Genomic DNA, 57,671 nt, shown 5'->3' with positions numbered 1-57,671 from the left:
TGGGGCTGAGCATTAGCCTAGCTGGGGGATTATGACGGTGCTTTTCCGGCATAGTCCCATAGTGTAGCTAAGCGGAAGCCCCAGGTTGGCCGAACACGTTTCGGCCCGTTAAGTTAAATGGTGTCCGTTCCTATTTAGCGAGTCGAAACGTGTTCGCTCGGGCTGCCAGCTCCGCTTGCTACGCTAAGTCAACCAGCCGGAAGAACGCCGGCTAATTGACTTAGCGTAGCAATGCTCACTGGCAACCCACCCTCGCTCACACTCTAACAAAAAAGAGACCCAAGCTTTCCCGCATCACTTGGGCCCCACTAGTAAGAATCATCACCGGACAATTGAACACTACTTCTAGAATTCGATTACACGTTGTTTTATGCACGATCACTACCTGGTACATGCCAGGCATCTCTCAGCGCTGTTTCGCGCTCTGTTGTAAATCCTTTTGCAAAGTTAAACTTCAAAACACGACCAACATGACAACAGCCAATCCAGCCATTAGATCGATTGGCAAGCGGAAAACTTGATTGTCCGAGTGACTTACCGACTCTTACCGCCTTAAATTTACCATTAATTAATCGTTTTCACAAGCTAGAAGGCAGCGTCATTAGTCTTATTTTCTGGAAAAACCCGGTAATGAACCGTTTCATCCGCAATATAACAATATAAAACTTTTGTATGGGCTTCGTCAAAGTACCCTAAGTTAATCATATGATGGCCTTCCCGCTCTTCCATGCCTTGAAAGGCATTCATGACAAAAATGCGCATCATTTCCATTTGGTTTGAACGTTGACTGGCCATTTGGGCCGCCGCCGCTAACGTAAATCCTTCATCTAACATCGCTTTAATGAAGTGAACCCGCATTAAAGTTCCATATGAAAACCGATGGGTCGTATTCTTCTCAGTAGCCTTAGCACTATGAATGTAACCCTTTTGTTCCCAATAACGTAGTTGGGTCTGTGACACCCCAGTCGTCTTTGCTAAGTCGCTAATACCGACGGTGAATTGGTGTTTATTGATTTGCGCTTTGAAGTTTTTAAAAAACAACTCGTTTTGATTGTTCACGAAATAGCCTCTTTTCTATGATTTCCAGTATTAAGTATATATTTTTTAATATTCGTGTCAAGTTTGTTGACAAAAATAGCAAATCCGATTATATTAGACAACGTAGTTTTTTAGAGAGAAGGGATTTACTTGTCAACTGCTGTTGATACGAATGGGAAACCATACAAACGAGGTTTGCTCATTGCAATTTTATTAGTTGGTACTTTTTGTACCGTGCTTAACCAAACGATTTTAACGACCGCCTTTCCAACTTTAATGAAGGCCTTCGATATTACCACTTCCACGGTGCAATGGTTAACAACCGGCTTCTTATTAGTCAACGGGATCATGATTCCCGTTAGTGCTTGGCTAAGCACCCGCTTTAGCACGAAATGGTTGTACTTATCAGCCATGACGATTTTTGAAATTGGGACGATTATTTGTTTTACCGCACCTAATTTCCAACTATTATTAACTGGTCGTTTGATCCAAGCCGTTGGGGTCGGGGTTACGATGCCACTCTTACAAACGATTATGTTAACGATTTTCCCCGCTGATAAACGTGGGGCTGCCATGGGGATGGCCGGGATCGTCATCGGTTTAGCACCTGCCATTGGCCCGACCCTTTCTGGTTGGGTCATTGATAACATGAGCTGGCGTGACTTATTTGGGATGATCATCCCAATCGTAGCGATCGTCTTGATCGCCGGCTTCTTCTTTATGGCCAACGTCTTGGAAACCTCAAAACCAAAACTCGACTTCTTATCATTAGCCATGTCAACCCTTGGTTTTGGGAGCCTCCTATATGGCTTCTCATCAGTTGGGGACGACGGCTGGACTTCAGCCAAAGTTTTAACGACTTTAATCGTTGGGGTTATCTTCATTGCCCTCTTTGTTTGGCGTCAATTGACGATGGAAAAACCTTTCTTGGAATTCCGCGTCTTCAAGCATGCTGAGTTTACGGTTGCCGCGATTTTAAGCTCTGTAACCAACATGGCGATGGTTGGGGCCGAAATGGTCATTCCATTGTACTTACAAATCATTCATGGCTTCTCAGCGTTCCACTCTGGGTTAACCTTGCTTGCTGGGGCCTTGATGATGGGGGTTATGAGTCCAATTACCGGTCGCGCCTTTGACCGTTTTGGGGCTAAACGCCTATCAATCTTAGGGATGTTCTTATTAACCGCTGGGACAATTCCATTTATCTTCATCACCCGCAATACGGCAACAGTCTATATCGTCATCTTGTATGCTTTACGGATGTTTGGGATTTCAATGGTTATGATGCCCGCAACTACTGCTGGGATGAACGCTTTACCAGTTGATATGATGGGCCATGGGACCGCCGTCAACAACACGACGCGTCAAATTGCCAGTTCAATTGGGACTGCGATTTTAACTTCCGTCTTATCAAACGTCACTGCTGATCAAAAGCCAGCGCACAGCTTGATTAAGAGCAACCCATTATCATACAAAGACAAATACTTTGATGCCACTTTAAATGGCTATCACGCCGCGTTCTACGTTGCGGTCGCCTTCTGTCTCGTTGGCTTAGTGGTCGCTTTCTTTATGAAGGGCAAAGCACATTCAGTTAAACCAGTAACGAAGGAGGTCCAAGACTAATGATTCTCGTTTTATTAGTAATTAGTACGATTGCGTTATTCTTAACCTTCGTTTATATGAAATCGTCCGCAACTCGGCTCATCTTGACCGGCATCTTCGGGATTGCCTTAGTCGGGTCACTAGTTGGCGTTGTCGCTAACGATAGCCATCACTTTGGGATGAAGCAAGTCACCACCACTAAAACCACGACATTAGCTTCGGCTGGTAGCAGCAAAGCCATGGACTTGTTGTTATATCAATCAGTGGGGACTGCTGACAAGCACCGGGTTTATATTTATAAACAAACCGCTAGTCAAAAGAAAGTGAGTCACACAGCTGCAAGTGTTAAGACGACTAACACGGTTAAAAAGACCACTGGCACGACCAAGTTGGTCACCAAAACCACCCGTTGGGAATACACCAGTAACGCCATGAAGTTCTGGTTTAGTATTGCAGATAACAATAAACAATTAATTAAACGCCAAAATACCTTCTATGTGAAGAAGAGCTGGGTCGTTTTAAGTACGACCCAAGCTAAAAAGTTGAGTCAACTCGTTAAACAACAACAAAAGACCTTGAAGTCGCGGGCTAAAGTCTATGTTGAAAACGAAGTCAAAGCCGCAATGGTTAAGAATCCAACCATGAGTAAAGCCCAATTAGCTAAGCTCGAAAAAGCCGCTGCTGCTAAGTATCAAGCTCAAGCAATGGCTAGCATGATTCAAGAAGCAAAAAGTAGTAACTAAATTCTAACGCTTCACCGTGACACTTAACGTCAAAAGACGTGTTCGCAAATGCAATGCGAACACGCCTTTTTTGTTGGCCACGACGTTACGTTGTAGCAATCCTTTTTATGTCCCGAGTAATCTAAAAACGCGATACTTTGGCTTCGTGACCAAAATATCGCGTTAAAAATAATTGCATTTAGCTTATCTTAATTTGCTGCACATTGCTCGCAAAGTGGCATCAAATCTTTTAGATCCTCAAGGGATGAGCCATTTTCTAAGAAGCAATTGACCATATCTAGCCAATATTGATCGTCAGCACTAAACGTGGCATGTTCATCTTTACAAGGTAATAAGCCCGCTTTAGTGTAGGCAACGATTTTATCAGCAGCGACCCCACTTTGGGCTGCTAATTGTTCCAGAGTCATTTCTCTCACCATTTGTCCTTTCTCAAAATCAATGAGCTTATGTTACGCCCACTGACGAACAAATGCAAGCAATAATTTCATGGCCTAAAAATTAAAATGTAATGATAATAATCTTCATTATTTTCACCAAAAAGTGTAGACTAGTAGGTATCGGTTTTTAGGGATAGTCCGGTGTCAAACGGTCCTGACATCTAGTCGACTTCGCCCTTGTCTGCCAAAACCATACATATAAAAAGGAGGCGCATTGCTATCAATGCTGAATTAACATTTAAAAGCGGCTTAAAAGACGTGGTTCCAACCTTATTCGGCTATATTGGCGTGGGCCTAGCGATGGGCATCGTCGCTAACACCAGTCATTTATCCGTTTTAGCCGTTTTAATCATGTCACTAATCGTCTACGCCGGGTCCGCTCAGTTTATTATGATCAGTATGTTACTCGCCGGCAGTCCGATTTCGGCCATTGTGCTCTCCACTTTTCTCATTAACTCACGGATGATTTTAATGAGCATGTCCATCGCCCAATACTTTAAAAAGGATTCCTTAGCGCATAACATCGCCATCGGGACGCTCTTAACCGATGAAACGTTTGCACTTAGCATGAACAAACTTAATCAAACCAAGCAAACTTTAAGCCCACGTTGGATGCATGGGGCTAACTTATTGGCCTACGTTGTCTGGGCGATTGCGACGGTCATCGGTTGTTTGTTAGGGAATCTCATTGCTGACCCGAACCAGTTTGGCCTGGATTTTGCGGTAGTCGGCATGTTTATCGGCTTACTCTATCTGCAAATCATCACCGATCGTAGTAAGACCTTGCGGACCCAATTGATCGTGGTCTTATTTGTGGCAATCTTGATGTATTTCCTAATGCGGTGGTTCCCAGGTAATATCGCCCTATTAATTGCCACTTTATGTGGTTGTGGCTTTGGAATGGTGGTGACACCCAAATGACCCTTTATGTCTTACTCACGATTTTATGGTGTGGCCTTGTCACTTGGCTATCCCGCGTCGTACCATTCGTCTTGATTAAAAATTTGACCGTTCCAAAATGGTTAATTGAATTTCTCTCATTTGTCCCCGTGGCGATTATGACCGCAATTTTCATTGAAAACTTGCTCGTTTAACACGCTGGACACTGGCCAGGCTTTAACCTAGCCAATATTTACGCTTCAATTCCGGCCATTGGTGCTGGTATCTTGACCAAGAGTCTCTTAGCCGTCGTCATTACTGGCGTGATTGCCATGGCGTTGATCCGGCTTGTTGGTTGGGCTTAAAAAAATCGCGTTGACTTGTGCTAATTAAAGTCAACGCGATTTTTTAATAGGTCGTTACTACGACATTTAAAATTTGTAACTGCTGATTCAGCTCGACCACCTGCATATCACTCGTTAACGGCCAATCCTGGGTTGCCCCACCATAAACGGCGGCGGTCACTAAGCTTTGACCAATCAAATGCCAATGCGTGTCATCAACACGTTCAACATTCACCTGTTTTTCTTTAGACGCTTGATAACCCATCGTGCCATCTTCGATTTGCGCCAACCAGTCAGCCCGGGCTTGGCGGTAGCCAGTCATATGTGTCAGCGTAAAACTAGGGGCTAAGATCTGATTTAATGTGCTAGTATCGCGTGCAGCCATGGCGCGATTGTACGTCCGATAAAGGGCAACGACATCAGTTGTTGTCAATCTAACCACCGCTACTTCCGATTAATGCCTAGGCTATCACGTGCGCCATATTGAGGGTCATGGGCAAGTCGCATGACCCTCAATATGGCGATACTTTTAACCGAAACATCGTGACCACCAAATGGTTCCCCTTTTTTAGTCACTTGATAATCAGTATCCGCACCATTATCAAACCACCCTGGCCGAATCGTTGTGTAGTTTAGCGCGGATGCTTCAATGACATCGGCGGCATCGCGATACGTTTGTAAGATTGGATTACCTGCCAAGTTACCACCAGCACCTACACTGGCCGGGATCTCGTTATAAATCCCCATTGACGTAATAAAGAGCAACCGATCAACACCGGCTTGCGTCATTCCAGCAACTAGGGCTTGGGCCATCGCCTTTAAGTTGCCACTCAAAGCTGCAAAAACGACATCTTGCCCTTGTAAGGCCGTTTGCAACGCCGCCGCATCCGTGACACTGCCGGTAACCACGGTTTCACGTGCTGAATCAATCGTTCCCAGCCGCCGCGTATTGCGCGCCATCAAAGTTAACTGATCATCCGTATGTTCACGTAAATATTGCCGCGTCATACTGCCAACCGTCCCCGTTGCCCCAATAATTAAAATATTTGTCATCGTCAATGACCTCCTGTTAATTGAATGACCTTATCATAGGACCTTCAAGTAACTGCAAGGCAAGCCTTTTTAACAATTATTTTTGCGTTAATTGATCAACTGCCGCTAAAATCGTGTCATCGCTAGTGTACTGCGGTTGCCACCCTAATAGACGCTGGGCTTTTTGATTGCTCACTTGATGATTTAAACGCATCATTAACCGGGCTTCACGCACCGTTGCATTAAATGGTGCAATCAAGCTAACGACGGCTTTGGGAATGAGATGCTGCGGTAATTGTGGCGCTAGCGTTGGCCGTTTAGTGCGAATCAATTGGATCATTTGCTGTGTGGTCACCCCGGTATCAGCCACCGCTAAAAATCGTTCACCAGCCGCCGCCGGATCAGTCATCGCCCGGAGTTGTAAGTCAGCGACATCACGGACATCAACAATGTTGACCCCCAAGTTAGGCGTGGCTTGACCCTTTAATAAGCGATCTACTAACCCAAAACTACCGGAAACATGTTGATCAAGCGCTGGTCCTAACATCGCGCCTGCGTTAACCGTCGTGAGCGTCATGCTTGATGCTGATTGCTGCATATACGTCCAGGCACTTTGTTCCGCTATCAACTTAGAGGTTTCATATAAAGATAATCCCGGTTGGTCCGGATCCGTCCAATCAGCCTCAGTGACCGGCCGACTATGATCTAACCGACTAAACCCCACCGCACCAAGATTGCCCGTCATGACGACGCGCTTGACACCAGCTTGTTCAGCTGCTTTTAAAATCCGTAAAGTGCCTTCCTTAGCAGCTTGCGTCACCGTGTTATCAACCGTTTCACCGTTAACAAATACTGGGGCGGCCACACTCAAGACAATCCCCACGCCTTGCATCGCCACTGGCCAATCAGCATCACGGGTTAAATCCGCCGTCACAAACGTCAGTCGGTCTAAATGTGCGACGTGTTGGGCGGCCAACGCTTGCTTGACTTGATCCGCTTTAGCTAACGTCCTTAGCGTTGCCCGGACTGGATAGCCCGCTGTTAATAAGCGTTGCAATAAGTGTTCGGCTAAAAAGCCATTACCGCCGGTCACTAATACTAATGGTTTCATTTTTAATAAACTCCTTGTCTTTAACCCGTTTTTTCGTTAAGCTTGTCCATAATATAAACCCTCGACAATACTCTAGGGCAAGTGTCAGGAGAAAATAAAATGACTTATTCCATTAAAGCGGTCGCCGACAAAACTGGCCTATCAATTTATACGTTACGTTTTTACGACAAACAAGGGTTACTCCCATTCGTTAGTCGCAACGCAGCTGGTTATCGGGTCTTTACCGATGGCGATCTACACCTATTGCATACGATTTGTTGTTTAAAAGACACTGGTATGAAGATCGCTGATATTCGGCAATACATTGCCTATGTCATGCAAGGACCAACCACGATTCCGCAACGACAACACCTATTAAGTACCCACCGGCAAGCAATCTTAGACCAACAGGCCAAAATCATGCAAAACTTACAAGAAGTCGACTTCAAGCTCAACTTATATCGGCAGCCCAATGCGCAAGCCTTGGTGACGGCTGAATTGGCAGTCGCCCAAGCAGAAAAACGTGCCAACGGCTTGCCAAACCCGTTTGAAAAATAAGTTTACTTCTATATTATAGCGACCACTTTTCTTTGCTAAAAAGGCGCGCAAAAAAACAGGCAGCCACGAAATTCGTGACTGCCTGTTTTTTGACTTAGACTTATTTTAAAATTTAACGTTAACGCTGATCTTAGTACCAGCCGTTAGCTTGCCAATGGGCTTGTGCTGCGGCCCATGAGCCGTAACGTGAAGCCACGTAGCTATTGGCCACGCGTTCTTGGTTGGCAGCTGAGTAATCACCATTTAAGTATGATGAACTTAATTGGTATTTACCGATATATTGACCGTTCCGGGCGCTGTATGAACCGCCAGATTCTTTGTTAGCGATCCAAGCTTTAGCAGAACTGTCACTTGAGCTGGTTGTGCTCGTGCTAGTTGTGTTATCAGTAGTCGATGATGCAGCTGGCGTAGCCGTCGTCGTTGACGCTGCGGCTTGATTGCTGCTAGTAGTTGTTGAAGTTTGGGTCGTTGTACCATTAACTTCTAATTCTTGGCCAACGAAAATCAAGTTCACGTTTTCCAAGGAGTTAGCTGATTCGATTGCCTTTACCGTCGTGTTGTTGGCATTGGCAATTGAACTCACCGTGTCGCCGGCTTTAACTGTAACTGTGTCGGCGTTAGCAGCGGCTGCCCCGAATACCAATAATCCAGCAGCTGCAACGGTTGATAATACTAAACTCTTAATCTTCATAAAAACTTCTCTTCACTCCTAATTTAATCCAAGTAACAAAAGCGGGTGTGACCATTTGATCGCCGCGCTTAACAACAAGAACAAAGTATACCGGCCAGATGTAACAAACCAATAGCAGGTTTATTACTATTTCGAGGTCAGAATGTAACATTAGACCAATTCTGTAATATTTTGTAACAATCAAACTGGAATAAGTGGGATTATTTTCTGAAAACGCATTTGTAATATTAAATTTGTTTTACTTTTGAAACCGTTTGAATTACTGTTACAGCTTTATCTTCCATCTTAAACCAAGTATAATGATGGAAGTATACTCATTAATATCCATTTCAAGGCCATTTATTTGCTGGTTACCAAAACTTTTTTCAATAATCAGTGATTTTTACTCAAATAATTCAGTAAGAAACGATTACAAAACGCGAGATAGCTTTACTTCCCGCTAATAATCGTGTAAATTAGCAACGAATCATGAGTATTCATAATTGTAATTAACTTATACCTTAAAGATTGAGAGATGAACATACATGTGCGGTTTTGCTGGTTGCTTAACTGATCGGACTAAGGCTGATAATGAAGCTTACGATCAGACCATCCATAACATGACAAAAATGATTGTCCATCGGGGACCCGATGATGACGGTTATTTTGCTGATGATCATATTACGATGGGGTTCCGCCGTCTAAGTATCATTGACTTAGAAGGTGGCCACCAACCTCTTTCATATGATAATGAACGTTACTGGATGACATTTAATGGGGAAATTTATAACTATGTTGAGTTGCGTGAACAACTTAAAACAGAAGGTTATGAATTTAAAACCAACTCGGATTCCGAAGTTATTCTTGGCATGTATGCCAAATATAAAGAAAAAGCGACAAAATACTTACGTGGGATGTTTGCGTTTGTCATTTGGGACAAGCAAGAACAAACCTTGTTTGCTGCGCGTGATCAATTTGGGATCAAACCATTCTATTATGCCATTCATGGTGATGATTTCTATTATGCATCTGAAAGTAAATCGATTTACAAGATTCTTAAAGACAAGACTTTCGATAAAGATGCCTTACAAGATTATATGACGTTCCAATTCGTTCCAGAACCAGAAACCTTAACGAAAGAAATCAAGATGTTAGCCCCTGGTTGCTCATTGACCAAGAAGCTTGGTAATGCGCCACGCATCGATCGTTACTATCATCGTGAATTCCATCCCGTTAAGCGGACTGAAGAAGAATATGCCCGTAAGATCAAAGATGCGCTCTTTGACTCGGTTAAAATCCATATGCGCTCTGATGTGCCCGTTGGGTCGTTCTTATCTGGTGGGATCGATTCTTCCATTATTGTGGCCATCGCGAAGAACTTTAACCCGAACCTCGAAACCATTTCCGTTGGGTTTGAACGTGAAGGCTACAGTGAATTAGATGTCGCTCAAGAAACCGCCGAAAAGTTAGGCGTTAAAAACTACAGCATGACGATCACCCCGGAAGCCTTTATGAAGGCCTTCCCACACTTCGTTTGGAGTATGGATGATCCATTGGCTGATCCGGCCGCTGTTCCTCAGTATTTCTTAGCCAAAGAAGCCCGCAAGCACGTTAAAGTGGCGCTGACTGGTGAAGGTGCTGATGAATTATTCGGTGGTTACACGATTTATCATGAACCCGAATCATTGAAACCCTTCCGTTACACGAAACCAATCAATGGTGCGTTAAAGAAGATTGCGATGATGATGCCAGAAGGGATGCGCGGTCGCTCATTCTTGCTACGCGGGACGACACCACTAGAAAATCGTTACGTCGGCAATGCCTTTATCTTTGGTGAAAAAGAAAAACAAGCTTTCATTAAAGACTACAATCAAAATCATCCGTTCCAATCTATTACGCAACCATTTTACGATGAATCGACCGACTACGATCCAATCAGTCGGATGCAATTTATCGACATGCATACTTGGTTAAACGGTGACTTATTGCACAACGCTGATCGCACGACGATGGCACACAGTTTGGAACTACGGACCCCATTTGTGGACCGCGAAGTTTACAACTTAGCCGCTGAAATTCCAGCCGACTTGCGAATCAGTCATGGGACGACGAAGTACATCTTGCGTAAAGCCGTTGAAGATGTCGTGCCAGAACACGTTTTACACCGTAAGAAGCTTGGATTCCCAGTGCCAATTCGGTTCTGGTTAAAAGATGAAATGTACGGCTGGGCTGAACAAATCATCAATGACTCACAAACTGACCAATACTTTAACAAAGCCTACTTCTTGAAGCTTTTGTCCGATCACCGCGAAGGCGTTCGTGACAACTCCCGGAAGTTATGGACAGTTTTAACCTTCATGATGTGGCATAAAATCTACGTCGAAGCTGATGAATTGATGGATAGTCCAACTGCTAATGCCCACGCTAGTCAAGTTGAGGAGTATTAAACCTGATGGAAATTATTGTTCAAAAATTTGGCGGTACGTCCGTCAAAGATGACGCTGCGCGCAAACAAGCGCTGCGCCACGTACAATATGCCGTTGACCAAGGCGATAAAGTCATTGTCGTGGTTTCTGCCATTGGCCGTAAAGGTGCCCCTTATGCCACTGATTCACTACTCGGTCTAGTTCATGGCGACCAAAGTCGGTTAACCAATCGCGAACTCGATATGTTAGTGTCCGTTGGTGAAACCATCTCAACGGCCGTCTTTACTGAATTGGCACGCGAACAAGGCTTAAACGTCGTTGCCATGACTGGTCACGACGCTGGTATCATTACCAATGATGAATTCCAAAACGCCAAGATTTTACGGGTTGATCCTAAACCGATTCAAACGGCTTTCGATGACGCCGATGTTGTTATCGTGACTGGTTTTCAAGGCGCAACTGAAGATGGTCATATCACGACGATTGGCCGTGGTGGTTCTGATACGTCAGCGGCCATTTTAGGGGCCGCCTTAAAAGCTAAACGCGTTGACATCTTTACCGATGTCAACGGTATGATGACGGCCGATCCACGCTTAGTCACGCATGCCCGCTTTATTGAAACCATCAGCTACGAAGAACTCGCTAATATGGCGCACGAAGGGGCTAAAGTCATTCATCCCCGGGCCGTGGAAATTGCCGAACAAGCCCACGTGCCAATGCGGATTCGGTCCACTTATCAAGCGCCTGATGAACTCGGGACCTTGGTTACTGACCGGACAACGACTAAAATCGAACACTATCGGACCGTTACTGGGATTGCGCATCAAACCAATTTGTCGCAATTCACAGTGCCAACCGACAAACTCAGTTCAAGTGAAATCTTTCAATTAATGGCACAACATGGGTTAAGCGTCGACTTTATTAATATTACGCAACATCAAGTTGTGTTTAACTTAGTGAATGGTGATGCAACCGTCGCTGAAGACTTATTTACCAAAGCCGATGTCCATTACCAATTGATTGCCAACTGTGCAAAAGTTTCCGTGGTCGGTGCCGGTATTACTGGGACCCCTGGGGTAACGGCGCGTATCGTGACCGCCTTAAGTGCACAACACATTGATATCTTACAATCAACTGATAGCTATACCACGATTTGGGTATTGGTTAAAGAAGCTGATTTAAAGGTTGCCATGAACGCCTTGCATGACGCTTTCTTAGGCATTGAAAAATAGCTTGTTTATTAAAAACGTCTGGAATTTGACTTCCAGGCGTTTTTTGCTGCATTTAACAACGCTATTTTCCAGCTCCGGTGATTTCAACGGTGATGGGGACCGATAAACGCCTTGGGCTAGTCCTCATCGCAACCAATCTGTATTGCATTTTAGCGGTGACAAAGCTATATTGAACATAATGAAGGTGAGTACTCATTCCTAAAACAGCCACAATAACTGAATCAACTGATATTGGTGACTTTATGAAAGTCGCGGCCTGTACTGCGGTCATGCTACAAACCGTCCTAGCATTTACTTTGAGTTGTCATCCCACTGTCGCCATGCAACACGAAATTGGCATCCTCTATAATTTTGTGAAGTTCACGGCACCCGCATTTATCTTCGGAATTCTTTACACCACGATGCGGACAACTTGGCAACAGCCTCCCACCTATCGTCACTACTTACGTCAACAGTGGTCGGCCCTTTTTGTGCCCACGATTGGTTGGACAATGCTTTACTTAGTAACCATGCCGCAGTTACAACAAGGTACCCCCTTCCATAACCTATGGACATTTTGTTGGCAATTCATTAATGGCAATGCGGCCCCGCATTTGTGGTACAACACGATGATGTTACAATTCATTCTCTTAATGCCAATATTTTGGTGGCTCATGCGTCGAGTCAACCAGACGCATCATCAGACTAGTCTCTTAACCTTAACTGTCATCGGCTATGCCGGCTGGTTGGGCATTTATGCTTGGGCAGTTCCGCGTGGCTGGGCACTGTTAGATCGGGTGGCCTTAAGCTTTGGCCTTTATGGTATTTTAGGCGCTATAGCTGGCAGTAATCCGATAACCACAACCAGAATTAAACGCTGGCACGGTGGCCTAATTATCACCTTTATCGGTAGCTTTTTATGGACCAATTGGCAACTCTGGCAAACTGGCACCCCGGTTACACTCAGCCATGCCAGTTATTATCAGCCCTCAATGACGCTTTATGCCCTGGCGGTGATTGGGCTAATTGCCTGGTTTGGTAGCCATTATTTAGCGCAGCCAACGGCCTTTTTAATCGTGATTCACTGGTTGGCGACTTACGCCTATCGCGCCTACTTGGCAAATGTCTTTTGGCTACAACTCGTGTGGTGGTTGCTAGCACCGAAGTTTGCCCAACAACCAGGCGCCTTGATTATTCTAAGTTATGGGCTGACTTGGTTGCTCGCATTTGTAAGTGCGTTTGGCTTACATTGGATTTGGATCAAGGCCAAGCATACTTGGCAAATCCGGTGAGAATTTACTGTCAATTGGTGACTTTTCTTGAAATTGCATGTATCCTAGAAAGAGTAAATCCGAGCGCATTTAGCCCTCGGCCAGTCTGAATTTATTGCAAAGGACGTATAAATTTATGAAAGCAAGTCAATTAATTAATAGTTTAAAATTTAAACAGGTTGATCCCGCCTTAACCACTGACTTTGACGTCACGATGTTGACGCAAGACACTCGCGAAATCAAGCCTGGTGCGATGTTTATCGCTGTCGATGGCTATCACGTGGATGGCCATGAGTTGGTCGACCAAGCCGTTGCGGCCGGTGCCAAAATTATTGTGGCACAAAAGCCGATTCACGTAGACGTCCCCGTTATTTACGTGGCCAATACCGAACGTGCGATGGCGATTTTAGCAGATGTCTTCTACGGCGCACCTAGCCAAAAGATGCGAATGATCGGTGTCACTGGGACGAACGGTAAAACGACCGTCACCCATTTAATCGAACAAATCTACCGTGATCAACACCAAGCAACTGGCTTGATTGGTACGATGTATCGCAAAATTAAAGATGAAAAATTACCAACGGCTAATACCACACCAGATGCCATCACTACCCAACGTACCTTGGCTGCCATGCGCGATGCTAAGGTTGATACGGTGGCAATGGAAGTCTCTTCCATCGCCTTAGTACTAGGACGGGTTTGGGGCATCGATTACGATATTGCGGTCTTTACTAATTTGACGCAAGACCATTTGGATTTCCATAAGACTATGGCCAACTATGCCGAAGCTAAAGCCATGTTATTTGCCCAGTTAGGCAATAAATATGATGCTAATGGGACCGCTAAAGTCGCAGTCTTAAACACCGATGATCCCGTTGGTAAGGAATTTGAACAATATACCGCCGCCCATGTCTTGACGTTTGGCTTAAAACCAGACGCCATGATCAATGCCCAAAATGTTCAAATCAAGAGTCATGGGACTGAATTTGACTTATCCGTCTTTGGTCATGTAACCCATGTAACCATGAAATTAATCGGGCAATTCAATGTTTACAACATGTTAGCTGCTTTTGCCGCCGCCTATGCGAGTGGGATTCCTGAAGACCAAATTATTGCGTCACTAGAAAAGGTCCCCGGTGTTAAAGGCCGTTTCCAAGCCGTCCCTTCCCACACGGGTGTCAGTGTGATTGTGGACTACTCACACACGCCAGACGGGTTACTCAATGCTTTAGAGACCATCCAAGATTTCGCTAAGCAAGACATTTATTGTGTCGTTGGTTGTGGTGGTGATCGTGATAAAGGAAAACGACCAAAGATGGCTAAAATTGCCGTTCAACGCAGTACTAAGCCAATCTTTACGTCGGATAATCCTCGGACTGAAGATCCCGACGCAATCTTGCAGGACATGGTGGCCGGCGTACCCGATGCCAACGTCCCCGTCTATGTCGATCGTCACGAAGCAATTGCCAAGGCAATTGAACAAGCTAAACCCGGTGATGTCGTTTTGATTGCCGGTAAAGGACATGAAGATTATCAAATCTTAGGTCGGACGAAGCATCACTTTGATGATAGTGAAGAAGCCGCCAAAGCATTAGCTTTAAAACCAACTTTAGATTAAACTGACTTTGATTAAGTCCTCGCTACGGCGGGGGCTTTTTTAGTTTATTTGTTGTCAAAGCTAACTATTTAGAATAGTCGCCGACCGGTCCCCCACCCTTTATAATTTATTTAATAATAAGGTTAAGGGGGAGTCGTCAAATGTTAGATACTGTGATTGAAAGTACCACGGTTATTGATCAAGTCACTAAAATTACTAAACCGTGGGCACAAAATATTAAAAGTGGGCAGTTTGATCCACTCGTTTTACAAGACCTCGCCAAATACAAAGCACCCGCAACGTTAGGTCATGATTTAACGGCCCTACGCGCTGGCAGTCAGACCCCACCGATTACGGACCCAGTTGGCCAACAAGTCACCGTTCGAAATGAGACGTTGACCCATTTAGGGCGGTCAGTCAACGTCGAATGGTTAACACCAGATGTCATTATCGGGCACCAACTTTTGGTTTATTTTCACGGCGGCGCCTTTTATGGGGGTACCCCGCAAAATAATACGGTGCTACTAAAATTGATTGCGAGTCAAAGTCACTGTGAAGTCATCAATGTTGATTACGGCCTAGCACCGGAACACCCTGCACCAGCCGGGCTATTAGATGGTCTCGCCGTCATTCAATCCCTGACAGCTAAAGACCCACAAGTCAAAATTGCCATTGGTGGGGATTCAGCGGGCGCAAACATCGCCATGGGCGTGGCCAGTATGAATCGGCAATTAGGCAACGACAATATCAATCAACAATTGTTACTCTATCCCGTCACCGCACCAGGCGCTGATCACCATGGGCCACTCTGGGATATTAATGCGTTCCCAATCATTCCAGCACAACAGACCATTTTGACCAACTACCATCAGTTGTTTAAACAAGTCGATACTGCGATGACCAATTACTATTTACCGCTAGGTTGGCAAAATGAAGCGCCATTAATCGCACCACTTTATCAATCAAATTTAGCAACCACCCCGGACACCGTGATTTGCATCGGTGAATACGATCCTTTCCGACCACAAGCCTGGGCCTATGCTCAACACTTGGCTCAAGCTGACGTTGATACAACTTTTGTGCAATATCAGGGCCAAAATCATGCCTTTGCCCCACTCGTTGACCGTTTCTGGCAAGCCCGTGATGTCGCCCAAATGCTAACTGAACGCTTGGTTAGCTTACTTTAAACCACAATAAAACCGCCACGACCAACTGTCGTAGCGGTTTTATTGTGGTCATACTTGTTTAGTCCGTCGGTAAATAATCAGTCTCATTCCAAGTTTTAACATCAAATTGTTGATTATCATGCGTTTCTAAAATCGTTAAACTATCATTGTCCACAATTCCATGACCAATCGTTGGCATTAGCTTGCCATCAATATACAATGGATCGCGGAACTTAGCCACTGGAATGCCTAGTAAAGCTTTCACCGTCATCGTAGTAACCAAGCCATGAGACACCACTAAAATCGGTTGTGCATTATGCACGCCGGCTTCATTGACAGCATCATGCACCGCGGCAGTCGTTCGCGTCACAAAGTCCAAATAACTCTCACCTTGACCCGCTAATTCCGGTTGATACTGATCGGGATGATGTAATAACAGTTCCTTTTGTGATTGGGGCGCCACGTCTTCTTCACGTTTGCCATCCCAAGTACCGAACTTAAATTCTTGGAATCGCGGTTCGATGATAATTTCTGGTTGCCATTGGTTTTCAGCCACAATGTATTTAGCGGTATCTAGGGCCCGCTTTTGTGGACTACTATAAACTTGGGCAAATTCAACGGCTTGTAGACGCCGCCCCGCCGCTTTGCCCCCCGCAATCCCGCTATCGATCAGTGGCGAATCTGAGTTACCACCTTGAAACCGATGTTCCAAGTTATATTGTGTCCGACCATGCCGAACGAAATAGATTTGCATAAGTTGTTTAACCTTCCTTACTTCATTTCTCAGGTTAATTCTACCCGTTATGGGTCATTAAAAAAAGTCTAAGCCACCCGACTTAGACTTACTAGTTTATAATGCCTTCACCATATGGGCATATGGGTGCACGCCAATCGTTAATTGACCGGCCGTTTCGAAGCCCTGACGCCGATATAACTTAGCCGCCCCTGGATTACCATCGTCCACATTTAAACTCAACTTATCAGCGGGTTGATCCGCAACTAAAGCTGGCAACGCCTGCAATAACTGACTACCGATCCCCTTACCTTGAGCTTTAGGACTCACGGCCAACATACTTAAGTACCATTCGTTGGGCTGCGTTTCGCCGCCTAACACTAACGGTCCCGGAAAACCGGGTTGCGCCGCTGACACTTGTTGTAACAACTGATTGACTTTAACTTCATTTTCAGCCGGATGGCCAAACGCCACGCCGAGCACCTTGGGGCCTTCAGTGGCCACAAAAGTTTGGGCTAACCCCGCTAAGTTTTCAACGTTTTGATATAACGTCGTCAACATCGCCATTAAGTCAGCTTCATTAACCGTCTTTAATACCGGCATTTCCATATCACGATAAATCATCCCAATCAACGGCGCAATTTGAGCCGCATCAGCGGGTTGGGCTTTACGAATTTGCATCAAAGTTCCTCCTTGTCATGCTTGTTTTATCTAGCTTACCAGCTCGTTAACCTAAGCGTCAATCTTCTTGCTTAGTGGCATGGCGGTGTTCAAGCGTCATCACCCAAGTCGTGATTGGCACAGTTAAGATAACGCCAATTAATGAAAACAACACCATTAAAACTTCCGCCACAAAAATTTTATTATTGATCACACTACCAAAAGAATAGTGCAATCCAGAAAACCAAATGAACAAGGCTAAAAAGCCACCAAAGAACCCAAAGAATAAAGTATTAAACGTCGTCCCGATAATTTGTTTGCCAATACTGATGCCATCGATATATAACCGACTGGCCGAGACATGCGGATGTTGGTCAATAATTTCACTGAGTCCAGCCGCAATCGCAATACTGGCTTCGGCGATCGCCCCGAGCGTACTTAAAATGGCTTCCGTTACCGCAACACCGACAAAAGAAACCCCAATCGTTAGTGACATGCCTTCCAAATCTTCACTGTCTTCGAGACTAAAGCCTTGGGCCATAATCCAATGCTCTACTGGGAAAATGACCAAAATCAAAGCGACCATCACGATCAACGCCGCAATGTAAGCCGTTTTAGCTGCCATTTCATTATCTTCACCAAAGAAAATCGTAAAGGCCAGAATAATTGTCCCGATGACTAACGAGACCCCCATCGCTGGAAAGCCCCACGAAATCAAAACAACGGCTAAAAACAATAGGCCAAAGTTAAAAATCAAACTTAAAAAGGCCGTCACACCCGTTTTACCACCAATCAAGGTCATGAGGATAAAGAGGACGATACCTAAAACGCTAATCGTACTCATGCCGCACCAACCTTCCGCGGCATCAGCCGACTCGCTAACCAACTTGCTACCGGAATTGCAAGGACGATACCAATCCCTGAAATCAGACTTTGCACCATCCCTAAGGACATATTCATTGAGAACGTATAGCCCCAATTATTGCCATTCCGTAAATACAATAACGTCATGGCAAACGTATCGGCCATAAAGATCAAAAAGAGCACGTTGATCAACGGTCCCATAATGGAACGCCCAATCTGAAGGCCCGATTTAAAGACTTGATTGGCTGAAATATCTGGTCGCTCTTGGCGCAACTGAAATAGTGACGCCACAATATCTGTGGACTCATCCATGACCGCCCCTAAAGACCCTAAGACCGTTTCAACTAAAAATAACGGCCGCGGCACTTGGGTGACATACTGCATCGCTTCATAGGTCACGCCGCGCTCTTTAGTTGCCGCAAAGACGATTAAACTGATTATGACGGCAATCCCGGTGCCAGTAATCGTGGCGCCTAAAGTCACCAGCATTTGCCGTGAAACCCCTAAGACCAACCACAAGGTCAAAACAGCAAAGATAACGGCTAAACTCCCAAATAGGGTGTATAAATGACCACCATTCGTCATTAAGTCAATTTGAATAGCCGCATAAAACAAGACTGCGTTTAATGTCACACTTAATAACGCCATTAAGCCACTAAATCGCATAATTAGCAGCAATAAGGCTAGCGCCAACCACGCCACAAAGGCCAACGCGGTATCGCGTTTTAGACCTTGAATCGTCACCGCACTAGCTTTATCTTTTGGAATGCGGACAAACACTTGGTCACCCACACGATAAGCTTGATCCATCGCACCAGATTTCGTATACGTATTCTTTAACCGATACGTTTGGCCCTGATGGTGATGATTCAAGATTCGTACGGTTACCCACTGACTATAGCTGACGTCGGTATTATTAAATTCATCCGTTGTTTGATTATGCTGATTAGCTTGAACTTTGGTCACTGACGCGACCGTCTGTTGATACCATGGCGCATCCAGTCGCGTTAAGCCGACACCGACTAACCCGACCAACACCACTAACAAGGTTAGCCACAATCCCCAGTGGCGCTTTAATTGTTGCTTCAAGTTGTTCACCCTTCTCACTTAAACTCCTTCCAGCTTAGCACTGGGCAGACTTGCCTGAACATTTCCAACTTAAACTTTAGCAGAACCTAAGCTTTCTTAGCTTGAATTTGCGTTTGTAAGTCTTTTAACCATTCCAGCTCCGTTAAATCACGTTCGCGTTGAGCGGCTTTTAATCCTTGCGCAATCAAGGTCAAGGCTTGTTCTGGTTGTTGATCCACCCGCCAAGCATAAACGGCTTGAAGCTTATATTGCGTTAATGGGGCATACCGGTGTAACAGGCGTTGAATACCGGTGTCCCGATACCAAGCCAACACTTGGGCGGTTTGATGATTGGCCATTAAATTCCAATAAATCGTTGCATCAAGATAGATTGCTAAATCTTGTGGTGGCAACGTATTGAAACTCGGTGCTAACCGGTCTAACCCCGCTAATAAATCTGGTAACGCTAAGCCGTGTTGTTGCCCCCACTGTAACGTGACCCAAGCCTGGCGAATCACCAAATAATTTTGTTTGGACCCACCTTGCGGCATTAAGATCGCATCGACTGGTAAACTGGCAACACTACCAGTTTCAACCATAGTTGCTGCGGTTAGCAGTGTCACATATGCCGCGGTCATTGCCGCTGGTGATTCACGCGCCGTTTTAAAATCAAGCGCGGCCGTGGCGCGACCGTGTAACATCATCGGTAAAAGTTGGGCTGCTTTAAGCGTGTTGACCCAAATCCAAATTACCGCCACCATTAGCCACAGATTAAAGCTCACTTTTAATTGGGCAACGGTCACTAAACTTAAAATGACGGTCAACAAACTAAATAAGCCACCGCCAAAACACAAGGCCGCATAGTTAAACCGTTCGGGATCAGTCGGTGGTGCGACGACTAAATGTGGATAACGCCGTAATGGTCGTTGCCAATGCCAGTGACCCTCAAAATGAATCACCTGATAACGAAACCCAGCGACTGCTACGACCCGGCCACCACTCAGCCGACTGCCTAGCCACTGACCAGCCATATAAATCAACGTTGCTAGTAATTCACTCACGATCAGGCCCAATCCTAACCACCCAATCGTCGCGATAAATTGTCCGGCTACTTGCATACCGCACCTCCAGTTTTACTCATTCGTCTTTATTATAACAAACGAAAAAACGTTGCGTACCCGTTAATCATCACGATTAACGCTACACAACGTTTGGTTTAGGCTGATTCAATTTGATGGTGATGTGGGGTATATTGGGCGGGCCCGTCCGGTTCGGTTGTCGGCATGGCATCGATCACATCTGTCACTGCATCCACTAACCCATCACTCGAGACCGTGGCACCAGTGATTGCATCGATGTCGACAGTCTGCTCGGTCAAAATCCGATCCACGACTTGTGGAATGGCTTGTTTTTCCAAGCCATGCAATTTGGTCCCGGGCTTAACTTCGATGCCAACGATTTTATCAGCTGTAAATGAAATCGTTAACGGCAAATCATGTAAATACCCATCGCCGATAATATGATAAGCACCTGGTTTATAAGTTGCCATCATAACGGCCCCCTTTCCAAAATAGTTAACCGCTTACAAGTTCATCTTAACACGAAGCGTCCCTGATTTATCAGCCGGAATGATTGGTTTTAACTATTGATTGATAGGCTAGCTTTATTAAAACGCAACCAAAGCTTTACACGTTCGTGATAGTGCTGGGTGATGACTTTTTGGTAAGTTAAGGCTAAATCAAAAGGAGGTCAACTTTATGGCAATTCTAATCATCAGTATCTTATTGTTAATCGGTATCGTCGCGGCAACTTTGATCGGTGGTCGGGTCCCTAACCAACCAAAATAAGCGCCTGAGATTAACTGCTCAGACGCTTTTTTGATACCGTTATTGTTAAGTTCGTAAGTACCCGTGTTCTTGTTCAACCGCCTTTTGAGCTGCTAGATTCAAATAATTAAATGGCTGGTTGAAGTTTGGTGAAAACAACATGTCTAAGAAAGCCAATTGATCGATGGTGGCATGATTTTGCATCAAAGCCGACACCGTATTGGCGGCTTGTGAAACATCATGGCGACTCATCAATTGAGCCCCTAAGATATGACGATCATTGCAATCATAGATCAATTCAACGGTAACTGGATAAGCTTCAGGCATAAACTCTGGTCGATAAGCCCCTTCATAGACCACGTTTGTGGCATTAAAGTGGGCGGCTTCAGCACTAGCCATCGTTAAACCGGTCGATACGATGGTTTGCCCAAAGACTTCCAAGCCAGTTGTGGCTTGCGTCCCAATCGAACGCAACCGCCGCGCGCCAACATTAATGCCAGCTAAGGCGCCTTGCCGAACGGCTTGTGACGCTAACGGTGAATAAGTTGTGCCATTCGTCGGATTATAATGACTCAAAGCGGCATCACCAGCAGCTAAAATATCCGGGTCAGAGGTCTGCATATAATCATCGGTGATGATTGCTCCATTCGGTGCCATCTCAACTTGGCCTTCTAATAAGTCCGTTTGTGGCACCATCCCGGCACTAATCGCTGCCATATCGACTTCATAGTCACCAGCATCCGTCGAGACCATCAAATGACCAGTTTCAGTATCAGCAAAAGCCGTGACTTCAGTACTGAGCAGGACTTTAACCCCATGAGCGGTCAACACATCATTAACTTGATTAGCCAATAATGGTTCAATGTATTTGTTCAATAAATGCGGCGTTTGTTGAATCAAAATGACGTCATGCCCAGTGTTCGCGTAGCCTTCTGCCAACTCGACTCCGATATAGCCCCCACCAACAATGGCGATGCGTTCTTGATCTTTCGTATATTCGCAAAGGTCATGGGCTTGGTCAAACGTTTTACATAACATGACCTTTTGATTTTCAATTCCTGTAATGGCCGGAATCGCTGTGATCGACCCGGTCGTCATAATTAATTTATCATAAGTCACAGTTTGCATTTTTTTAGCTGTTAAATCTTGGACTAACAAGGTATGCGCTTGTGAATCAATCCGAACCACATCATGATTGATCGCCATATGGACGCCTTGTTTGATAAAATCCTCAGGCTCGGCATACAACGCATCTTCCAGAACCGGCACCGTACCTTCAATATGGAGGTAAGTTGCACACGACAAATAAGAAATATTGGCTTGCCGTTCATAAACGGTAATGTCGGCTTCAGGATAGTATTTTAGAATTTGCTTAACGGCTGCAATGCCAGCATGGGTACAACCTACGACAACAACTTTCATAAATTTATCCTTTCTTTCTATCGATTATTATCTTATTATAGTATACTGTTCTTTTAATTAATGTAAACCACGCATTACGGAGGGTCTTTTTTGAAACCAACTTATCGCTATTTTGTTCAACCACAAGTTAACACTGCAACTAAGACCATCGTCGGCTACGAATTGTTAATGAAACAACTCACCCCCGCCGGTTGGCGCTTACCCGATGACTTTGCAGCCATTGATTCGCAAACGATTGCGGACTTATTGATTGCAACAACTAAAGTTTTGTCGCTTAAGGTTTTATATTGTTCAATCAATGTGAGTCGTGAACAATTAATGACCACGTCAATCGCGCAAGCCATCATTAAAAGCCAACAACAACTGTATCCAACGAAACTCGTGGTCGAATTAACGGAAGAAGATGGTCCTGAAAACTATCCGCTTTCAGCGTTAATGCCGGTTTTACAGTCTTTTATTGACCAAGGCTTACAATTATCCTTAGATGACGTTGGCACTGGGGATAACTATTTTAGTGATGTGCAAACGTTACTCCCCTTAGTCTCTGAAATGAAATTTGCTCTACAAAACTACAAACTTTCTTTCCACGATCCTAAAATGCAACAGCGTGTGCATTTCTGGCGTGCCATGAGTGTTGAATATGGCCTGCGACTCGTGCTCGAAGGGGTCGAAGACGCCGCAGATAATGCCCTCAGTCAAAAACTCGGCATTAAATATAAACAAGGTTACTATTTCAGTAAACCCCAATTATTAAAACTGCCCGGCGATTTAAAATTTGCTTAAACGCGCCAAAAAGCTGTCGCAACCAATCAAGTCCAAGTGCTTGTTTGGTTGCGACAGTTTTTTTAGTGATGCCATATTTGATGCCATTTCACCCCTAGTCGTTGCAAAAATAAATACTGTTGCCGGGCATGCTTGATTCGCCGATACCGTTTCGGTTGACGCTGATAGAATTGTTGATGAAAATTTTCCGCTGGCCAAAATGATTGCACTGCTTCAATCCCCACCACAATCGGACGTTGATAGCGTTCCATTGCTTGCTGTTTAGCCGTTTTTGCCAATTGGCGCTGTTCTGGAGAATTAACAAAAATTACCGGCCGATACTGCGTCCCACGATCATCGATTTGGCCCAAGTCATCCGTTGGATCGATCAATTGCCAATAGATGGCTAATAAGTCCGCATAGGTCATTTGACGGCGATCAAATAAAATCTCAACGGCTTCGACATGTCCGGTCGTTTGACTAAAGACTTGTTCATAAGTCGGTTGTTCAAGTGCGCCACCCGTATAGCCCGAAATCACGGCATTAACGCCCGCTCGAGTCTCAAAGGGTTCGACTAAGCACCAAAAGCAGCCGCCAGCAAAGATCGCCCGTTCTTGATACGGTGGATCTGGCGCCCAATGTTTGGCTACCATCGCCCGAGTATCTAACACAGTCTCCCCGGTTAATTTGGCATAAAAATCGGTCACATCTGGCGTCAAGCTATTACGTTGCGCTAAAGGACGTAAATCGGCCGCTAATCGATCTAACTCGCGATTAAGACTAGCATCATCGGTTAACCGCGCTTTAGCAGCTACTAATAATTGGCGTTCCCACGCCCGCGTTGCTGGATTTAAAATTAAGTTATACAGGTCATTTTGTAAGGCTAATGATTGGTCGTGAGTCACCTTGACCACCCCCTATTAACGTTAGCCTTATTTTACGCAGCTAATCGATTTTGCACAATCGATTAGTCCTAAAAAAGCGCTGCCCAAGTCATGACTCAGACAACGCTATCACCTCATTTATGCGCCCCCAGAGAGTCGAACTCTGATCGCAAGGACCGAAATCTCGCGTGCTATCCATTACACTAAGGGCGCCGGTACAAGTCTATCCTACCACGCTTTACCGCCGCCGATGCTTAACCACCGTGAAAAAGTGTAAGATACTGGCCAATAAAACGTAAAAAATGATGACAAACACCCCATAGTAGGCCCAAAAGTTATGTAGTGGCACCCACTGGCCGATGCCAGCTTCAATCCCCATTGTAACTAGTGCCATGACGGCAATCATTAAAAATAATTCTAGATAACGTTTCATGGTATTATCATCCCGCTCCTTTTTATGCGCCGCCCGTTGGCCAACCCGTTCACATTCAGCTTGTTTAGCCGGTGACAATTGCGTCATCCCAAAGGTCTTAGTGACCACGACTTCGCGTAACTTAATCAAACCACCCATCGTTAAAAACTTATCCATCGTCTTAAAAGCAGCATCGGTGACACCCGTTACATAATTTTCGACACCGCCAGCATAACAATTCGTGATCGTGACATAGTGCTTATTTTTAAACCGGTCCGGCACCGCTTCACCAACCTGATTAAAACGCGCGATGCGATTTCGAAAACAGTCAAAGAACTGCTTCATCACCCCAGACAAACTCCCCAAATAAGTGGGTGCGGCGAGGACCCAAACATCTGCCGCTAAAAGTTCTTTTTCAAGTTTGTCTAGTTCTGGGTTAGGCTGGTTAGGTTTATCTGGTAAAAGGTCATAATCATTTAAATTAATCGTGGCAACTTCTGCTGTCGTTGCTGCGCCTTTCAATACCGCCTGCAAGGTCTGGGCCGTGACACCATCTGGCCGTTGTGACCCCAAGACTCCTAAAACTCGCATGTAAACTTCACCTCCAAAATAAGACCCGTCAAACGAAAATGTTCGTCAAAGTTACCAAACGAACCGCAATCGTTCAATACGCTAATTATAAACGATTCAAATAAAAACAATTGACAATCGATTAAGGAGTTGTTTTAATAAAACGTAAGCATTGGTATTCCTTTACCGTTTTGCCAGCCCGCTGGACAACTTGCGGACTTAAGATTTTAACGTCCTGGCACCAACCGCACGCACCAGTTCGTTAGGATAAATTGTGCACTACTTAATAGCATCACAAACGCCCTAAGCGGCGTAGTTGTCTGCTTAATTCACCGGCCAACGTTTCGGCGTACTTGCGGCCTAGGCTTCGCACCACGTAATGGGGGAAATGGCGACCGGCGCGTTAAATCGAATTTGAAAGGACTAGGTCAGTTATGGCTAACTATCAAAAATCGGAAGCAGCATTAGCGGAAAGTGCCCAGCTAATTGGGATTTTCGCCGAAAAAATCCGGCGGCAAATTATCATCGCGTTGGGGAATAGTGGCGATGGTTTAAATGTGACCGACATTACCGCGTTAGTCAATATTTCCCGACCCGCAGTGTCCCATCATTTACGCTTAATGCGTGAAGCTGGGGTCATTGCGATGCGCAGTAATGGGGTTGAACATATTTATTATCTCACCTTAACGGAACCTTTAAAATTATTACAAACAACTTTTACCACTTTAGCAACTGATTTTGACGCAACCACGCCAAAATCATAACTCGTAAAAGTCCACAAAAACGGCGACTACCCTAGCTTTAGGATAGTCGCCGTTTTGTGATTGCATGCCTTATTTGAGTTGGTTTACTAACTGTGTTAAATCGGCCGGCAATGGCGCTTGCCAACTAAAGTCGTGTCCCGTAAACGGATCCGTTAGTTGTAAAGTTGCCGCATGTAACGCCTGACGTTTAATCAACGCCATTGGCCCACCATAAAGCGCATCGCCTAATAAAGGATGTCCTAAATGCGTCAAATGAACGCGAATTTGATGCGTGCGGCCAGTGACTAGTTGTAGTTTCACCTGCGTCGCGGTTGGATAAGTCGTTTGGACCCAATACTTAGTCACCGCCTTTTGACCACTGTCAGTCACGACCCGTCGTGGCTGGGCGTCAACTTGGCCAATCGGCGCGTCAATGGTACCACTGGCCGGCGTCAATTGCCCGGTGACCCAAGCAAGATACGTTTTTTTAATTGTTGCCGCCATCGGGGCCCAGGTCGTCATACTTTGGGCGACACGATGCTTGGCAACTAGGACTAAGCCACTTGTATCACGATCCAGTCGCGTGATCAGATGGGGCTTTTGATTTGGCGCTTGATGGGCGACCAAATAGCCTTTCACACGATTGACCAACGTATCGGTTCGATTACTTGGTCCCGGGACACTGGTCAATCCCGCTGGCTTATTGACGACTAACCAATTCGCGTCTTCATAGATCACCGTAATTGGCTGTTCGCTAATCGTCACGCTCGGATCTGCGGCTTCATCCGGTAACCGAATACCCGCGACGTCGCCAGCTTGCACCGTGATGACCCCCGTTTGAACTTGTTGATTCACAATAAATTGGCCATCGCCATGCTTGACCGCTTTGATCAAGCGCATGCTAATCCCGTGCGTCGTTAAAAAGTGTTTCATCGACACGGCGTCACCGTGATGTTGCCATTCGAATTCCATTTGTGACACTTCCTTTAAATGCGCTAAAAATTTAATATAATTTTTTGTACAGATATGGTATAGTAGTGCTAATTATGATGAGATTAATTTTGGGGGAATTAACATGCATTATCGTCGGACAAAACGCTATTATCATTTGCGCTTATTTTTAATTATTTTAGTTAGTGTGGGGGCGCTGACGCTACTTGGCAAAGCCCTTTGGCCCGCTGCCAAACCTGCGACTAAGTCAAAATCAACCATCACCGTCACTAAGACAGCCCATGCCAAGGCAAAACCAGCCAAGCCTAAGCCATTAACGATCGTGGTGAAGAATCAAGCCATCGACCACTATTTAACCAAATTACACTTTACCGGCACCGCTCTGATCGTCCGGGAAAACCAAGTGGTGTTGCGCAAGGCCTATGGCTTGCGCAATCGCAAAGCTGACTTGAAAAATCAACTCAATACGCCTTACTACATCGGTTCGACAGAAAAAGCGCTAATTGCCACCGCTATCTTGCAACTTCAATCAGCTGGTAAATTATCGGTCAAAGACCCAGTCAAACGGTATTTTCCGAAATTTCCTAACGGGCAGGCGATTACCCTAAAGCACTTACTTACCCATACTTCCGGTCTAGCTGGTCATCAGGAAGCAGATGCCAAAGTGACGCCGGCTGAACTCGTAAAAGATATTGAAAAACAAGGGATCACAAGTCAGCCTGGAAGCTGGCATTATTTAGATAGTAATTATACAGTCTTGGCTTACTTAGTTGAAAAACTCAGTGGTCAGCCGCTAATGACTTACTTTCAGACCCACATTTTTAAACCTGCTCAGATGAACGACGTCCTCACCTATCAAGCTTTTGCTAAGTCTAAGCAACGCTCAACCGGCTATCGAGTGACCAACGGCAAGTACGTCACACCAGCACTGCCCGATTTATCCCAACTTTATGGCGTTGGTAACTTAGCGATGTCGGTAACTGACATGTACCGTTTCGACGCAGCTTTAATGCGCGGTGACCTGATCAACGCTAAGGCCCGCAAACAAATGTTGACAGCTGGTAGCACGTCCGGCTATGGCATGGGCTTTTACGTCGATCCGGGGGCCTATAATAGTCACGGCATCGTCAGTGGTTGGAACGTCTCCAATAGTTTTACCCATACTGGCAAAACGTACATTGTTTTAATGTCCAATGTGCAAAATAATATCCGCTCCTTTGGCCAAGTCAACGATCACCTGTATCAATTGTTAAATCAAGCCGACTAGTCTTGACTAGCCACGGGTTGATGGACATAAGCGCGAATCGTTTGCATAAACGTTTCACCATATTTTTCTAGCTTATTAGCCCCAACACCACGAACATTTAAGAACGCGGCATCGTTTTCAGGTAAGATGTCACACATTGAATGTAACGTTTTATCGGAAAAGATCACAAACGGTGGGACTTGTTGGTCTTCAGCCAATTGCCGCCGTAATGTCCGTAATTGTTCAAATAACGCATCATTCACCGGCGCAGCCTGTTTAACAGTCTGCGCCGTTTTACGATACACTTGGCTTTCACCTTTTAAGACGGCGACACCAGTTTTTGTCACGGTCAAAGTCGGGTATTGGCCGCCGACACTTTGTAAATAGCCGGCCGCCGTCAAAAAGTCCACTAATTCAGTGACCGTCTTTTGCCGCTGATCGGCCATAATTCCGTATGTCGATAGGCCTTTTAAATCTAAGTCCCGGATCCGTTGATTATTAGCACCTGTCAAGACTTGCGCCACAACGCCTTTACCAAAACGCGCATGTAAGCGAACGACACAAGATAAAACTTTTTGCGCGTTGGTGGTAATATCTTGGGCTTCGCGGTCGTCACGACAATTACTACAACGGCCACAAGATTCGGATGTTTCACCGAAATACTTCAAAATAAATTGTTGTAAACACCCTTGGGTATTCGCATATTGACTCATGACTTGAAGTTTTTGATACGAGCGATGTTTATGCTCATCATCCATCTCGGATTGATCAATAAAGAAATGCTGGATTTGGGCATCTTGGGGCCGATAGATCAAGACGGCCTCACTCGGCAAGCCATCACGGCCGGCCCGCCCCGCTTCTTGATAGTAAGCTTCCAGGGTTCCTGGGACTTGGGCATGAATGACGAACCGCACGTTACTTTTATCGATGCCCATCCCAAAGGCATTGGTTGCGACCATCACTTGCACCCGATCATAGAGGAAATCCTCTTGATTTTGCCGCCGAATATTATCTTCTAACCCAGCATGATACATCGCCGCCTTCACGTGATGCTGCTGGAGCAAAGTCGCGATCCGCGCAACTTCTTTACGTGTGCTGGCGTAAATAATGCCAGCTTCACCTTGATTGGCTTTTAAATAATCCAAAATATAGCGGTCGGTATCTTGATCTTTAACCACTGACAAGTCTAAATTATCCCGAGCAAAGCCCGTGTTGACTTCGTGATCTGGCGCAATTGCTAACCGCTGACAAATATCTTGCGCAACTTGCTCCGTTGCCGTCGCCGTTAAAGCCAAGACCTGTGGCTGCGTCGGTAATTGTTCAATCGCGGTACTTAATGCCAAATAGCTCGGCCGAAAGTCATGGCCCCATTGCGAAATACAATGTGCCTCATCAATTGCCAATAATTTAATCGGTAATTGGCCCAATGCTTGAATAAACTGCTGCGAATCCAAGCGTTCTGGGGCAATATACAATAACGTATAATCTCCCGCCCGCAATTCTTGTAGTCGGCTTTGAATCGTGGCGTAATCAAGGGAACTATTAATAAAAGTCGCCGCAATCCCGTTATCATTTAACGCATCGACTTGGTCTTTCATTAGTGAAATCAATGGTGAGACCACCACGGTAATACCATCAAATAATAGCGCTGGAATTTGATAGCAAAGTGATTTCCCCCCACCCGTTGGCATCACGGCCAGCGTGTTTTGACCAGCCAAGACTTGTTCAATGACTGCTTTTTGGCCAGGTCGAAATTCATCGTACCCAAAAGTCGTTTTTAATACTTGTTGCGCCGCCGCTAAATCCATCGCCGTAGCCACTCCTTCTTGTTAATTCAGTGTTTCCATTTTACCGAGAAACCGGCGAAGATACAACCAACCTTCTCCATCCACTGCACTAACAATTCCGTAAAGCGAGCCGGCTTTTAATCAACTAAGCCTAAATTAATTAAACGTTGGGCCGCCGCTAAAACGGTCGCATCTGGCGCTGTCTGTTGCCACCCTAAATCATGTTCAGCTGCGGCCGTCGTATGGTGATATTGCCGATTTAGCATTGGGACTAGCGACCGCAAGCTTGGCATTGGCTTCGCTAGTAGCCGGGTGGCCCAGTTCGGTAACGCCCGCACATGTAAGTTTAATTGTGGGAAGTTTTGTTGATATAATCGGCCGACAGCTAACATCGTTAGCGTTTGCGATGCCGCCAAATAGCGTTTGCCAATCGCTTGGTCTTGTTCAAAAGCGAGGCGATGTAAGGTCGCTAGGTCACGGACATCACTAATTTCTAACGGCACTTTCGGCAATGCTGGTTGGCCCTTCAACAATTGTAATAAGATGCCATTCGAGCTTAAATTACGCGTCATTACCGGTCCAAAGATGGCACCCGGTAAAATCGTCGTTAAGTCGAGGTTTAAGTCGGCCGCAAGTTGCCACGCCGTCTGTTCAGCCCGAACTTTTGAAATCCGATAAGCATCTAATTCTGGATTGTCCGGATCAGTCCAGAAACTTTCATCTAGGGTTTTAGCTGACGTACTGCGCGGCGTTGAAGCAGCTTGGGAACTTGTCATCACGATCCGTTTAATGCCAACGGCCGCGGCCGCTTCAAAGACTTCTCGCACACCACTAGTCGCCACGCGTACCAATTCGGCCGTTGATTCAGTCCCATGTCCTAATGGCGACGCCACATGAATGACGCCATCAGCGCCACGCATCCCAGCTTGCCAACCATCCGCCTGCGTTAAATCAGCCACAAAGAAACTTAGGTGTGCTAACCGCGTCGCATCGACATAGCGACTCAAGCCGGCTTTGATTGCAGCCGCCTTATCTAGTGACCGCAAACTCGTGGTGACGGCATAATCTTGATTTAAAAATGCGGCAATGACCCAACTCGCAACAAAACCGGAACCCCCGGTAACAACTACTTTTTTCATCTTCATAACCTCGTTTATTTTTAGAATAGACAAATAATACATCATATTGTCTAAAATGTAAAATTATTGTATACTAATTTTACGAGGTGAGTGAAATGATCGATAAACGTGAACTCGTGATTAACTTAAATCACGTCATTTTAATCAAGGGATTTCAAACGTTATCAATGAGTAAATTAGCCCAAGCCGTCAACGTTAGTCGGGCAACGTTGTATTTGTACTTTAAAAATAAAGATGATTTAGTCCAAGCTGTCGTTGCCCGGCATTTACAATTTGTTACCAAACGTCCGGTGCCAACGACATTTACGGCGACAGAATTTCTCCCCACTTGGCTAGACGCCCTTTTGTTAATGGGTTCAACGACACCAACATTTATGACGGAATTAACCCATGCCTACCCAACTTTAGCGCGACAATTGACCCAAGCCAACCAAGCTTACTTTAACGCGTTGATCACTTATCTGGCACAAGGCCAAGCAGACGGTATCTTAACGGCCAACCTAACACCGGACTATATGTTATTTCAAGCCGATGCCTTAATTAAAGCCGTGTTGACCCAAGTACAACAACATACCTTGCCATTGACGCAAGCTGAAGCTTACTTATCAGCCACCTTACAATTACAATGGCAGGCGTTAATCGTGCCTGAACAACTACCACAGTTAGACACGACGAGTATCCATGATTTCAAGCAAACGGTATTAACCGAATTTACCGCGACTTACAGCTTACTCGACTAAAAAAGCCACCTGAGAAAATCTTCTCGGGTGACTTTTTTGTGTGCCATTAATTTGCTGGTTTCGGAGCTTGCTTAGGCCGACCACGATGGTCAACTAAGCCCGCGGCCCCGTTTTGACGGAACTTACGTACCCACGTATACACTTGTGGGTAGGACACGTTAAATTTGTCCGCCGCTTCTTGATAATTATTGGCGTGTGCTAGCGTATAATCGACAATTTCCAATCGTTCTTCATACGTTGCTCGGCGTCCACGTTGCATGGTCAGGTCCCCTCTCAAATGCTGTTCATGTTTTTATCATACCAACATCTTTCCAAAATTTATAGCTTTTATTCTTAAATTTGAATGGATTGACCAGACTTTTAGTAAAAAGTAACTTTTGCTGGTCAAGTCGAACGTTTGTTCGTATAATAAAACTGAGGTGATCGACATGACTAACGAAGCATTGACCGTTAAATTTGATAATCAAAGTAAAATTTTAAAATACGATCCGTTTATGTTATATATTCGCGTTAAACCATTAACACCAGCTGCCAAGCCCATCAATTGCATTGTCGTACAACATGCGTTGACGTTGTTCTATCAATTAAAACCCGACTTACCATTGGCTTTGTACGGTCACTATAATCAACGGCATCAATTCGTCATTACAAAGTATATGATTCGGACCGACACCCATGAATTAGCTAGTTAATTAAAAGCTGATATTAAAAAATAAAACAGTCACCACAACTTAATAGCTGGTCAAAAGTTTGCCATTTAACCTCATTAATCGCAGAATACAACTAAACTGCCATGGAGGGATTAATGATGCACACTTATACAATTGGCCAAGTGGCCGACAAATTAGGACTCACCGTTGAAGCCATTCGCTACTACGACCGCGCGGGTCTCTTACCATTCGTCAAACGTGATAGTGGTGGGCGCCGTCAGTTCACTGAAGATAATATGCAACTCATGCAAATGATTCTAGATTTAAAGCGCGCGGGCGTTCCCATCAAAGATATCGCTTACTTTGTTTCATGGCGGATGGATGGTGATGACTCGCTTCAAGACCGGTATGACTTTCTTAATCAACATGAAAAAGTCCTCGAAACTGAGATTCAAAAGCTTCAAAGTTCGCTCGATTATTTACGTTTTAAAAAGTGGTACTACAAAACGGCCGCCGCGGCTGGCACTGAAAAGATCCACTTAAAACCTGACACGGTACAAGTCGATCCAGCAACTTACGTCGAATATGATCAGTTACTTAAACATGGGGCCACTCGTGAGGAACTCGGCAACTGATACTAGCGATTAACACCTATATCCGCCTTAATTCAGCGAGCTGAACACCATTAAAGACACGCTTATGGCTAACCATCACGACCCGTAAAATTCCCGGTCGATTGGTATCAACGCTATATTAGAAAGCGTATAATAGTCATAATAACTAAAAAGGAGTGTTTTATAGCATGGAAAAGCGTATTAAAGGCTCATGTACCACGATTTTAGTGGGTAAAAAAGCCTCAATTGATGGCTCAACAATTATTTCACGAAATGACGATGGGCATGAAGCTCTTGACCCTGAACGGTTAGTTGTCGTTAATCCCGAAGACCAACCCAAGCACTATCAATCCGTTATTAGTAAAGTTAAGGTGGAATTACCAGATAACCCGTTACGTTATACGTCAATTCCAAACTCAATTTTAACGAATGGAACTTGGCCAGCTGCTGGGATCAACAGCGAAAATATCGCGATGTCAGCGACTGAAACGATCACGACCAACTCCCGTGTCCTTGGCATGGACCCATTAGTTGCTGGTGGGATTGGTGAAGAAGATTTAGTCACCTTAGTCTTGCCTTACATTCATAGCGCCAAAGATGGCGTTTTACGGTTAGGTCAGTTGTTAAAAGAATACGGGACCTACGAACCAAACGGAATCGCCTTTTCAGATAACAACGAAATCTGGTGGCTAGAAACCATCGGTGGTCATCACTGGGCTGCTAAGCGGATTCCAGACGATGCCTACGTGGTCGCACCTAACCGGATGAATATTGATGACTTCGACTTTGACGCTGAAGACACCTTGTGCTCTGACGACTTAAAAGACTTAATCGAACAATATCACTTGAATCCTGACTTTGACCATTACAACTTACGCCATATCTTTGGGAGTGCTTCAATCAAGGACACCGTTTATAACAATCCCCGGGCTTGGTTTGGCCAAAAGTACTTCACGCCAGAAGTTGAACAAGACCCAATGGCACAAGACTTGCCATTCATCTGCCATGCTAATCGCAAGATTTCCATCGAAGATGTTAAGTTCGTTTTGAGTTCACACTTCGAAAACACGAAATATGATGTTTACGGTAACGGCTCTGAAGCTGATAAAACCTTATTCCGGCCAATCGGGATCAACCGGAACCACGACGTGAACATTTTACAAATCCGTAACAACGTCCCTGCTGAAATCGCCGGGATTCACTGGTTAGCCTTTGGTGCCAATACCTTTAACACGGTCGTGCCATTCTACGCTAATGTCAATGACACCCCTGCTAGCTATAAAGACGCTAACGGCACCTTTGACTTAAACAATATGTATTGGTTAAGTTGCACGACGGCCCTCTTGGGTGATACCGATTACGACTTATACGTCGATATGCGCAACAGTTTTGAACTTGAAGCCATGGGTGCTTATCATCAGATTCAAAACGACACCGATGCTAACTTAAATGGCCAAAGTGATGTGACTGCTTATCTTGAAGCCGCTAATCAAAAATTGGCTGACGAATCGATGACTCGTCAAACGAAATTATTGGGCGATATGGTCATTATGGGCTCCGAACACATGAAACTACGCTATAACTTGAATGATTAATTAGAACTTTTTTCATCGTTGACTATGAAAATTTTAATTTTATGGTTTACATTTTGAAAAATCGTGCTAATATAAATGTCACAAGATAAAAAACGGAGGAAAGAGGAGTACGTTCAACCAACCTGCCAGTGAATCGGGACATAGTGGAAACCCGACCAGACCTTGCTTGAGCCGAAAAACACTTTCTTAGTTGCTAACTGAAATCTTTACTGAGAGTAGGATTAGTCGTTTGCCGGTACGTTATCATCGGTGGAGTATGTTTGTACTCTATAAAAGCTGGTTTATTTTAGATAAACAACTTGGGTGGTACCGCGAAAAAAGCCTTTCGTCCCTTGATATTTCAAGGGATGGAAGGCTTTTTTTCATCCGGTTTTTAAAACCAAAGGAGCTTGTTGATATGCATTTAATTATTCCAGAATCATACGATCCAAAATTGTCTGTTCGTGAAACCCAAACCGCGATTCGTTATATTCGCGAAACGTTCCAAGAAGAATTCGGTAAGCAATTAAACTTATCACGGATCTCCGCCCCAATGTTTGTCGAAAAGAAAACTGGCTTGAACGATAACTTGAACGGCGTTGAAAAGCCCGTTTCCTTCACCATGCAAGACATGGGTGACGAGACCATCGAAATCGTTCACTCACTTGCAAAGTGGAAACGGGTCGCATTGAAGCGTTACGGCTTTGGCATGCATGAAGGGTTATATACAAACATGAACGCCATTCGTAAAGACGAAGACTTAGACAACTACCATTCAGCTTACGTTGATCAATGGGATTGGGAAAAAGTCATTGCTAGAGAAGATCGGACCATTGACTATCTTCAAAAGACTGTTCGTCAAATCTTTAAAGTGATCAAGCATATGGAACACGAAGTTTGGTACAAGTTCCCACAAGCGGTACACCACTTACCAGATGAAATTCACTTCATCACAACACAAGAATTAGAAGACAAGTATCCTGACATGACCCCACGCGAACGCGAAAACGCGATTACAAAAGAACTTGGTTGTGTCTTCATCATGAAGATTGGTGGTCAATTACTCAGTGGCAAACGGCATGATGGCCGCGCCCCTGACTACGATGACTGGGACTTAAACGGTGATATCATGTTCTGGTATGAACCTTTAGACCAAGCCATTGAAATCTCTAGCATGGGGATTCGGGTCGATGCTGAATCAATGAAGAAACAGCTGAAACTCGCTGACGCCGAAGATCGTTTAGACTTACCTTATCATCAAATGGTCTTAAACGAAGACGTGCCATTCACCATTGGTGGTGGGATCGGTCAATCACGCTTATGCATGTTGCTACTTGGCAAAGCCCACGTCGGTGAAGTCCAAACGGCACTCTGGCCAGATGAAATGGTTAAAAAATGTGAAGCCGCTGGTATTCATTTACTTTAATGCGTCACAACTAAACTGACATTAAAAAAGGTAGCGACAACGTCAAAACGCGTTGTCGCTACCTTTTTGCATCCAAATCATTAGCTATAATGGATATAATTTAACGCTAACAGATCATTCATACGTTGCCGATTATCCGCACTTAGCACGATGCCATTTTTTTGCATACACCGTGAAACACCTAAGTTCATCCGGTCAAAAACATATAGATTAGAACCAGAACGTTGATCCACCAGTTCTTGATAGTAGCTTGCCAATAATTCCCGCAGTGGTTGTTCGTTTGATGCATTCAAGTTTTCAATTAACCCAACTAACAAACCAACCGCAACTTGGGCCCGTTCTTGACCACCTGCATACCATTTAACTTTTTTAGTCATCGTTGATTTTCTCCCCCTATGAAACCAGGTCCACCGAATTGGTCTGTTCTCTGTGACTGGCGTGGCGTCCGTCCGCTTTAATCCAAGCAAGTCATCCGTTGAAACGGCGAATAACTCACTCAAACGAACCAAGCTTTCCAAATCTGGATAACTCTTATCCAATTCCCACTTAGAAATCGTTTGCCGTGTCACATTCAACTGCGTGGCTAATTCTTGTTGTGACCAACCAGCGTGAACCCGATATTTTTTTATTTGTACCCCAATGACAATTTTCACAATACCCCACCTTTATGACTCAGGCCAGCGTTTTTGCCGCAATTAATCGTTGCCGCCTACTTTTGGCCCCGCAATGCCCCGTTGCATCCTTGATACAACAGCGTTTTCTCTTCTAAATTATAGCTAGACTCACTAAGATTTTACAAGCCTATTTGACCAAAAAAAGTCACAGCAGCGATGATATCATCCCTACTGTGACCAATTTGGTAACTTATGCTTTAGCTTTAGTGGCTTGACGTCTTGCATCGTGTAAGACTTTTAAGGCCCGTTTACGTGACTTAATATTCCGACTGCGTAATTGACGACGCGCGGTCGCTAAATCTTGTTTTTCCATGATTATACCTCTCGCTTTTAAATGGTAATAATTACGATTTAAAAGTAGTATACCAAAAACTAACGCTAACGCAAAATCTTAAGTTTGCTAGTTCCATCTAAGCAAGTTGTAAATCGGTTAAAACGCGCTTCATTTGTTCATCCAATGTTAAGCCATCTGCTAAGGCTTGCTCATGCGGATATGTAGTGTGACGCCACGGTAACCAGGCTAGTTTCGATGGCTGTTCACACGCCTGACAACAGTCTTCAAATCGATACACAACCGCTTGTTCAAACCGTTTCATCAATGTGACGATCATTGCGCGGTACCGTTGACTCACTAAACACCCTTCGACAATCACAACTTCGACTTGATGATTGCCAAAATCCGCAAGTTGTTTAATCAATTCGATGGCTTGATTACCCGGGTAATCATGAACGTGCAACATTTGTTGGCGCACGACATCTTGAGAAATAACCATACTAGCCGGTCCTAATTTATCTTGTAACTTGTGTGCCAATACCGCTTTATTACTATCCGCATTACCGCGTAGAATGATTAATTTTGTTGCCATTCTGGCTTCCTTTCAGATGCTAAACCTCAATTCAATGAACGTTTACATGTGTAATAGTTGCCATTTCAGCACCAAAATCTAACTAATCAAACAATAATCTAAAATTGTCACTAAACTGTATTCTTAAGTACTGCCAATGTTAGACTAAAATAAGTAAAACTATCGTTTGGAGGAACCAGTATGCCTGGAAAATTAACGCCCGCTCGAACCAAAGCCAATAAAAAATGGGATGATGCCAATAAGGCGCGAAAACAGTACCTCAATAAGCGCTCAGTAGCCCGAAATTTCATTAAGAAGTCTGCGACCGTCGCTGATTTAGATGAACTAGCGCTATTGATTGACGCGCGCCGTGACACGCTTAATACATCCAATTAATACCAAAGCCATCACTAGTCCAACTTGAACCAAGTTAGCACCAGTGATGGCTTTTAGTTTGACCCTGTCGCACCACGCTTCCCCGCATTAAAGTGGTTATACAGTGAGTCACCGCGTAATAATAACTCAACGATACCATCATCATCAGCGACTGGGACACCTTGCCGGACCAAATAGTTTACAAACTGCGGTAAGAAATCTTGGACATGCGCCCCAAGTTCTAACGCCCAATGCCGCCCATCCTTAGCCGTAATAATGAGTTTAAAGTCATCTGAGCCATAATCAAATGGTTGCACCCGTTGCCGCACTTGATAGTAAATCGTGGCTTGTGCCATTTCAGTGTACGCCATCGTTTCAAGCTTTGGCTGCCGCTCCAATAGCTGCTTAAAAATAAAGCCTTTCCCATAATGACGCCATTTTAGCTGAGTTGCTTCAATCACCCAATAGTCATTCGTTAAAATTGGTATCAAGTATCCCGAGCCAAATACGACGATCATCGTCAGGATCGACCAGTTTTTAAAATCGAACCCGCTTAAAAAGATGCTCAATAACAGCCAAGCACCCAACAATAGTAACACTCGACTGCGCCGGTACCGATGACCAACAACGTAAGGCTTCTTGAAAAACGGACTCCCCTGCACTAACTCATCTAACGATAAATTGTATAGATCCGATAAAGCTAATAAGTTATCGATCGTTGGCACCGACTGCCCATGTTCCCATTTCGAAACCGCTTGTGTGGACACAAATAACCGTTGTGCCAGTTGAGCTTGGGTGTAATGATTTTGTAGTCGTTGCTGTTTTAACAAGTCCTGTAATCGCATCTGCGTCATCCCCTCGTTTAACTATCCCCAGCGTACGCACTTTCTTAAAAAATGACAATCAACTTATGGTTGATAGGTATACATGCCTGTTCTGACAAGGGTTTGACTTAGGCTAACAATTGCTTGATTGACTGTAGATTTTCTTCATCAGCGGCGTGACCATCAAAAATAATCGTCGGAACACTCGTTATTTGGTTCGCTAGCACTTCCGCATCAATTTGCTTTTTAACCGCATCGGCCTGGGCGTATGGTTTAACTGCCGGGTACGTTGTGGCCAAATAGCTGGGCACATCAGTACTGTCGCGCAAGGCTTGTTGATTGTGGAAAACTTGTTTCGCCCATGCCATTGCCTGTGCAGGATGTTGATAATCGAGATACCCATTGGCGATATTGCCGTTGACTAATGTTGACTTTTGCTTATTCCAAAACTTAAAGTGCGCCTTTAGTTGTCCATTATCGATGGCCGCAAACAGATCGGCTTCATTGGGTAACCACCAGGCTTGCGTATCAACACAGCCTAGATTCAAGATGGCAATTAAGTCATGCGGTGCAGCCGAGTTACCGAAATTTAACGTATATTGATCGTCTAAATTGAAATTCATTCGTTCACCGTCTTTCTTTACTTCTCATTTTAAGTATTTTGACCTCATTCGACAATGACTTTCATTTTAAAGATGATTTAGTTGTGTCATAATCTGAGTAAATTCACCAAGGGTGGTCATTGTTAATGCAACTAAGTCCACGATTAAAGCGTCTTTTTGAACGATTACGATTATGCCTTACGACTTTCATTTTAAAGATAACTTGGTTGTATCATAATCTGAGTAAATTCACTAAGGGTGGTCATTATTAATGCAACTAAATCCGCGATTAAAGCGTCTTTTTGAACAGTTACGGTTATGCCTTACGATTATTAATCTTATTTTGTTTGGTGTTCACTTGGTTCACTTTTTAAATACCAAGCATTATGACACACTTAATATCTAACATACGACAACTTTTCACCACCAAATAAATAGGCCCCCTAGTTCAGCATGTTTGTTGAACTAGGGGGCCCATTTATTCATTTAATACAGATTATTTTACAACTTCGGCAATCGCAGTGTTCACCGCAGCTTGTTCGGCTTCAATCAAGCTAACACGGCTCGTGATCACCTTGGTATCCATTTGGATTTCCCGGGTTAATCCTGGCGTGTTGAGCTTAGGTTCAAAGAAGGCTTTGAATTCGGCCAAACGATTGGCTGTCCGGAAGATCCCCGCAATCACGGTAATGTAAGTGGTGAATTCCATGTCGCCACCAACTGTATCTTCTAGCCATTGCCAGTCGTTACGAATCCAGTCCCAAGCAGCTTGTTGGCCTGCGTTGGAAGCCAAAACGCCACGGAACCAAGCTCGTAAATCTTGAGGCTTGATCGTATCGGCATCTTCAAATTTTTCAATCAGCTTAGCGACTAAAGCGGCATCTTGCGTACTCGTTAAAGCGGCACAAATATCAGCTTTGTAACTCGCATCAGCCGTTTGCCGAGATTCAGTTAATAACATGTCGAACAAGTCGGCACTACCATAGTTTTGCACTTCGTTACGTAAGACGAAGACCCGCGTATCCGCTGGTAAAGTTGCTAATGAATCGCGGTTCGCGACAAATAACTGATGTGCATCCGCAATCGCCTTAGCATTCTTAGCATATAAAGCGGCACTTAAAACGTATGGCCGCGTTAATTGGTCATCGTTAGATTCACCAGCTTGTGGTGCCCAGCCTAAGCGCGTCACTTGGTCAGCGCTCAATTGATCAAATAATTGACGTAAAGCGGCTTCTTCAGTTGAATCGGGGGTCACAAACTTCTTCAAGTCGCTGGCAACACGATACAACGCATCGTTGACCACCGTCGAATGACTCGCAGCAAAACGGCTCAACAATGGCACGATTGCGGCATAAGAAATTTGGCGACCTTCGGCTAATAAACGTAAATCTTGCAACAATTGTAGTTGGTCGATCGCATTTAATTGGTCTAAGTTGGCCAAAATATCATCTAATAACGTTTGATCGTATTTGACGATAAAGTGTGAATTGTTACCAACATTTAGGCGGAAAGGTTTACCGTTTGCTGACCGTAATGCTGCATAGTCGCCTAAGGCAACGGTCGTATCAGCCATGATTTCAGGTGCGGCGTCGTAATTGCTGTTCAACGGAATCTGCCATTGACGGCCAACTTCCTTGCCTTCACCGATAAAGAATTGTTGTTGTTTCAATGTTAATTGACCATCGACTACGCTAGCCGTCACAACTGGATAGCCTGGTTGTTCCAGCCACGAGTTCATGATAGCCCCAACGTTCATCCCAGAAGCATCACCTAAGGCTGCCCACAAGTCTTTACCTTGAGCATTGCCATATTGATGGGCATTGAAGTAAGCCTTCAAGCCTTGACGTAAAGCATCATCGCCAACTAATGCCCGGGCCATAACTAACATCCGGGCACCCTTAGCATAGACAATCGCACCATCGAATAAGGCATCGATTTCAGCGGGATTTTCAACTTCAACGTGGACTGATTGAACACCATCGGTCGCATCGCGTTGTAAGGCCGCCGCGGCTTCAGAAGTCTGGAACGTTTCCCAAATATGCCAATCAGGTTCTAAGGCATCGGTGGCGACGTATTCCATCATGTTGGCAAAACTTTCATTTAACCAGAGATCATCCCACCACTTCATGGTAACCAAATCACCGAACCATTGATGGGCTAATTCGTGGGCAATCACCGTTGCAACCCGTTGCTTCATATCTAAAGCAGTGTTGTCAGGATCGAGTAATAAGTAAGCTTCCCGATAAGTGACTAAGCCCCAGTTTTCCATCGCACCGGCTGAAAAGTCTGGTAAGGCCAACTGCCATGAATGTGGTAATGGATATGGTGTTTGATAGAAATCTTCATAAAATTCAATTGCACGTTTGGCAATGTCTAACGCAAAGTCGAGTTCATTAGCCTTGTGGGCTTTGGTGCCAAAGACGCCGACCTTCACACCACTCTTAGTGGTCGTTAACTTACTTTGGAGTTCACCAAAGGCAAACGCAATTAGGTAAGTTGACATTTTAACGGTCGTATCAAAGTAATGCACGCCGTTTTCGGTCTTAACTTCTGGCATGTTGCTGATGATGGTTTCATCGGCGTGTTCGTCGAACTTGATAGCTAAATCAAACGTGGCTTTGGCTTCTGGTTCGTCGACACATGGGAACGCTTGCCGCGCAGCATTAGTTTCGAACTGCGTCCCGATGATTTGCTTCTTTTCACCGTTAACTTCGTAATAAGATGGGTAAATCCCCATCATCGTGTCAGTTAATGGCGCCGTGTAAGTGATTGCTAACGTGGTCTTCCCAGCTTTAGCTAAGTCAATGCGAATCGCATCGTTTTCAGCGTCTAACTTGAATGGCACGTCTTGTCCATCAGCTTGAACAGCGGAAACGGTGAAGTCCTTTTGATGGATTGAAACGGCGGCTGTTTGTGCGTCACCGGTAATCTTGGTTTGACCACTAAACGTCTTAGTCGCCCGGTTAATATCTAGGTAAATATCATAATGTTCTGGTTGGAACGTTTGGTAAAAATGGGTTAATTCTGCCATGAGATTCTCCTTGATTTGTTAGAATAGTTTCATTATACGTCATTTGGGTGGTTGATGCTGATTGAAAAGCCCAATTTAGGTTACTAATAAAAAAGCAATTCAGCTTATATACCGAATTGCTTCTATACTTACCTATTCAAAATAAGCTTTCAACTTTCAAATAATCTCTAATACATTACGGTTCATATTAGTAGCTCGGACACTTTTAGACGTTATTCAAAGATTAATCACAAAAAAAACTTATGGTTCAGTCACAATAGCCACACTTTGACTAGTTCCCAATCGATCGGCACCATTATCAATCATCGCCATTGCCTCTTGTCGATTATGAATACCACCAGAAGCCTTAACCAAGGTTGTCCCAGTAACGTATTTTTTGAGTAACGCAACATCTTTGATTGTCGCACCCCCAGTCGAGAAACCAGTTGAAGTTTTGATAAAGTCAGCACCCCTAGCAGAAACCAGACGAGCTGCAGCCTTTTTCTCTTCATCCGTTAATAATGCGGTCTCAATAATAACCTTCAAAATTCTATGTTGACGATGCGCAATCAATTTAATTCGTTCAATTTCTTCACCAACATAGTCTTCATCGCCAGATTTAAACATGCCAATATTCATCACCATATCTAACTCATCAGCACCATTTTGAATCGCATCTTCTGCTTCTGACACCTTAACTGCCATTGTGTTAGCCCCAAGTGGGAATCCGATTACTGTTGCGGTTTTAATTGGCAACCCATTCAATAGCGCATGCACATATTTAACCCAACATGGATTAACCATTACTGAATGGAATTCAAACTTCTGAGCATCCATAACGACTTGTTTAATTTCAGCCTTGGTTGCAGTTGGGCTTAATAACGTATGATCAATATAATCACTTAGAAAAAACTTTTCGCTGACTAATGTGTCAATCGAATCAATTATTGTCTGATAATCAACCTTTTTAAAGTCAGAAACATCTAGCTTAAAAGTCGTACCAAGTTTAAATTCATCATATTTCTTTGACTTTAGAAAGGCTGACAGTTCTGACTTAGTTGGATTAACTTCAATTTGACGCCGGTCTTGTAGCCTGTCGCCTTTATGATAGTGTGTCATTAAATGGCCCAAATGGCGGCTTTCATCTAAATCACGCTTAACCTGTCGATCGTATAAAACATTGAAATCAGCAGTTAATACAACCGTGATCACTTGGTAGTCATAAGTCTCACTCAAACGTTTTAAGGTTCCCCATTGTTTATTGCTGAATGGATAATCAGAAATTATTGAATGACCACGTGTCATTTCAAGTTTAACTTTTTCAAGATACAATTGTAGCGCTTCGTAGTCTAATTTTTCACGCCCATCTAAATCATTAAATCCATATTTGTCATACAAAAACTCTTTTTCAACATCAATCGACAACTCGTGAAATCCTGAAATTTGTTTTCTAATCATTTGATCAAAATATGATTTACCAGTACCTGGATCACCAGCAAGTAATAGTAATGTTTTTTTCAAAAGAAAACCTCCTAAAATAAAAAGAGATTCCACATAGCAGAATCTCTCATCGTGTCTATGCCGTTACCGCTGAAATAGCACTGTTTTTATTCATAAACAAATCAATTTTATGGGCAACAATATCATGAACAACTTTATTACATGGCATAATATTATTCCGTAAAGAATTATTCACTTCAGTAGCCCCAAATTTTTCTTGGGCAGTTCGTGTCCAAGCCACTAATAGTTCGGTCCCGACGTTGAACTTACGGATACCATTTTCAGTCAATCGATGATAATCTTTCTCATCAACACCTGTACCACCATGAACAACTAAAGGCTTATCAATCGCATGATGAATTTCTTCAAGTAATGGGAAGTTCAGCTTTGTCTTAGATTGAAATTGTCCATGATGAGTCCCAATCCCAACTGCTAGTGCATCAACATTGCATTCTTTAACAAATTCAATCGCATCTTTAGGATCAGTATATTGACCTTCAGCCACTGTAAAGCCTTCTTCAGTACCACCAATCGTACCAATTTCACCTTCTACTGAAACGCCATGTTCGTGAGCATAATCAATCACACGTTTTGTCTTCGCAATATTTTCTTTAAAAGGTAGTAGTGAACCATCAAACATCACTGAACTATACCCCGCATCAATTGCATCTTTAATATCTGTCAGGTCACGTGCATGGTCTAAATGCAAGACAACATCGACTGTCTCAGACTCTGCCATTGACTTGCAAACCGCGACAAAGTTAGTCATACCAACATAGCGAGCAGTTGACACACTGGTCTGAATAATAATTGCCGAACCACTGTCACGAGCTGCATTAATCATTGCTGGGACCATTTCTAAGTTATGGGCATTAAACGCGCCTACCGTATAATCCAAGCGTTCGGCTTCTTTTAAAACTGGTGTTAAGGTTTTATACATTTTTAATTCCTCCAAAATTTAATAATTTGATTTAAGAACTCGTTTAGAAATACTCATCAGATCATCCATTTTTGTGACCCATTTTTGAATGCCATCGTCATCTTTGCCATAAGCCGCCTGCTTACGCTTCTCTTCATACAAACGTAATAAGCCGTTGTAAGCATCACCAAATTGTTCTTTTTCTTTCAAACTCATTTCAAAATATGCAATAGCATCATCAAGCTGATCAAGTTTTTCATTAATCATGCCGATATGATTCAACATATTAATTCGGTCATCACCAGTAATTGAATCTACTTGACCAACCAACGTCTTGCATTCAACTTTTAACTGTTCAGTTTCTTCGGTTGATAAAGTCGGTGTTGTTTCAACAGGTGACACTTTTTCAGCATGCTTCTTTTTAAATAAACCAAACATAGCTATCCCTCCTTAAACCGCTTTCAAAATTGGCGTGATAAACCAGGCATATATTAAGCACGAGACAATCGTATCTGAATCTGTTGCAGAAGCATTAGTAAAGCCCATATGTGTTAAAACACCTACTAATAGTGCTGGTAGCAACGTGATAAATAACCCATGCACAATCCCACCAATGATGGCACCACGACGGCCACCAACAGCATTACCAAAGATACCTGCAGTCCCACCAGCAAAGAAGTTCGTTAACATCCCAGGTAAAATGACTGCTAACCCTAGGACTGGGAAGAAGAACATCCCAATCACAGTCCCAATGGTTGTTGTAATAAAACCAACGATCACCGCATTTGGTGAATATGGGAAAAGTACCGGACAATCAAGTGCGGGTTTAGAATTCGGCACTAACTTCATCGCAATCCCACGGAACGCTGGTACAATTTCACCTAATAATAACCGAACCCCAGCAAGAAGAACGTAGACCCCAACGACAAATTGAATGGCTTGTAAGAAAGCAAACATCATGTAATTAACACCATTGGCCCCAATCGCACCATATTTTGGACCCGCAAAGGCTGCGGTAATCAAATACAATGGCACCATTACTACCATGACTGATAAGTACGTATCTTGCATAAACTCAAGGCTCTTTGGTAACTTCATCTCTTCTAGTGAATGTTTCTTTTCACCACGTTCGCCGAATAGCCAAGCAGCACCGGATTCCACCATGTACCCAACAGTACAAAAGTGTCCCAGAGCGATTGCATCGTTACCAGTAATTTTACGAACAATCGGTTGCGCAATAGCCGGCATCGCAACTGCAAAGATCCCGCCGATTACACTGCCTAAAGCAATATTCGGGAAACCGGATAAACCAGCTGCATGACCACCAATTGTCGTCATTGTTGCCATCCATAACAGCGCCTGACCAGTAAGAAAAATATATTTCCATGGTGAAAAACGTGCGATAATGATGTTCACAATGAAAATACCTAAGAAGGTCAAAGCAATCTCATTCCCCAACCCCAATTGATTCATTGCTTGGCCGTTGATAGCCTCAATACTTGGTACCACACCTTTTAAATGGAATCCGTGTGAGAAAATCTTACCGAAATAGGTCAAACTCGATGTAATAATGGATGACCCAGCGGACAATACTTCAAAACCAAGCAATGTTTTAAACGTGCCACTAAGAACAGTTCCAATCGACTTACGCTGCAAAATTAACCCAAGCGCTGCAATTAAGGCAATCGTAATCGCAGCCTGCGTTAAAATATTTTCAATAATAAAATTAATAACTGCCATTTGCTTTTACCTCGCAATCAAATCATTTATTTTCCAATTCATGAATAACGGGAAGTAACTTGGTTTCAATTTCTTGTGGATCAACAATATTGTGTAAAAAAACAAATTTAATTGCCGGATCTAAATCAAATTTTTCAAATTGTGGTTTGAAATTTTCGGCGGAAACAATAATATCCGTCCGTAATCCTGGTGTAGATGAAATAGCTTCATGTTCCATTGACTCATCTAATCCATGTTGATTTAACACGTCTTCTGCCGTCATTTGACAAGCAAGACTGCTACCTAAGCCGGCACCACAAATGAAGTAAATCTTTAGTTTTTTAGCCATGATTATTTAAACGCCCTTTCTTTACTTTCGTTGTAATTCTTGCTGAAATAATGTTTGTTTAAATGCTTCTAGTTCGTCTATCTGAGATAACTCGGTAATTTTATTAGGATCAGCAACTAGTCTTACAATTGCTTTCATAACATTTAGGTGTGAATAATTATTAATCGCCGATAAACAGAAGACTAATGAAACCGGGTCATTATCTTTGTTCCCAAATTTCACTGGCGTCGCTAACGTTAAGACACTCACACCTAATTTTTTAGCACCATCTTCTGGCCGTGCATGTGCTAGCGCTAAGCCTGGGCCAATGACAATATACGGTCCAAATTTCACAACTGATTCCAACATCGCATGCACATACTGTTCATTAATAACTTGATCTTCAATTAACGGTTGTGCCGCCAACTGGATAGCTTCTTTCCAATCACTTACTGATTTTCGTAATTGAATACGATCATCTGTTAACAAATCTGCTAACATTGGTTGCACCTCCTTTTCATTAACAATTAAATGATGACTTTTGAAAACGACTGACAAAGATTTGATTAAATCGGCATCAATATGCTGATAAACATCGGCTACACATGTCAGTACGTCATCAAATAAGTTCGTAGAATTTATTTGACCAGCACGCTTGGCTGCCTTGTTTTTATTTAAATAATTTTTTAATACTAGATAGTCACTCTCTTGCGGAATTGGTGGTAACTTGATACTTGGAATCTGACCAGTATCTACTTGAATCGTCTTAATCACAAAATCAATCGAAAGTTTCGCCAAAACTTGAATATCTGACATACTTAATACAGCTAAAACTTCAATATTAAATTTATGTTCTAGTTCGGCAGCTAATAAATGGCCTGTTGCTAATCCATAGTTACAAATTACCGCCACACGATATTTCAACTCTTGATCACGTTCAATCTGCATTTTAGCCGTGCCAAAATAAACTGTAATATAGCAAATTTCATCATCAGAAATCGTAATATCTTGTTCCTGAAAATAAGTGGTCATAAACTTAAAAACACATTGATAAATATCGGCATAACTTGACTTTATGATTGATTTTAAAGGGTTGTACGATTGAATCTGCTCATGCATGCGATAAACCAGACTCGTTAAATGGTTATAAAGGCCTTCATACAAGTCTTCCTGTGAAGAAAATGGTAATTCAAGCTTTTCTTCCATGTAAGTTACCAATTGTGTCGTCAGCAATTGGGTTTCAATCCAGCCACTGGTAGTACTTGCAAAAGTTGAATTGAAGCTGTTCAGCACAAAGTAAATATAACGAAACTCATCTTCAGCCACATGTTCAAGCTCAAACTTTTTAATTGTTTGTGTAATATATGCTTTGATTTTTCCTTCATCAGGTTGCCAATTATCATGACTTTCCGCCGCAATTTGATTACTCATTAATAAGCGCCGTACCCAAATACAAGAATGTAAAATCAATTGATAGTCATTAGCAGCGTTGCCGTTAACGCCTACTTCATGGATTTTGTCGATATAAGTTAAGCGAACTTTTTTAATTAATGACATTGGCATAAAGCTTTGAATGCTCTGAGCAATCGTATCTTGATAGCTAGCGTCTAGATTGATCAACCGTGATAAATCACCATATTGTGTAATAACATCGACCAACATTGTCCGTATTAAACGTTCAGAACCTTGAATATAAATGCCAGTCTTAACACTCGTCATAACTTGCAACGCATAACGGCTTAAAAACTTTCGTAACATTCGCATATCTTCATCAATCGTACTTTTACTAACCCTCAGTTTATCCTGCTCTTGATAAACAAATATAGGTTGGTGAGCAGTCAGTATATCGAATAAAATAATGACGAATCGTTCCTTAGGCGTGTAGTAATCCGCATCATCTCCTGACAATCGTAGTTCCCTGATTTTCATCAAATCATCTTTAGCATGATTTAACCGAATAAAGCCACGATTTTGGTAAATATCTGAAAGACCACTTCGCCTTAAAATTGAATTAATTGTATTAATCTCATTTCGAATCGTTCGATCCGAAACATTGAAATTTTCGCTTAATTCATGAATTGTCATTCCATTAGGTCTAAGAAGTAAAATATGAATTATTCTATCTGTTCTTTTAGTCATCTTTCCTTACCTCACTTACAAGTCTATGTGAGCGCTTACAAATATTAAAGTTCAGATTTTTTCACTTCCGTTTGGAAAACTTCCCTACTTACGTTTTGATGGCTGTCTGATAACTTATGCATCAACGAACTACATCACCTTTCGTGCTATCATCATAAAATAAAAAAAGCTGCTATCACTTATAACTAGTGATAACAGCTGCTAAAACGTTCTGACACAACTCGAATCGCTACCAATAATAGCTTATTGTATCTGAGAACTGCTTGAACTTTTTTATCTTGTTAGTCTTACTTCGCTTCAGTCTCCCAATGCCGTGACTGGTTAGATTTCATCTTCTTAGCCACAATATCCATTGGATCAACATGCAATTTTTCACACATATAAAACGTATAAATCAATGTATCCGCCAATTCTTCTTCCAAATGTTGACGTTCAACGTCACTCAATTCATGATCACTCGGTTGCCATTGAAAGATTTCTAGAACTTCACTAGCTTCCAAGTTAAGCGAAATCGCTAAATCCTTGAGATTATGATACTTTTGCCAGCCTTTCTTATCTCGAAAGGCCATTAATGCTTGTTCAACTTCTTTATAATCCATTTAAACTTCCCCCAAAATATGTTCATGACCTGCCGCCGTTAATAAAGCATGTTGCAATTGCTGATCCACCGCATAGATATATAAGCCATGCACCCCACGTGTTAACAAAACATTCAATTCATTACGCAATAATTCTTTAGCGACATTAATCTTCTGACCTTTCCAAGTCCGATTATTAGTGGCTCGCTTATTCATGCTAGCGCTTGGATCAAAGACGATTCGACCATCTCGATAAGTCACTGACGGGCCAATAATTAAACCCGCATAGTTCAAGTCAAATCCTTGAATCGTATACGTCGATCCAATTTCATCAATCGTTTGTGGCTGTTCAGCCCAAGCTAGCGTTTTGTTCCGCTTTTTTTGTTTGGATGAGACCGGTACTTGTAGATTCCAAGGTAATTGCCAATCACCAACAGTAACGTTCCACGTTTTACCATCTTTAGGTTTCTTTTTATCAACATATTTCCAGTCAAACGTCGCTAACATCCGGGCCAAACTAGCCGGTGCTTGCCCTTTATTTTGGTCTAAAGCCTTAATCCGTTGATAAACTTCTGCCGGTGTTCGCGCAACTTTTAATTCATACTGCTCATCAGCTGGTATCGGCGCTACTTCTTGATTAATCGCTAGATTGTGTAACCAGTCAATTGTCGCGGGATTTGCAACCATTCGTTCTTGGTCTTTCAACGTAATCGTATTCCCAGTTCGTGAGGCAACTTTCTCTAAATGATTAATGGCGGCATTATCCAAATACTCATCGGTCGTTAAAATCTGATACTTATCAAACACAATAATAACGACTTTTGCTAATTTCAATAAATCTTGTAACTGATTCTGACCACGATAGGCTTGTTTACCATGCGTCCATAATAAATGAGCTTCATCAACTAAGATAACATCGGCTGGCTTGACCCCAGGCTTCTGATGTTCATTGATAAAGTGTGTTGGCTTGCAGACCACATCATTATTATCACGATCTAAGCCTAGTTTATTAGCAATCTGTTTATAGACAATTAATTGTTGGTCATGATTAACTAATAAATTAACCCCTTTATGACTAGTCAGTTCACTATTAACCAAATCATTGAAAAGGTTGCTAAGTAAGACTGTCTTACCAGTCCCGGCTTGACCTGCAATGAAGATAACGGCAGCTTCTTGATTATCCACCTTTTTGGTATTACTTAATACATGCGCCACACGATTAAAAATCTCACTTTTCCCCTCAAGTTGCGTTGCATTCAACGCGTGAAACGGTGAAGCTTTAAAAATTGCGGAACTTTCAATGTCCGTTTGCGCTGGAAATAATTCAGGCTTTTTATCCCTTAACGCATCCCAAACACCCGCAAAGATTTCATCAAATTGATCCGACATAAAATATTTACGCTGTGGATTAGTACGACGATTATTTAAGTGCCGAATATTATCGACACTCAATAAGTACATCATTAAACGATTTTCAATGTCTAGCGTCAGTGACTTATTAAAATATTGATCACCAACCACCATCATCTCAGCGTTAGGACTATCTTTTAATTTTTTCCAATCTTCTCGAACCTTAGTATCTCCATCTAAATGTTGGCGTGTCCGCTTCCCAATATTGCTGGTCTCACCTACATACACGGTAAACTGTGGTACTTTTGCTTGCTTTTGTTCCGCCTGTTTATCAGAAATAACATAAACAGTTGGATATTCAAAGATAAGCTCATCGCCATTGCTTTTCTTTGCTAGCGCTTCTTCATAATCGACATTATAAGGAACCACATCCACAATTGGTTTAACCTCGATTAATGGTTCAATTGATTTAGTTTCCTCCAAATTGTAATGCCTCCTCTATGTATTGCGTTGTTACTATTATCTAATAAAATGACATGATCTGTCGATACTTCTAACAAATTATCGTTAACTTTATAAAAATTAATACATACAACAAAAAATGCATTGCACACTGACTAGTCTCAGCATACAACGCATTTCTCTATTGACTGGTATCCAAAACAAAACCACTAACGCTATATTCATTTCAATCTTCACAACAATTGAAAATATCGAACTAACACTAAAGCCTGTCGCAAGCTGCTCAATAAGATTAATCACGAAGTTATTCGGCCGACCTTTCACATGCAACGTGCAGTCAGACCTTATCTTGTGATACGACTCAAGCAACGGATAATGACTGTCATAACTAATTATCTACCTCATTCATCTTTATCCTCTTTTGCTGATTCGCCCGTTTGCTGTGAACCAGATTTGAGAACTGATATCATTTTCATAAGTCCCTCGGCCATTTCACGAGACTTTTCATCTTGCTTAGGCATATGCTCATACTGATTTAGGCTAGGTATCGGTTTACGCGCATGACGCTTTTTATCCGTATAGCTTTCTGTCGCATCAAGATGGACCTTCAGCATATCAGCTGTCATATACTGAGCCGGATTAGGCGCAGTATTTTCGTTACGCCCTTTTTTAACCTCCGCTGGCGTTGCTAGCCGGACATAAACTACCGTATGCTTATCGTCATCTATATGTAAGCTCAAATCTCTTTCGTCAATGTAGCCCGTCTTATGCTGCTGGGCCGCCCAGTCTACCGTGTCAAAGTCAGAAGTATTGGTTAAGGCGTACCCATATGAAGGCAGCAAGTTTAAGTATTTGATTGCTATTTTTTCATCCATCTTAAATGACCTCTTTCAATATTTACTATAAAATCATTTCTAAATACCCAAAAGTGACTAATCGCGTTTTTATGGCCACCATCATTAATTATCCGTTTTCTGATGAAGCGTCGTTATCTGCCTTATTCCCCTGTCGCTCCCGCCAAGCCTTAAATTGCATAACATACCATTCGTCATATGGCCGACCGGTTGCTAGATAATAGGCTTCATTTGTCATCATGATATACCCAATCAATGCATTTTTATCAGTAAGTGCATCGGGTAGACTCAAACGGGGCGTCTCAGTCTCTTCAAGTAAGACAACTTTAGTTGGCCGTTCAATCCCGTAATCAACCTTTTTAGAACTTGTTTTATACCCCTTAGTATATCGCTTTATCCGTGCATCAAACTGTACCACATCACCAATCTTTAAAACCCCCAGCTTTGAGAATTGCCTGGTATAGTTACACCACAGATGGTTCGTCATGATCTTACCTTCAAAAGTAATTTGTTCCAAAACAAGTGTTGGCAAATAGTGATTACGATAACTACTTTTGAAGCCAACACCTTTAAAAACACCTTGAAATGTATGCCGTTCGCTACTGCCTAATTGCTTTAACTGTTTTCTCAATGCGTCATCCTCCATCACCTTTGTCTATAGGTAATTACGCAACAGAATGGCTAAAAGATTTCATCCAACAGCACTGCTTATTCTACACATTGTAGTATTAATCTACACAGTTTCAATTATTGTCGTTCCCCAATCCCTATCAACCTGATAAGCTCTTATCAACAACAAAAACACAGCCAATACCGAAAGGGGCCTTTTCAATGACAGCTTTAAAAATTGATATTACCATCGACAACACACCCGTAACCCAAGACGAACTAGCTAAAGTTCAAGAATGGCGCATCAAACATGTGTTGCAAGAAATGAAAACACTCGGCGCCGATATCGCGCTTAGTGCCATCGACATTAACTTACTCCCTTACGCAGAAGCAAAGCAACTTTTACTAGACACCAAAGCTAAATATGCTGATTTAGCTGACATGAAAGCTTTATATAAAGCACCACTGGCTGCCTCAGATACCTTCTGGAAACAAGTTGCTGCCAACTCCAATGGCAACCAAGATTTACAAGAAGGCCAAGTCATCATGCATGTCGAAGGCTTAGCCATGCCACAACTACAAAAAGTTATGGGGAGCGAACTTGAAAGTGACTTTGCCGCCATCATCAATCCAGAACATTTCTACTCAGTCGGCAACACCATTACCGGTCAGCACATTATCGAAACCTTTGGCTGCTTTGGTGAACCAACAGAAATGACGCTCTACCCTGAAACTGGTGATTTCAAACCAACCACGCCTGATCCAACTTACCCAATCCAAATGGGTGGCTACGTGGCCTTAACGAGCGATGATGACACCTTAGGCTATGGCTGGCGTGCTTACCATCAAATTCGGCCAACTGCGACTGGCTTTGATGCAATCTTGGCCGCCTACCTACCAAGTGGCACCCCGACTGAAATCATCAACGGTCACAAATGGCACTTAGCCGTTGAATTCTCCGAAATGGTTAAATACGCCGCGACACATTAAATCAAACACCAAATGGCCCCTACTTTCATCTTTTGCCGATGAAAGTAGGGGCCATTATTTTGGGCTTAATCGCCTAATGAAACGCTGAAACTTTTGTTGCCCAACTCAGTTTACTAAACTTAGTCCCATAATCGGTTGCGGCAAACTTTTTACCTTTACGATAAATCTTTTCGTCGATTTTACTGAAGTGCACTGACGGATTCGCTTTTACTTTACCTTGTAAGCGCCAAGTATGCGCGCTTAACTTCTTGTAACGTAACTTTGTTGCTTGAAAACCTGGCATTCCAGAAGCCCCATAAGTATAGGTGTGCGCCGTGATTTGATAAATATCACCAAATCCTTGCGCTGAGCTATGCTTCTTTGCCTGATATTTTCCCCGAATCGCTTTAGGCGCGCCACTATGCCAACTTGCGGCTTGTACTGGTTGTGCCGTCATAACCATCGGCGTTAATAATAATACCGCCGCGACTGATAATAATGCTTTCTTCATTTATCCAAATCCCCTTATCCAGTTGTGGCTTAGCTCAATTATTTTAGCTAAAGCCACCCTCCAAAGTATCGTTTCGCCAAGTTAATTGACTGTTGTATTATAGCATTTTAACCTAACCAAAAGATGGTCGATAAAGTCACCACTACCATGATTTTATCGCCCATTTTTTACCAAGCTAAGCCCTAAAAGTTACTCTTCAAGCTCCCCACATTCTTAATAACTACCGAAGTACTCCCATCTGGATTCGTCTCAAACTCAATCGCATCCCGATTCTTCAACAAACTAATCGGTACATTGATTTCAATCCCATTATCCAGTTTGATCTTTTGCCGCTCATATTTCTTTTCAAAATAGTTGGCATTCGGTACTGTCACAACTGGTTCAATGGCCTTTTTTGCCAGTTGGTCTTTGAACTCTGCTTTAGCTTCTTCTTTTTGCTCAAAGACCACGTCGGCAATGTAATCATTATCAATGACGCCATCGTTCTCGAGACTATCGTGAATCGCCTGTTGGGTTTTAGAGGTCACGGCAAAGTCGTCGGCATCATCATACTTTTCAGAAATTTTTTGAATCGATTTCTTAATCTGTTTAACGTCAGTCGAAACTTTTGTTGGCACCGCCGCAATATTCAGAAAGTCCTTGGACATCAGCCATTTACCACTTTCGCCAGTATATTGCTGCTCGCGAATTTTGACTTTCTCTTGATCAATTAAAATCATGTTTTTGACACCTTGCCCCGGTGACGGCAAGATACTATTATTCTTAACGATATTGTTGACCAAAACATCGTCGTCATACTCAACGTTGTGGATATAGCGTTGCGTATAGTCTAACTTTGCAATCCCAATCACGTGACTTAAGTCGTCTAGTTCAACATTAAAGAATAACAAGTCTCCACCAGGAATCTTTTCATGCACCTTGATTGCTTCAAAATAATCCAGCGCAAACTTTTCAGTATTCTGTTGAAAATCATCACTGCCTTGCCAAAACTGTGCTAACATTGGAATCCGCTGTAAATCCAATTCTAAGTATTCACTTCTAAAAAGTTTTTCAATAACCTTTTCAACATACTTAGAAACTTCCAGATTATCCTTTGGAATTTCTTTTTGCGACAAGACTACGTTGCCAGAATCTTTGTCTAAGATATGATCAATAATATTTAAAATTCTCATTAGTCAGCCTTTCTAAACCCGTTCATTTATTATCCTCACTATACTAGCGAATTAATAGAAATTCATTTCGTTTCATCACTTGTGTTCCACAGAAGCTGCAAGAAGTTCCGGATACATGACATCATAGCATCGGCCATCACTGGTCTCAATCTCCATCATCCAATATTGTTTATCATCGGTACCTTCAAAATCCCATGAAATAGTCTTAACTTTCCCAATAGTTCCTATCGGTAAGAAAACCGGAATTAGGTAGGTTGATTTTGAATCGCTATTTTGCGGCACCCATTGATGTACTTCCAGTGAACGCCTTAATTCAAATTGTATCTCTGATTTATCCAACCAAGTCGGCTCTAAAATTTGCTTTTCGCTTATCGCCAACTGATACTGTGCTGCCGTTAGCCAATTGCCTCGCGCTTCAAGCTCACTTCGTTTTGCTAAAAAAACATCATTAGGACCAATCCCGATATCAACCCATCCTGGCAAATGCGTCGCAGATTTTCGCTGATCAACAATTTTCACAAATTTATTCTCATCGATTTGAAAGGGATTCCATTCATCCTGGTACACATCAAATAAAACTCGCAACGGCTTAACGAGGAAAAGTAGTTATACTCAGTCATTGCTGGTGCCTCCTTGCTTAACGTGTCGAGAACTTTTTTCTCCTTGAAACATGATTCAGCGATTTTTAACCCATCATCAAGCTAGTTTAACTATAACCAAAAGTAGCCAGTCGTTTGACCAATTATCACTTAATTTTCACCGTTTCACCACGGCGGAATGGAAGTAAGAGCTATTCCAACCTAAGCGAACGAATTGACGTTCACGTCAAGTAAAAGAAAAGTTCTTTCTGAATTGATATTCGGAAAGAGCTTTTTTCGTTTAAAAACGGATATCTTCATTTTTTTAATAAAATTTTGGTAGGTAACTTCGTCTACATCGTTTTTTTATTGAGGCTTGTTCCACTAAATGCCGGTAAACGGAAAAATCTGTACTTAATTTCTTATTCTCATACAATATCAAAAGATACTGTTAAGTCAGCCTTTTTCATTTCATATTTCTTCCACGGTATTATCATCCTTAAAAAGTTTCACTTTTCGACATTTAATTTTTTCTAACTGGTGTTTCTTAAATTTAAAATCATTATCGTTAAAGTATGAAATTTTCCATTTTACGCCATCTAAAATATTTAGTAATTTTTGGAAATATGGAAGATCTGCCTCTCCCAGCGAATGACCAAGAACGACAATAGAGTCAATTTCACCATCATCCCCATTGGACCTTATAAAATCTTCTAGAACACTTAAAAATCCATTCACATTCTTTGTTGATGACTGGTAAAAATCATTAGTTGCCTGGTTAAAAGCTTCTAAAAATTTTATAACTTGATCTCCATCGAATCCTAGATATTCTTGTTTAGAATCTCTAGGAGAATGATCCTTAGCATGATGATTAAAATCTTTTCCATGTCCCATAATTGGCTGATCATTCACTGAACCATGGATGTGTAATATATTTTTCTCCGGAATCTTATAAATGTTTTCTAAAGTTAATGTGTAATTGAAATTTATAAAAATCGATTGGTTATTAAAAGCCCTGGAATATTTACAAAGTGCTTTTGTCTTTGAAATATTCACACTAGTGATCCATTTCTTTACAAGTGCGTCTAATCTATTTAAATCGTCAAAATATTTTGATATAAGAAATCTAGTAATATGACCATCGTCTAAAGACGGATAATCAAATTCTTCATTGAATTCATTACGTTCATCCAGTGCTTCACTACTAATGAACTCTCCATTTAATTTTCCTAGTCCATCTTCAAAATTGTGCCATAACTCATCTAAGTTACTAGTTGTAAGCTTTTCGATCGTCTGAATAAATGAAGGATTCTCACTCAATAAAAATTTTCGAAAATCTGTATACTGAGTCGGTAAGTCATGAGCACGATCAAATCCATTTCCAATAACAAATACTTGCATACTATAACTATCCTCCTAAGCAAAATAATCTTTTTAAAATGGCAAATTACAAGTTTAATCCGAACAAGCCCGGAATCTTTCAATGGCAGTCTGTTGATGATGTATTTTTAATGGTCG

General features: G+C 43.0%; 58 protein-coding genes, 1 tRNA gene and 1 pseudogene. 20 read left to right on the top strand and 40 right to left on the bottom strand.

Annotated elements, in window-relative coordinates; genetic code table 11:
* Window positions 1–585 precede the first annotated feature (585 nt).
* The gene (locus FFM75_RS07120) at window positions 586–1,059 is read right to left on the bottom strand and encodes a MerR family transcriptional regulator (protein WP_137628499.1); all 474 of its coding nucleotides are present in this window, start codon (window positions 1,057–1,059) and stop codon (window positions 586–588) included.
* A 129-nt stretch (window positions 1,060–1,188) separates the two neighbouring features.
* Here FFM75_RS07120 and FFM75_RS07115 point away from each other — a divergent pair, with 129 nt between their 5' ends.
* On the top strand, window positions 1,189–2,661 hold the full coding sequence (locus FFM75_RS07115) for an MDR family MFS transporter (protein WP_137628498.1): 1,473 nt from the start codon (window positions 1,189–1,191) through the stop codon (window positions 2,659–2,661).
* Window positions 2,661–3,383 carry a DUF4811 domain-containing protein gene (locus FFM75_RS07110; protein WP_137628497.1) on the top strand — a complete coding sequence of 241 codons (723 nt, stop codon included), beginning with the start codon at window positions 2,661–2,663 and terminating at the stop codon, window positions 3,381–3,383. The genes FFM75_RS07115 and FFM75_RS07110 overlap by 1 nt, the downstream gene beginning before the upstream one ends.
* A gap of 188 nt (window positions 3,384–3,571) precedes the next feature.
* Here FFM75_RS07110 and FFM75_RS07105 read toward each other — a convergent pair whose 3' ends face one another.
* Window positions 3,572–3,790: a helix-turn-helix domain-containing protein gene (locus FFM75_RS07105; protein ID WP_137628547.1), complete on the bottom strand. Its 219-nt coding sequence runs from the start codon at window positions 3,788–3,790 to the stop codon at window positions 3,572–3,574.
* Between the two features lie 249 nt (window positions 3,791–4,039).
* On the opposite strand from FFM75_RS07105, the gene FFM75_RS07100 reads away from it, so the two are divergent.
* Both FFM75_RS07100 and FFM75_RS07095 read left to right on the top strand, forming a co-directional pair.
* Entirely contained in the window at window positions 4,040–4,741 is a 702-nt protein-coding gene (locus FFM75_RS07100) for an AzlC family ABC transporter permease (RefSeq protein ID WP_137628546.1), read from the top strand.
* A pseudogene (locus FFM75_RS07095) lies at window positions 4,738–5,064 on the top strand (AzlD domain-containing protein). The gene FFM75_RS07100 and the pseudogene FFM75_RS07095 overlap by 4 nt, the downstream one beginning before the upstream one ends.
* Window positions 5,065–5,107: 43 nt before the next feature.
* Here FFM75_RS07095 and FFM75_RS07090 read toward each other — a convergent pair.
* The 3 genes from FFM75_RS07090 to FFM75_RS07080 form a co-directional block, all read right to left on the bottom strand.
* Window positions 5,108–5,476, bottom strand: a complete 369-nt coding sequence (locus FFM75_RS07090) for a nuclear transport factor 2 family protein (protein ID WP_137628496.1) — start codon at window positions 5,474–5,476, stop codon at window positions 5,108–5,110.
* Between the two features lie 11 nt (window positions 5,477–5,487).
* A complete protein-coding gene (locus FFM75_RS07085; protein WP_137628495.1) occupies window positions 5,488–6,096 on the bottom strand; it encodes an NAD(P)H-binding protein in 609 nt (202 codons plus the stop codon).
* Between the two features lie 76 nt (window positions 6,097–6,172).
* Window positions 6,173–7,186: an NAD-dependent epimerase/dehydratase family protein gene (locus FFM75_RS07080; RefSeq protein ID WP_137628494.1), complete on the bottom strand. Its 1,014-nt coding sequence runs from the start codon at window positions 7,184–7,186 to the stop codon at window positions 6,173–6,175.
* Between the two features lie 99 nt (window positions 7,187–7,285).
* Here FFM75_RS07080 and FFM75_RS07075 point away from each other — a divergent pair, with 99 nt between their 5' ends.
* The gene (locus FFM75_RS07075) at window positions 7,286–7,723 is read left to right on the top strand and encodes a MerR family transcriptional regulator (protein ID WP_137628493.1); all 438 of its coding nucleotides are present in this window, start codon (window positions 7,286–7,288) and stop codon (window positions 7,721–7,723) included.
* Window positions 7,724–7,853: 130 nt separating this feature from the next.
* On the opposite strand, the gene apf is transcribed toward FFM75_RS07075, so the two are convergent.
* Entirely contained in the window at window positions 7,854–8,414 is a 561-nt protein-coding gene (apf, locus tag FFM75_RS07070) for an aggregation-promoting factor (RefSeq protein ID WP_137628492.1), read from the bottom strand.
* Window positions 8,415–8,938: 524 nt separating this feature from the next.
* Here apf and asnB point away from each other — a divergent pair.
* The 5 genes from asnB to FFM75_RS07045 all read left to right on the top strand — a co-directional run bounded on the left by asnB (window position 8,939) and on the right by FFM75_RS07045 (window position 16,085).
* Window positions 8,939–10,840 (top strand): asparagine synthase (glutamine-hydrolyzing), encoded by a 1,902-nt coding sequence (gene asnB / locus FFM75_RS07065; RefSeq protein WP_137628491.1) that lies wholly within the window; start codon window positions 8,939–8,941, stop codon window positions 10,838–10,840.
* A 5-nt stretch (window positions 10,841–10,845) separates the two neighbouring features.
* A complete protein-coding gene (dapG, locus tag FFM75_RS07060; RefSeq protein WP_137628490.1) occupies window positions 10,846–12,051 on the top strand; it encodes an aspartate kinase in 1,206 nt (401 codons plus the stop codon).
* Window positions 12,052–12,293: 242 nt separating this feature from the next.
* Window positions 12,294–13,322 (top strand): acyltransferase family protein, encoded by a 1,029-nt coding sequence (locus FFM75_RS07055; protein WP_137628489.1) that lies wholly within the window; start codon window positions 12,294–12,296, stop codon window positions 13,320–13,322.
* 115 nt (window positions 13,323–13,437) lie between these two features.
* Entirely contained in the window at window positions 13,438–14,919 is a 1,482-nt protein-coding gene (locus FFM75_RS07050) for a UDP-N-acetylmuramoyl-L-alanyl-D-glutamate--2,6-diaminopimelate ligase (protein ID WP_137628488.1), read from the top strand.
* Between the two features lie 140 nt (window positions 14,920–15,059).
* The gene (locus tag FFM75_RS07045; protein ID WP_137628487.1) at window positions 15,060–16,085 is read left to right on the top strand and encodes an alpha/beta hydrolase; all 1,026 of its coding nucleotides are present in this window, start codon (window positions 15,060–15,062) and stop codon (window positions 16,083–16,085) included.
* Window positions 16,086–16,143: 58 nt separating this feature from the next.
* Here the strand turns inward: FFM75_RS07045 and FFM75_RS07040 are convergent, their stop codons facing one another.
* The 7 genes from FFM75_RS07040 to FFM75_RS07010 all read right to left on the bottom strand — a co-directional run bounded on the left by FFM75_RS07040 (window position 16,144) and on the right by FFM75_RS07010 (window position 22,637).
* Entirely contained in the window at window positions 16,144–16,818 is a 675-nt protein-coding gene (locus FFM75_RS07040) for a histidine phosphatase family protein (RefSeq protein ID WP_137628486.1), read from the bottom strand.
* Between the two features lie 96 nt (window positions 16,819–16,914).
* Window positions 16,915–17,478 carry a GNAT family N-acetyltransferase gene (locus FFM75_RS07035; RefSeq protein WP_137628485.1) on the bottom strand — a complete coding sequence of 188 codons (564 nt, stop codon included), beginning with the start codon at window positions 17,476–17,478 and terminating at the stop codon, window positions 16,915–16,917.
* Between the two features lie 58 nt (window positions 17,479–17,536).
* Window positions 17,537–18,301: a YibE/F family protein gene (locus FFM75_RS07030; RefSeq protein ID WP_137628484.1), complete on the bottom strand. Its 765-nt coding sequence runs from the start codon at window positions 18,299–18,301 to the stop codon at window positions 17,537–17,539.
* Complete coding sequence (locus tag FFM75_RS07025; RefSeq protein ID WP_379831848.1) at window positions 18,298–19,419, bottom strand: YibE/F family protein; 1,122 nt, start codon at window positions 19,417–19,419, stop codon at window positions 18,298–18,300. The genes FFM75_RS07030 and FFM75_RS07025 overlap by 4 nt, the downstream gene beginning before the upstream one ends.
* A 77-nt stretch (window positions 19,420–19,496) precedes the next feature.
* Window positions 19,497–20,507, bottom strand: a complete 1,011-nt coding sequence (locus FFM75_RS07020; protein WP_137628482.1) for a hypothetical protein — start codon at window positions 20,505–20,507, stop codon at window positions 19,497–19,499.
* A gap of 98 nt (window positions 20,508–20,605) precedes the next feature.
* A complete protein-coding gene (locus tag FFM75_RS07015) occupies window positions 20,606–20,938 on the bottom strand; it encodes an FMN-binding protein (RefSeq protein WP_171001453.1) in 333 nt (110 codons plus the stop codon).
* Between the two features lie 343 nt (window positions 20,939–21,281).
* The gene (locus FFM75_RS07010; RefSeq protein WP_137628480.1) at window positions 21,282–22,637 is read right to left on the bottom strand and encodes an FAD-dependent oxidoreductase; all 1,356 of its coding nucleotides are present in this window, start codon (window positions 22,635–22,637) and stop codon (window positions 21,282–21,284) included.
* A 90-nt stretch (window positions 22,638–22,727) separates the two neighbouring features.
* Between FFM75_RS07010 and FFM75_RS07005 the strand changes: the two genes are divergently transcribed.
* Entirely contained in the window at window positions 22,728–23,420 is a 693-nt protein-coding gene (locus FFM75_RS07005; RefSeq protein WP_137628479.1) for an EAL domain-containing protein, read from the top strand.
* 62 nt (window positions 23,421–23,482) lie between these two features.
* Here the strand turns inward: FFM75_RS07005 and msrA are convergent, their stop codons facing one another.
* From msrA to FFM75_RS06990, 3 genes are all read right to left on the bottom strand, one after another.
* Entirely contained in the window at window positions 23,483–24,304 is an 822-nt protein-coding gene (gene msrA, locus FFM75_RS07000) for a peptide-methionine (S)-S-oxide reductase MsrA (RefSeq protein WP_137628478.1), read from the bottom strand.
* 120 nt (window positions 24,305–24,424) lie between these two features.
* Window positions 24,425–24,496 (bottom strand) — tRNA-Arg (locus FFM75_RS06995).
* Between the two features lie 25 nt (window positions 24,497–24,521).
* Window positions 24,522–25,286 (bottom strand): flavodoxin family protein, encoded by a 765-nt coding sequence (locus tag FFM75_RS06990; protein ID WP_137628477.1) that lies wholly within the window; start codon window positions 25,284–25,286, stop codon window positions 24,522–24,524.
* 413 nt (window positions 25,287–25,699) lie between these two features.
* Between FFM75_RS06990 and FFM75_RS06985 the strand changes: the two genes are divergently transcribed.
* Window positions 25,700–26,029, top strand: a complete 330-nt coding sequence (locus tag FFM75_RS06985; protein WP_137628476.1) for an ArsR/SmtB family transcription factor — start codon at window positions 25,700–25,702, stop codon at window positions 26,027–26,029.
* 69 nt (window positions 26,030–26,098) lie between these two features.
* Here FFM75_RS06985 and FFM75_RS06980 read toward each other — a convergent pair whose 3' ends face one another.
* Window positions 26,099–26,980 (bottom strand): RluA family pseudouridine synthase, encoded by an 882-nt coding sequence (locus tag FFM75_RS06980; protein WP_137628475.1) that lies wholly within the window; start codon window positions 26,978–26,980, stop codon window positions 26,099–26,101.
* A 103-nt stretch (window positions 26,981–27,083) separates the two neighbouring features.
* On the opposite strand from FFM75_RS06980, the gene FFM75_RS06975 reads away from it, so the two are divergent.
* Window positions 27,084–28,226: a serine hydrolase domain-containing protein gene (locus tag FFM75_RS06975; RefSeq protein WP_137628474.1), complete on the top strand. Its 1,143-nt coding sequence runs from the start codon at window positions 27,084–27,086 to the stop codon at window positions 28,224–28,226.
* On the opposite strand, the gene recQ is transcribed toward FFM75_RS06975, so the two are convergent.
* Window positions 28,223–30,013 (bottom strand): DNA helicase RecQ, encoded by a 1,791-nt coding sequence (gene recQ, locus FFM75_RS06970; RefSeq protein ID WP_137628473.1) that lies wholly within the window; start codon window positions 30,011–30,013, stop codon window positions 28,223–28,225. The two genes, FFM75_RS06975 and recQ, sit on opposite strands and share 4 nt — an antisense overlap.
* A gap of 116 nt (window positions 30,014–30,129) precedes the next feature.
* Window positions 30,130–31,131, bottom strand: coding sequence for an NAD-dependent epimerase/dehydratase family protein (locus tag FFM75_RS06965; RefSeq protein WP_137628472.1), 1,002 nt, complete (start codon window positions 31,129–31,131; stop codon window positions 30,130–30,132).
* Between the two features lie 95 nt (window positions 31,132–31,226).
* Between FFM75_RS06965 and FFM75_RS06960 the strand changes: the two genes are divergently transcribed.
* The gene (locus FFM75_RS06960) at window positions 31,227–31,871 is read left to right on the top strand and encodes a TetR/AcrR family transcriptional regulator (RefSeq protein ID WP_137628471.1); all 645 of its coding nucleotides are present in this window, start codon (window positions 31,227–31,229) and stop codon (window positions 31,869–31,871) included.
* Window positions 31,872–31,917: 46 nt separating this feature from the next.
* Here the strand turns inward: FFM75_RS06960 and FFM75_RS06955 are convergent, their stop codons facing one another.
* Window positions 31,918–32,130 carry a helix-turn-helix domain-containing protein gene (locus tag FFM75_RS06955; protein WP_137628470.1) on the bottom strand — a complete coding sequence of 71 codons (213 nt, stop codon included), beginning with the start codon at window positions 32,128–32,130 and terminating at the stop codon, window positions 31,918–31,920.
* Between the two features lie 169 nt (window positions 32,131–32,299).
* On the opposite strand from FFM75_RS06955, the gene FFM75_RS06950 reads away from it, so the two are divergent.
* From FFM75_RS06950 to asnA, 4 genes are all read left to right on the top strand, one after another.
* Complete coding sequence (locus FFM75_RS06950) at window positions 32,300–32,563, top strand: hypothetical protein (RefSeq protein ID WP_137628469.1); 264 nt, start codon at window positions 32,300–32,302, stop codon at window positions 32,561–32,563.
* A gap of 116 nt (window positions 32,564–32,679) precedes the next feature.
* Complete coding sequence (locus FFM75_RS06945) at window positions 32,680–33,156, top strand: MerR family transcriptional regulator (RefSeq protein WP_137628468.1); 477 nt, start codon at window positions 32,680–32,682, stop codon at window positions 33,154–33,156.
* Window positions 33,157–33,323: 167 nt separating this feature from the next.
* Entirely contained in the window at window positions 33,324–34,730 is a 1,407-nt protein-coding gene (locus FFM75_RS06940; protein ID WP_137628467.1) for a C69 family dipeptidase, read from the top strand.
* Window positions 34,731–35,127: 397 nt separating this feature from the next.
* A complete protein-coding gene (gene asnA, locus FFM75_RS06935; RefSeq protein WP_137628466.1) occupies window positions 35,128–36,135 on the top strand; it encodes an aspartate--ammonia ligase in 1,008 nt (335 codons plus the stop codon).
* A gap of 80 nt (window positions 36,136–36,215) precedes the next feature.
* On the opposite strand, the gene FFM75_RS06930 is transcribed toward asnA, so the two are convergent.
* From FFM75_RS06930 to FFM75_RS06920, 3 genes are all read right to left on the bottom strand, one after another.
* Complete coding sequence (locus FFM75_RS06930) at window positions 36,216–36,788, bottom strand: helix-turn-helix domain-containing protein (protein WP_137628465.1); 573 nt, start codon at window positions 36,786–36,788, stop codon at window positions 36,216–36,218.
* 211 nt (window positions 36,789–36,999) lie between these two features.
* Window positions 37,000–37,122: a putative metal homeostasis protein gene (locus FFM75_RS06925; protein ID WP_171001452.1), complete on the bottom strand. Its 123-nt coding sequence runs from the start codon at window positions 37,120–37,122 to the stop codon at window positions 37,000–37,002.
* Between the two features lie 97 nt (window positions 37,123–37,219).
* Window positions 37,220–37,675 (bottom strand): P-loop NTPase family protein, encoded by a 456-nt coding sequence (locus FFM75_RS06920; RefSeq protein ID WP_137628463.1) that lies wholly within the window; start codon window positions 37,673–37,675, stop codon window positions 37,220–37,222.
* A gap of 180 nt (window positions 37,676–37,855) precedes the next feature.
* On the opposite strand from FFM75_RS06920, the gene FFM75_RS06915 reads away from it, so the two are divergent.
* On the top strand, window positions 37,856–38,050 hold the full coding sequence (locus FFM75_RS06915; RefSeq protein ID WP_137628462.1) for a hypothetical protein: 195 nt from the start codon (window positions 37,856–37,858) through the stop codon (window positions 38,048–38,050).
* A 53-nt stretch (window positions 38,051–38,103) separates the two neighbouring features.
* Here FFM75_RS06915 and FFM75_RS06910 read toward each other — a convergent pair whose 3' ends face one another.
* From FFM75_RS06910 to FFM75_RS06850, 13 genes are all read right to left on the bottom strand, one after another.
* A complete protein-coding gene (locus FFM75_RS06910) occupies window positions 38,104–38,874 on the bottom strand; it encodes a helix-turn-helix domain-containing protein (protein ID WP_171001451.1) in 771 nt (256 codons plus the stop codon).
* 107 nt (window positions 38,875–38,981) lie between these two features.
* On the bottom strand, window positions 38,982–39,476 hold the full coding sequence (locus tag FFM75_RS06905) for a thioredoxin domain-containing protein (RefSeq protein ID WP_137628460.1): 495 nt from the start codon (window positions 39,474–39,476) through the stop codon (window positions 38,982–38,984).
* Window positions 39,477–39,951: 475 nt separating this feature from the next.
* Window positions 39,952–42,486, bottom strand: coding sequence for a M1 family metallopeptidase (locus FFM75_RS06900; RefSeq protein WP_137628459.1), 2,535 nt, complete (start codon window positions 42,484–42,486; stop codon window positions 39,952–39,954).
* A gap of 240 nt (window positions 42,487–42,726) precedes the next feature.
* Complete coding sequence (deoC, locus tag FFM75_RS06895) at window positions 42,727–43,401, bottom strand: deoxyribose-phosphate aldolase (RefSeq protein WP_223876632.1); 675 nt, start codon at window positions 43,399–43,401, stop codon at window positions 42,727–42,729.
* A gap of 640 nt (window positions 43,402–44,041) precedes the next feature.
* Window positions 44,042–44,905: a class II fructose-bisphosphate aldolase gene (locus FFM75_RS06890; protein WP_137628458.1), complete on the bottom strand. Its 864-nt coding sequence runs from the start codon at window positions 44,903–44,905 to the stop codon at window positions 44,042–44,044.
* Between the two features lie 18 nt (window positions 44,906–44,923).
* Window positions 44,924–45,322, bottom strand: coding sequence for a hypothetical protein (locus tag FFM75_RS06885; protein ID WP_137628457.1), 399 nt, complete (start codon window positions 45,320–45,322; stop codon window positions 44,924–44,926).
* 12 nt (window positions 45,323–45,334) lie between these two features.
* Complete coding sequence (locus FFM75_RS06880; RefSeq protein WP_137628456.1) at window positions 45,335–46,624, bottom strand: PTS sugar transporter subunit IIC; 1,290 nt, start codon at window positions 46,622–46,624, stop codon at window positions 45,335–45,337.
* 22 nt (window positions 46,625–46,646) lie between these two features.
* Window positions 46,647–46,952, bottom strand: a complete 306-nt coding sequence (locus FFM75_RS06875; RefSeq protein WP_137628455.1) for a PTS sugar transporter subunit IIB — start codon at window positions 46,950–46,952, stop codon at window positions 46,647–46,649.
* 21 nt (window positions 46,953–46,973) lie between these two features.
* On the bottom strand, window positions 46,974–49,070 hold the full coding sequence (locus FFM75_RS06870) for a BglG family transcription antiterminator (RefSeq protein WP_137628454.1): 2,097 nt from the start codon (window positions 49,068–49,070) through the stop codon (window positions 46,974–46,976).
* A 287-nt stretch (window positions 49,071–49,357) separates the two neighbouring features.
* Complete coding sequence (locus FFM75_RS06865) at window positions 49,358–49,669, bottom strand: nucleotide pyrophosphohydrolase (protein WP_137628453.1); 312 nt, start codon at window positions 49,667–49,669, stop codon at window positions 49,358–49,360.
* Window positions 49,670–51,481 (bottom strand): DUF2075 domain-containing protein, encoded by a 1,812-nt coding sequence (locus FFM75_RS06860; RefSeq protein WP_223876630.1) that lies wholly within the window; start codon window positions 51,479–51,481, stop codon window positions 49,670–49,672. It abuts the gene before it with no gap.
* A gap of 380 nt (window positions 51,482–51,861) precedes the next feature.
* Entirely contained in the window at window positions 51,862–52,335 is a 474-nt protein-coding gene (locus FFM75_RS06855) for a hypothetical protein (RefSeq protein ID WP_137628452.1), read from the bottom strand.
* A gap of 88 nt (window positions 52,336–52,423) precedes the next feature.
* Complete coding sequence (locus tag FFM75_RS06850; protein WP_223876629.1) at window positions 52,424–52,945, bottom strand: sortase family protein; 522 nt, start codon at window positions 52,943–52,945, stop codon at window positions 52,424–52,426.
* 200 nt (window positions 52,946–53,145) lie between these two features.
* Here FFM75_RS06850 and FFM75_RS06845 point away from each other — a divergent pair, with 200 nt between their 5' ends.
* A complete protein-coding gene (locus FFM75_RS06845; protein ID WP_137628450.1) occupies window positions 53,146–53,913 on the top strand; it encodes a hypothetical protein in 768 nt (255 codons plus the stop codon).
* Window positions 53,914–53,986: 73 nt separating this feature from the next.
* Here FFM75_RS06845 and FFM75_RS06840 read toward each other — a convergent pair whose 3' ends face one another.
* The 4 genes from FFM75_RS06840 to FFM75_RS06825 form a co-directional block, all read right to left on the bottom strand.
* Window positions 53,987–54,403, bottom strand: a complete 417-nt coding sequence (locus FFM75_RS06840) for a hypothetical protein (protein ID WP_137628449.1) — start codon at window positions 54,401–54,403, stop codon at window positions 53,987–53,989.
* 182 nt (window positions 54,404–54,585) lie between these two features.
* On the bottom strand, window positions 54,586–55,575 hold the full coding sequence (locus tag FFM75_RS06835; protein WP_137628448.1) for a nucleoid-associated protein: 990 nt from the start codon (window positions 55,573–55,575) through the stop codon (window positions 54,586–54,588).
* A 75-nt stretch (window positions 55,576–55,650) separates the two neighbouring features.
* Window positions 55,651–56,094: a hypothetical protein gene (locus tag FFM75_RS06830; protein WP_137628447.1), complete on the bottom strand. Its 444-nt coding sequence runs from the start codon at window positions 56,092–56,094 to the stop codon at window positions 55,651–55,653.
* A 530-nt stretch (window positions 56,095–56,624) separates the two neighbouring features.
* Window positions 56,625–57,554, bottom strand: a complete 930-nt coding sequence (locus FFM75_RS06825) for a bacteriophage abortive infection AbiH family protein (protein WP_137628446.1) — start codon at window positions 57,552–57,554, stop codon at window positions 56,625–56,627.
* Between the last annotated feature and the right edge of the window lie 117 nt (window positions 57,555–57,671).

Origin of the sequence: Lactiplantibacillus daowaiensis (assembly GCF_005405085.1) — a bacterium.
Lineage (GTDB): Bacteria > Bacillota > Bacilli > Lactobacillales > Lactobacillaceae > Lactiplantibacillus > Lactiplantibacillus daowaiensis.
This window is presented reverse-complemented; position numbering and strand designations above follow the sequence as displayed.

Coding starts and splice junctions, on each gene's coding strand:
- FFM75_RS06975 (WP_137628474.1), top strand. CDS start 27,084: ATGCATTATCGTCGGACAAAACGCTATTATCATTTGCGCTTATTTTTA.
- FFM75_RS07015 (WP_171001453.1), bottom strand. CDS start 20,938: ATGGCAACTTATAAACCAGGTGCTTATCATATTATCGGCGATGGGTAT.
- FFM75_RS07040 (WP_137628486.1), bottom strand. CDS start 16,818: ATGCAAATCTATTTCGTTCGGCATGGTCGGACACAATATAACTTGGAA.
- FFM75_RS07110 (WP_137628497.1), top strand. CDS start 2,661: ATGATTCTCGTTTTATTAGTAATTAGTACGATTGCGTTATTCTTAACC.
- FFM75_RS06985 (WP_137628476.1), top strand. CDS start 25,700: ATGGCTAACTATCAAAAATCGGAAGCAGCATTAGCGGAAAGTGCCCAG.
- FFM75_RS07080 (WP_137628494.1), bottom strand. CDS start 7,186: ATGAAACCATTAGTATTAGTGACCGGCGGTAATGGCTTTTTAGCCGAA.
- FFM75_RS06825 (WP_137628446.1), bottom strand. CDS start 57,554: ATGCAAGTATTTGTTATTGGAAATGGATTTGATCGTGCTCATGACTTA.
- FFM75_RS07035 (WP_137628485.1), bottom strand. CDS start 17,478: ATGCAAATTCGTAAAGCCCAACCCGCTGATGCGGCTCAAATTGCGCCG.
- FFM75_RS06875 (WP_137628455.1), bottom strand. CDS start 46,952: ATGGCTAAAAAACTAAAGATTTACTTCATTTGTGGTGCCGGCTTAGGT.
- FFM75_RS07030 (WP_137628484.1), bottom strand. CDS start 18,301: ATGAGTACGATTAGCGTTTTAGGTATCGTCCTCTTTATCCTCATGACC.
- asnA (WP_137628466.1), top strand. CDS start 35,128: ATGCATTTAATTATTCCAGAATCATACGATCCAAAATTGTCTGTTCGT.
- dapG (WP_137628490.1), top strand. CDS start 10,846: ATGGAAATTATTGTTCAAAAATTTGGCGGTACGTCCGTCAAAGATGAC.
- FFM75_RS06955 (WP_137628470.1), bottom strand. CDS start 32,130: ATGCAACGTGGACGCCGAGCAACGTATGAAGAACGATTGGAAATTGTC.
- FFM75_RS06980 (WP_137628475.1), bottom strand. CDS start 26,980: ATGGAATTCGAATGGCAACATCACGGTGACGCCGTGTCGATGAAACAC.
- FFM75_RS06865 (WP_137628453.1), bottom strand. CDS start 49,669: ATGGATTATAAAGAAGTTGAACAAGCATTAATGGCCTTTCGAGATAAG.
- FFM75_RS06855 (WP_137628452.1), bottom strand. CDS start 52,335: ATGGATGAAAAAATAGCAATCAAATACTTAAACTTGCTGCCTTCATAT.
- FFM75_RS06925 (WP_171001452.1), bottom strand. CDS start 37,122: ATGGAAAAACAAGATTTAGCGACCGCGCGTCGTCAATTACGCAGTCGG.
- FFM75_RS07105 (WP_137628547.1), bottom strand. CDS start 3,790: ATGACTCTGGAACAATTAGCAGCCCAAAGTGGGGTCGCTGCTGATAAA.
- FFM75_RS06920 (WP_137628463.1), bottom strand. CDS start 37,675: ATGGCAACAAAATTAATCATTCTACGCGGTAATGCGGATAGTAATAAA.
- FFM75_RS07075 (WP_137628493.1), top strand. CDS start 7,286: ATGACTTATTCCATTAAAGCGGTCGCCGACAAAACTGGCCTATCAATT.
- FFM75_RS07085 (WP_137628495.1), bottom strand. CDS start 6,096: ATGACAAATATTTTAATTATTGGGGCAACGGGGACGGTTGGCAGTATG.
- FFM75_RS07010 (WP_137628480.1), bottom strand. CDS start 22,637: ATGAAAGTTGTTGTCGTAGGTTGTACCCATGCTGGCATTGCAGCCGTT.
- FFM75_RS06885 (WP_137628457.1), bottom strand. CDS start 45,322: ATGTTTGGTTTATTTAAAAAGAAGCATGCTGAAAAAGTGTCACCTGTT.
- FFM75_RS06910 (WP_171001451.1), bottom strand. CDS start 38,874: ATGCGATTACAGGACTTGTTAAAACAGCAACGACTACAAAATCATTAC.
- FFM75_RS07045 (WP_137628487.1), top strand. CDS start 15,060: ATGTTAGATACTGTGATTGAAAGTACCACGGTTATTGATCAAGTCACT.
- FFM75_RS06900 (WP_137628459.1), bottom strand. CDS start 42,486: ATGGCAGAATTAACCCATTTTTACCAAACGTTCCAACCAGAACATTAT.
- FFM75_RS06965 (WP_137628472.1), bottom strand. CDS start 31,131: ATGAAAAAAGTAGTTGTTACCGGGGGTTCCGGTTTTGTTGCGAGTTGG.
- FFM75_RS06845 (WP_137628450.1), top strand. CDS start 53,146: ATGACAGCTTTAAAAATTGATATTACCATCGACAACACACCCGTAACC.
- FFM75_RS07020 (WP_137628482.1), bottom strand. CDS start 20,507: ATGCAAGTAGCCGGACAATTTATCGCGACGATTGGGTGGTTAGGATTG.
- FFM75_RS06915 (WP_137628462.1), top strand. CDS start 37,856: ATGCCTGGAAAATTAACGCCCGCTCGAACCAAAGCCAATAAAAAATGG.
- FFM75_RS06835 (WP_137628448.1), bottom strand. CDS start 55,575: ATGAGAATTTTAAATATTATTGATCATATCTTAGACAAAGATTCTGGC.
- FFM75_RS06870 (WP_137628454.1), bottom strand. CDS start 49,070: ATGACTAAAAGAACAGATAGAATAATTCATATTTTACTTCTTAGACCT.
- FFM75_RS07050 (WP_137628488.1), top strand. CDS start 13,438: ATGAAAGCAAGTCAATTAATTAATAGTTTAAAATTTAAACAGGTTGAT.
- FFM75_RS06905 (WP_137628460.1), bottom strand. CDS start 39,476: ATGAATTTCAATTTAGACGATCAATATACGTTAAATTTCGGTAACTCG.
- FFM75_RS06890 (WP_137628458.1), bottom strand. CDS start 44,905: ATGTATAAAACCTTAACACCAGTTTTAAAAGAAGCCGAACGCTTGGAT.
- FFM75_RS06950 (WP_137628469.1), top strand. CDS start 32,300: ATGACTAACGAAGCATTGACCGTTAAATTTGATAATCAAAGTAAAATT.
- FFM75_RS07055 (WP_137628489.1), top strand. CDS start 12,294: ATGAAAGTCGCGGCCTGTACTGCGGTCATGCTACAAACCGTCCTAGCA.
- FFM75_RS06880 (WP_137628456.1), bottom strand. CDS start 46,624: ATGGCAGTTATTAATTTTATTATTGAAAATATTTTAACGCAGGCTGCG.
- FFM75_RS06945 (WP_137628468.1), top strand. CDS start 32,680: ATGCACACTTATACAATTGGCCAAGTGGCCGACAAATTAGGACTCACC.
- FFM75_RS06990 (WP_137628477.1), bottom strand. CDS start 25,286: ATGCGAGTTTTAGGAGTCTTGGGGTCACAACGGCCAGATGGTGTCACG.
- FFM75_RS06940 (WP_137628467.1), top strand. CDS start 33,324: ATGGAAAAGCGTATTAAAGGCTCATGTACCACGATTTTAGTGGGTAAA.
- FFM75_RS06960 (WP_137628471.1), top strand. CDS start 31,227: ATGATCGATAAACGTGAACTCGTGATTAACTTAAATCACGTCATTTTA.
- FFM75_RS06840 (WP_137628449.1), bottom strand. CDS start 54,403: ATGAAGAAAGCATTATTATCAGTCGCGGCGGTATTATTATTAACGCCG.
- apf (WP_137628492.1), bottom strand. CDS start 8,414: ATGAAGATTAAGAGTTTAGTATTATCAACCGTTGCAGCTGCTGGATTA.
- recQ (WP_137628473.1), bottom strand. CDS start 30,013: ATGGATTTAGCGGCGGCGCAACAAGTATTAAAAACGACTTTTGGGTAC.
- asnB (WP_137628491.1), top strand. CDS start 8,939: ATGTGCGGTTTTGCTGGTTGCTTAACTGATCGGACTAAGGCTGATAAT.